The organism is Pseudomonas sp. PGPR N4 (assembly GCF_059693665.1).
This window is the reverse complement of record NZ_JCAUKV010000001.1, coordinates 1263301-1317493: the sequence shown is the minus strand read 5'-3', so window position 1 is coordinate 1317493 and position 54193 is coordinate 1263301. Positions and strand designations below refer to the sequence as shown.

Sequence of the window (54193 nt, the reverse complement as noted above, 5' to 3'; positions counted from 1 at the left end):
GGAGTGGCGGCCAGGTCAGTAAGCCAGGCCGCGGTCAAGCGAGGTGCCGATCAGGCGGTGTGTTCGCTGATGTGGGAGGTCATCAGCGACAGCTTTGGGAGGCTGTCCAGGTTGATCGCGGTGATCTCTTCTACGGCGTCCAGCAACGCTGCCTTCAGCGCTTGCATGCGCTCGGCGGGGAGGCGGACGCTGGGGCCGGCGATACTGATCACGCCGACGACCTGCTGCTGCGAATCGCGAATTGCTGCAGCCATCGAGGCGGCGCCAATTTCAAAGCTCTCGTCGACGCTGGCATAGCCCTGCTCACGGGCGATCTTCAGGTTGTCGAGCAGGTGTTCGATGGTGGTGGCCGCATTGGGGCCATATTCGCCCGGTTTAGCCAGGCCTTGCCGGTAGACCAACTCCAGCGCGCGCTCGTTGCTGAGGCAGCTCAACCAGGCCAGGCCAGACGCCGTGCAGCAGAGCTTGGCCTCGGCACCCGCATCGGGATCGTAGCGCAGACCGGAGCGGCTGCCCTGGGCCTTGGAGATCCAGATCAGGTTATCGCCATCTACAATGCTCAAGCGCACAAGCTCGCCGGACGCTTGCGCCAGGCGCTCGAGTATCGGCCGGGCTAGGTCGACCATGTCGCTCTTGGACAGATGCTTGAGCGCCAGTGAGACCAGCTTCAGGGCAAGCACGTAATTGCCGTGCTGATGCTCCTGGCGCACGAAACCTTGTTCGACCAGGCAATTGAGCATGCGGTGGGTCGCGCTCGGCGGAATGTCCAAGGCTTCCGCTACTTGTTGAAGTGCCAGCCCGGAGCTTTTGCCGGCGAGCAACTCGATGGCATGCAGGCCGCGTTCAAGCGCATTGCTCATGTTGTTTCCTTAGGTTTGCGATAGATCAGCGGCCCATGGATAGTGGCAGCCACCTCCGGACAAATGTTATCCACGTTGAATTGCCGATTCATCCGGTTTTTTGGCTCAGATCCTGAAGAACTGTCTGTAGCAGCCTAATTGCTCACTGAGCATGTGGCTACCAGCGTGCACGGGGTGCCCGGCGGCCTTTGCAGTTCGTAACAGACGAGTTTCTGCAGGTTGCATGATGATATCTGCAACCAAGGCCCCGGCAGGCACGGCGGCAAGCTCTAGCGGAAGTGGATCATCCTCCGAGAGGCCTAGCGGCGTTGCGTTGATAACGATATCGGCTACCTCAAGGTGGTGTGGCTGAGCAAGCTCGCATCGGCCAGGCCAGTGCTGGTTTAGTCTGGCGAGCAGTGCATCGGCTTTCAGGGCATCCGGTTCCTGTAGATACAGTCGGCCCACCTCTGCTTGCAATAATGCGACAGCGATCGAACTACCCGCACCCCCACCACCGGCCAGTACGACGCGTTTCCCGATCAGGTCATACCCTTTGCGCTGAAGGCTCAAGGTAAATCCCGCGCCATCGAAGTTATCCGCTTCCCACCCGCCCTGTTCGTTGCGGCGCATTGCATTGGTGCTGCCAGAAACCTGCACGGCAACGCTCACCGACTCCGCGAAATCTCGAGCAGCAAACTTGTGCGGAATGGTGATCAGCATGCCGGAAAAATTATCCATCGCCTGGAGGCCACGTATCACGGTCGCGAGTTGCTCAGGCCTGGCATGCACCGCGATCATCACTGCGTCTACAGCTTCATCAGCGAATACTCTGTTGAGAAGCTCTGGAGCCTTGACCTGCTTCACTGGATCACCGATAACCGCAAAAATCCGGGTCTTGCCAGTTGGGCTGGGTATCAACAACTGTGACATCTATTCTCTCCTAGGGGGCTGTCCCAGGCTGCGTATCCCGCACCTAAGCGAAGCAGCAGGGTATGGCTCGCGAACGTATCAGCCCATTGGTGCGACCGAGCCGCTCGATTGAGTCAGAGGCTATGATATAGAAAAAGGAATTGAATTCCAGTTTATAAGCTGATTCCGATCTTGTCCGGCTTCTTTGAGCTAGTTTCGACTTTCGCAACTGACCGCCTTGGCTGACGAGCAAGCTCAAGGTGGTTGAGAGCGCCAGCGCGGTGAACAAGCAGCCCCCATCCAAGCCGGTTGTGCGGCCGGTCGGCCTTTACCAGGCGTTCCTGTTCTGGCTCAAGCTAGGCTTCATCAGTTTTGGTGGGCCCGCCGGGCAGATTTCGATTTAGCGGTGCATTTGACCGGCCTGCAGCGGTAGTCTCGGTTGCTGTCGCTATTGCCCTGTTCTGCTTCAAGCTAAAAGTGATCCAGGTTCTATTCGCTTGCGCCGGTGCAGGTTTGCCAGTCCATATGCTGTGGGTTTGATAGATGAGCGCGCTAGCGCAGTGACAGGCTAACGCTCGACTGCTTGCCAAGCATCACTGCCGCCGTTATCGCCGCTCGCGCCTGTGGGCTGTTCTTCCAGCAAGTTGACCCCAGCGCTGCCGAAGCCTGCGCCAGAATGTCGTCGACGCTCGAATCGCCCAACATCTGCAGTGACTCGATGCCCATCTGCTCAAGCCTGCTGATAACCGTCGGGCCTACGCCCTTGAGCGCCAGCAGGGCTGCGCGTTCCTCCGCTGAAAACGGCATGGATACATCCTGTCTCCGTGAGTTTCGCCAAGCTTCACTCATATTCGAGGCCACCACAATCGAGGCAAGAGCGCGAAGTTTTACGCTTGGTAATCTTGCTGATATCTGCGCAAATTTGGCAGGGATCTCTCTTTATCTGGCTTTAAAGTCCTGCTTACGTGCTTTGCGGTGTATAGTGGCGGGCGAGTCCTCTCTCTGGGTGGCTCATCAGTGAGGTATCAGCATGTCCCAGTCTGCGACCCATCACGCTCAACTGCGCTTGAATGAGCAAATTGAGCAGTTCTTGTCCAAGGGCGGCGAGATCAAGGAAGTGCCAAGAGGCGTCAGCGGTTTCAATCCTGCCGCGCCCAAGGTGCACTGGACCAAGGCTCAGGCTGCCAAGACGCCGTGAGTCTGCTGTAACAGGTGTCCTTCGGCGCGTGCGCGTTTGCGCTGCGCTGGCTGGACGCCGAATTGCGCGATTGCCGAATCACAGGCAAAGAAAACCCGCCAACGGTGGGCGGGTCTAAAGATCGTACGGAGCCTGTGTAGTATCTGGCCGGGCTTGTCAGTAAAACGTGAAGACGATGTAGCAAGATCATTCAGGTAATCTGCAGGCAAAAAAAAGCCCGCCGTAGGGCAGGCAAGGATTCTTGAAGGGAGCTCAGGCAGGGTGCAATGCCCTGGTTAAGTCGGGATTAACAGTTCAGCCGTTGACCTGCACCGATGATCGCTTTATACAGGCGAGCTATTCAAGGAGCCTGGTATGAGCGACGAACACGACCTCCACGAACCCGAACACGATCACCTGCTTGATCACGAATTCCTCTATGAAGACTTTGCGCCCGAGGCCGATGCCCAGGGTTTGCTGGATGAGGTCGAGGATGACGAAAGCACGCTCGATGAGAGCACCCTCGATGACAGCGACGATGAATACGACCATCCTGCCTGGCACGATGACGTAGACGACTGACTCACGCCAGCACGCAGATCAAGCCGAGGGCACGCACTCAGCGCCGATCCAGCGAGAACCTGCCAGCGCCCGTCACGGCGAGCAGCAGCAGACCACCGACAATGCTCATGTTCTTGAAGAACTGCGTCATGTTGGCGCTGCGCGCAGGCTCGACCATGTCCCAGAACGGGTGGCCGATCAACGCGGTGCCGACCACGAACAGCGCGAACAGCATCGCCAATGGTCGCGTGTAGAAGCCGAGAATCAGCACGATTGCGACGAAGAACTCCATGATCACTGCAATGGCTGCTGCCAGTGTCGGCGCAGGTGCACCTATCGAGGTGAAGTAGCTGACGGTGCCTTCAAAGCCTGTCAGTTTGCTCCAGCCCGAGAGCACGAACAGGATCATCAGCAGGATGCGTGCGAGCAGGATGATGGCATCGCGTTGACCGGCGAACAGGGTATAGCGCATGGCGGGGTACCAGTGAAGTTGGATGATTTCACTGTAGCAGGAGTTGCGAGCAATTCTTGCGCGCAAACAAAAGGCGCCCTGTGGGGCGCCTTTTACGCAATAGTGGTGCGAGTGGCGGGACTCGAACCCGCAAGGCTCACGCCGGCAGATTTTAAGTCTGCTGTGTATACCAATTCCACCACACTCGCACGCTTGAAAGGGTCTGCGCGACCGGCACGCTGTAATACAGGTGCTCTGCAATCAAGCGCGCTTTATAACCCATCGTTATAGATGCGTCAACAAAACACCCTCCATGCAGGCATTCCTGGCTGATCCCTGAGGGCTGTACTCAAAGCAATTGATAGTGCCATCAAGCCGCTGTTCACGACTTTTCAAGCGACCATGCTGCTCACTGCGAGCGAAATCACCAGCCTGAAGCGGCTCCGTCAGCTGGCTACTCGTCAAGAGCTTCGCTTAGCCTGTAAAGGGCGAGTAGACTCAACATTATGTTTATGCCTCAGCTTGTGGTGCCTGTGGAGTTTTCATGGTTTCAACCGACCCTCCGGACCAATCCGATATGACCGCCAACCGCTACGAGCAGCTCGTTCAGTCGGTGGTTGATTACGCTATCTATATGCTTGATCCCTCTGGCTACGTAGTGTCGTGGAACGCTGGAGCAGAGCGTATCAAGGGCTATAAGGCCGCCGAGATCATCGGCCAGCATTTCTCCGTATTTTTCACGCCTGAAGACTGTGCCCTGGATCGCCCCGAGCAGATCCTGCGCAAGGCCCTGGAGCATGGCGTTGCCCAGGAGGAAGGCTGGCGCGTGCGTCAGGATGGCACGCAGTTCTGGGCGTTGGCTGCGTTGGACGTGGTGCGTGATGAGCAGGGCCAGATCATCGGATTGGCCAAGGTTACGCGCGATATCACCGACCGGCGCGAGTCTGCGCTGCAGCTCGACGCGGTACGCGCGCAGTTGTTCCAGGCGCAAAAGCTCGAAGCCCTGGGGCAGTTGACCGGCGGGCTGGCGCATGACTTCAACAACCTGCTGACGATTATCCTCAGCTCGGCGCGGATGGCCAGCAACAGCCAGGATCCGCAGCGGGTTCAGCGCCTGCTGGAACACATCATCGATGCAGGGCAGCGCGGCACTCAACTGACTCAGCAACTGCTCAGTTTTGCCCGCCATCGCCAGTTGAGTTCGGCGAGCATTGCTCCGCTCGCGCTGATTGACTCGACCCGTGGTTTGATCGAGCACGCGCTACCCGGCAGCATCGAATTCGAGCAGCAGCTGGCGGCAGAGCTGCCGTTGATCCAGGCCGACCCTGGCCAATTGCAGATGGTTCTGCTCAATCTGCTGTTCAATGCGCGCGATGCGATCGAAGGTGCGGGGCGGATTCGCCTCGAGGTCGATTGCGTGCAACTGGCCGGTGAGGTCGAGGGCCTGCACGGGCCGTTCGTGCGGTTTAATGTGCAAGACTCCGGCGTGGGTATCGAGGCGCATGTGCTGCCGCGTATCTTCGAGCCGTTTTTCACCACCAAGCCGTTTGGCAAGGGCACCGGGCTGGGTCTTAGCCAGGTGTATGGGTTTGCCAAGCAGAGCAATGGTGCCATCTGTGTGTCCAGCAAGGTCGGGGAGGGCACCAGTATGTGCCTGTACCTGCCGGCGGTGCTGAGCCCCCCTTAACGCAAACCCGACAGGCAGCGGCCATGGTTGAAGTACTCAAGCGAGTCGAGACAGGTATCGAAGGGCTGGATGCTTTACTGCGTGGCGGCCTGGTCGCTGGCGCGTCCTACGTCGTTCAAGGCCCGCCTGGGGCCGGCAAGACCATTCTCGCCAACCAGTTGGCGTTTGGCCACGTGCGCAATGGCGGGCGGGTGCTGGTGGCCACTTTGCTTAGCGAATCCCATGAGCGGTTGTTCCAGTGCCTGTCGACGCTGGAGTTCTTCGACCCGGCGCTGGTAGGCGATCAGATCCAGTTTGTCAGCGCGTTCGACACCCTCGAACAGGAGGGCCTGGATGCCGTAGTGCGGCTGATGCGTCAGGAAATTGGCCGGCAGCAGGCCAGCCTGCTGATCGTCGATGGCCTGCTCAATGCCCGCATACGTGCCGAAACCACGCTCGACACCAAAAAATTCATCTCCGAGCTGCAAGGGCATGCCGCCTTCGCGGGCTGCACTGTGCTGCTGCTGACCAGTTCGCGTCTGCAGGAGGGCAGCCCAGAGCACACCATGGTCGATGGCGTCATCGACCTGGGCGAGACGTTGGTTGGCAGCCGTGCCGTGCGTACTATTCAGCTGCGCAAGACCCGCGGCAGCGCTGCGTTGTCTGGCTTGCACGAGTGCCAGATCGATAGCGCCGGGCTGACGGTGTTCCCGCGTCTGGAGGCGCTCTACAGCCATCCCAGCCATCCTGGCTCGGAGACAATGGAATCTATCAGCACCGGCTCGCAAGCGCTGAACGACATGCTTGGCGGTGGCGTCAGTATCGGCTCGACCACATTGGTAATGGGGCCTTCGGGGATCGGCAAAACCTCTCTGGGGCTGGCATTCGTAGCGGCTGCGTCACCTGTGCAGCCGGCGGTGCATTTTGGCTTCTACGAATCGCCTACCCGATTGCGCCAGAAGGCCAGTGCCTTTGGTTACGACTTCGCTGAGCTGGAGCGCTCAGGGGCTTTGCTGTTGAGCTGGCAGCCAACCACCGAGGGCCTGCTCGATCAGATCGGTGCGCGCTTGCTGAAACAGGTTGATAGCCTCGGTGCCAAGCGCGTGGTGATCGACAGCCTCGGTGCATTCAGCCGGCTGGCATTCGATCCGGCACGCATCAATGGCTTCTTCCGCGCCCTGATCGGCGAGCTGCGTGCCCGCGATGTGACGATGTTGATGACCTGGGAAATGCGTGATCTGTTTGGTGCCGAAGTCAGTGCGCCGTCACCCGACCTGTCGAGCATCGTCGATAGCCTGATCCTGACCCGATTCGTCGAACTCGATAGCCGGCTGCGGCGCATGCTGTCACTGCTCAAGGTGCGCGACAGTGACTACGACCCTGCGCTCCATGAGCTGTGCATGGGACCGAATGGGGTGGTTGTGCGCAAGGCTTTCGAAGGTGCCAGCGCAGTGCTTAGCGGCACGCCTACTCAGTCGGAGGGCGGCTGACAGTCCAGCGATGAAGACCATCTTGATCGTCGATGACGAATACCTGATTGCCGAGATCCTGGGTTATGCCCTGGAGGACGAGGGTTTTCTGGTGGAAAAGGCCAACAATGGCGAAAAGGCGTTGGATCTGCTACGCCAGAAGCCTATTGATCTGGTGATTACCGATTACATGATGCCGAAGAAGAATGGCCAGGAATTGGCCAAGGCGATTCGAGAGGATCCTGCGCTGGCACATTTACCGCTGATCTTGATGAGCGGCGCGCAAGCCGCGCAAGCAGATTGCAATTTGTTCGGTGCAGTATTTCAGAAACCATTTCATGCCAATGAAATGGTAGCCAAAGTGCGGGAGCTGCTGGGCGGCTGAGGGCCTGGCAAGATCCCGCATCGGCGGGCCGATCGGTCAAGCGCATCCGTGCGGCTTCAAGCGATGCAGGTTTCAGTGTTGCTCGTCGTGGGGCTTTTCCGGTGCGGGGCTGCCCGCCTGGATGCGTTTGAAAATCTCCTCGCGATGAACCTGAACATCTTTTGGCGCATCGATGCCGATCCTCACTTGCATCCCTTTGACGCCCAGAATGGTCACTTTGATATTATCGTCGATGACGATGCTTTCGCCGACCTTGCGGGTGAGTATCAGCATGTAGTTCTCCTTGGGTAATAACGAAAACCGTGCGGTCAGTTACCGCTGCGGCGGGAGCGTGTCCCTCTTCCTTCTCATTAAAGACGCTTTCGGAGGATAGTAATTCCCCCGTAAATAAAATCTGTTTCATGTCTCTAGCTGCAGGTGCCGGTTTTGCGGGTTGAAGTGCCCCGGCGGAGGTGCTCGGAGGCAAGAATAGGGGGCTTACGCGCAGATTGGAAATTTCTCTGCTTGATAGTGCATATAGACCCGCTCAATCGGACTCCTGCAGCGCCCGCAAAAAGTGCATCAAGGTCACTTCTTCGGGCTCAAGCCCCTGGCGAATGCGGGCTCGCGGCAGAGCACCGAGGCGCCCCAGCTGGAAGTGCTCAAGCACTGCCGGGTGGATGTAGCAGCGCCGGCACACTGCCGGCGTGTTGCCCAAGCGTGCGGCAACCTGACGCACAATCGCCGTGACCTGGCGCTTGGCTTCGGTTTCCGGCTCCCAGGCCAACGGCCGTAACAGATGCAGGGCCAGGCTGCTGCCGGCCCAGGTGCGGTAGTCCTTGGCGGTAAAGTCAGCGCCGGTCAGCTGTTGCAGAAACAGGTTGATATCGCTCGAGCCGATGCTGTGCCGCTCACCGTTGTCATCCAGATACTGGAATAACGTCTGCCCAGGCAGCTCCATGCAGCGTTTGACCAAGCCGGCCAGCCGCCGGTCGCGCAAGGTAACGTTGTGCTCCACGCCGCGCTTGCCCCTGAACTGAAAGCGAATGGTACTGCCCTTGACCTCGACATGATCGGAGTTGAGGGTGGTCAATCCATAGGAGTTGTTGTCGCGCATGTACTGGCGATTGCCGACGCGGATCAGGGTCGAGTCGAGCAGGCTGACCACCAGCGCCATGACCTTTTCCCGGCCCAGCCCTGGGCTGCGCAGGTGGGCGTCGAGCTGCTTGCGCAATTTGGGCAGCACCTGAGCAAAGGCCAGCATGCGTCCGTATTTATGCTCATCGCGCACTTCGCGCCATTGCGCGTGATAGCGATATTGTTTGCGTCCGCGAGCGTCGCGGCCGGTGGCTTGCAGATGGCCCTGCGGGTCGGCGCAGATCCACACGTCGGTGTAGGCCGGTGGGATGACCAGCGCCGCGATGCGCGCAAGCGTCGCCTCATCGCGCACCCGTTCACCGTCCGCGTCCAGGTAGATAAAGCGGTCACGCCATCGGCGTCGGCTCAGGCCAGGCTGGCTGTCGTCGACATAGTGCAGGGAACGGGGCAGCGGGCAATCGAGCATGGGGCGGTATCCAGCGACCAGGTGTCTGCTCAATGGACAACGCCGTTGGCGTGGATGCTCAGAGTAAAACAGCGACCGATTTGATTTGCGCCCATAGCGCCTGGCCCGGATGCACGCCGAGCTGGTCGGCGGAGTAACGGGTGATGCGCGCCAACAGCGTGGTGCCGGCCGCATCCAGACTGACCAGCAGATGGGCCGGGTTATCGGCGGCGCGCAGCTCACGCACGCGCACGGGCAAGCGGTTGAGAATGCTCGACTGGCTGTCTGCCGCCAAGGCCAGGCTGACATCGCGGGCCTGGATCTTCAGCCGGTGCGTGCTGCCAACTTGCAGCGAAGGATGGGCGATACGCAGCGGTTGGGCATCATTGCCGGGCAAGCGCAGGTCGAACAATTGATAGTGCGGATCATGGCCGACCACCAGCCCTTCCAGCACCACGCCGGCATCGTCGCCCTGAGCCAACGGCAGGTCCAGCCGCGCCAGTGTCTCGCTGATGGGGCCGCTTGCAAGCACCTTGCCCTGCGCCAGCAACACCAGGTAGTCGGCTAGTCGCGCCACTTCATCCTGGGCATGGCTGACGTAGACCAGTGGAATCTGCAGTTCTTCATGCAGGTGCTCCAGATACGGCAGAATCTCGCGTTTGCGTGGTCCATCCAGCGCTGCCAGGGGCTCGTCCAGCAGCAGCAAGCGCGGGCTGCTGAGCAGGGCGCGAGCGATGCCGACCCGCTGCGCTTCGCCGCCAGACAAGGTGGCTGGACGGCGCTCAAGCAAATGACCGATGCCCAGTAGCACACACGCCTGTTCAAGGCTGACCTTGCGCTGTGCCGCCGGCACCCGGCGCCAGCCGAACTCTAGGTTGGCGCGCACTGACAGGTGGGGAAACAGGCTGGCTTCCTGGAATACATAGCCGATCGGGCGCCGATGTGGGGGGAGGAAAAACCCGCTGGCACTGTCTTGCCACACTTCACCGTTGACCTCGATGTAGGCGCTCGCCGCACGCTCCAGACCCGCCAGGCAACGCAGGCACGATGTCTTGCCCGACCCGGAATGGCCGAACAAGGCGCTGATGCCTGAACCTGGCAGTTGCAGGTCGACATCCAGGGTGAAATCGTCGCGCGCCAGGGTCAGCCGCGCCAGTATTGAAGCTCTCATCTCAACTCCAGCCGGGCTTGCCACGGCGCCCCGCGTACAGCAGGAGCAACACCAGGAACGAGAACACCAGCATGGCTGCGGCCAGCCAGTGTGCTTGTGCGTAGGCCATCGACTCGACATGGTCGAAGATCTGCACCGACACCACGCGGGTCTTGTCAGGGATATTGCCGCCGATCATCAACACCACACCGAACTCGCCAACGGTGTGGGCAAAGCCAAGGATGCTGGCGGTGACGAACCCCGGCCGAGCCAGCGGCAGCACGACATGAATGAAAGTGTCCCAAGGGCTTGCACGCAGCGTGGCAGCGACTTCCAAAGGCCTTGATCCAATCGCGCTGAAGGCGTTTTGCAGGGGTTGCACCACAAACGGCATGGAGTACACCACCGAACCAATTACCAGGCCGGTGAAGCTGAATACCACGCTGCCCAGGCCCAGTGCCTGAGTGGCTTGGCCCAGCCAGCCGTGCGGGCCGAGGGCGATCAGCAGGTAAAAGCCGATCACCGTCGGCGGCAGCACCAATGGCAGAGCGACCACCGCGCCGACCGGGCCGCGCAACCACGAGCGGGTCCGCGCCAGCCACCAGGCAATCGGTGTGCCTATGACGAGCAGAATCAGAGTAGTCAGGCTGGCCAGTTTGAAGGTCAGCCAGATCGCTCCGAAGTCTGCAGCATCAAGCGGCATCAGATCTGATAACCATAGGATTTGATCACGGCTGTGGCCTTGGGGCCTTTGAGGTAGTCGATAAACGCCTTGGCAGCGGGGTTGTCCTTGCCCTTGTTGAGGACTACCGCATCCTGGCGGATCGGGTCATGCAGGCTGGACGGGACGATCCAGGCCGAGCCGTTTTCGACTTTGCCATCTTTGTAGATCTGCGACAGGGCGACAAAGCCCAGCTCAGCGTTGCCGGTGGAAACGAACTGGAACGCCTGGGTGATGTTCTGGCCTTCGACGAGCTTGCCTTTGGTGGCTTCAGTCAGGTTCAGCTTGGCCAGCACCTGAGTCGCTGCCAGGCCGTAGGGAGCGGTCTTGGGGTTGGCGATTGACAGGTGCTTGTAGTCATTTGTTTTCAGCACTTCGCCTTGCGCGTCGACGTAGCCTGGCTTGGCAGACCAGAGTGCCAAGGTGCCGATGGCGTAGGTGAAGCGCGAGCCTGCAACGGTCTGCTTTTCTTGCTCAAGCTTGGCCGGAGTGCTGTCATCGGCCGCCAGGAATACTTCGAAAGGTGCGCCGTTGTTGATCTGCGCATAGAACTGGCCCGTCGCGCCGAAGGAGGCCACAAGCTTGTGGCCGGTGTCCTTCTCGAAGTCTTTGGCAATCGCCTGGATCGGCGCGGTGAAGTTGGCTGCGACGGCAACTTGAACTTCATCGGCCCAGGCATTGGTGCAGGCGAGCAGGGTGGCCGCCGTCGCAGCCAGGTAGGACAAACGCAAACGCATGAGGCAACTCTCCGAGAGCAGGTTATCGTTATATACAGGACTATATAGCGAGAGTCGGCTCTACGGGAAGGGCCATAATCGCGGGATTGAATCAGCGCCCTAATTGCTCCAGCGCGCGCTCGGCAATGTCTCTGGTCAGCTCTGTCGCAGGCAGGTGTCGGCCAAGGCGCAAAGCCTGGCCGGCCCACAGATTGCTGAAGTCACTGCTGCCCGCGCTATCGCTGATCGTCCGCAGCGGCATCAACGCGCCGCCTGCCAGGGGGAAGGCGGGGGCCAGATCGCTCATCGGGCCAAGTTCGCGCATGATGCGGTTGTTGATGCCACGCGCGGGCCGCCCGGTGAACAGGTTGGTCAGCGCTGTGTCGCTGGCGGGGGCGGTATCCAGCGCCTGGCGGTGGGCTGCAGATACCTTCGCCTCCGGGCAGAACAGGTAGGCAGTGCCGATCTGCACCGCCGAGGCGCCAAGAGCCAGTGCGGCCACCAGGCCGCGGTGATCGGCAATGCCACCGGCGCCGATCACCGGCAGTCGCACTGCGTCGACAATTTGCGGGATCAAGGCGAAGGTGCCGATCTGGCTGGTGATGTCATCGCTGAGGAACATGCCGCGATGGCCGCCGGCTTCATAGCCCATGGCGATGATCGCATCGCAACCGTGCTGTTCCAGCCAGAGCGCCTCCTGCACCGTGGTCGCACTCGACAGCACTTTGGCGCCGGTGGCCTTGACCCGCTGCAGCAGGCTGGCAGTGGGCAGGCCGAAGTGAAAGCTGACCACCTGCGGGCGCAGTTCTTCAACCAGTTGGCAGCTGTGCTCATCGAATGGCGCACGGTTGGATACCGGCGTCGGCGCGGCGAAATCAGCGCCCAGCTCCTGATAATACGGCTGCAGGACCTGCTTCCAGCGCAGTGCGCGGGCTGCATCAGCGGGCGGCGGTTGATGGCAGAAGAAGTTCAGGTTCAAAGGCCCTGCGCAGGCGGCGCGGAACGCTGCCACTTCACTGCGCACCTGATCCAGGCTGAGCATGGCGCAGGGCAGAGCGGCCAGGCCACCAGCCGTGCCCACAGCGATGGCCATGGGTGAGCCGGTGGCTCCGGCCATCGGTGCTTGCAGGATCGGCACATCGATGCCGAGCAGATCCAGGATACGGCGGTCTGGCCAGTTGCTCATGTGCACTCCTGTCAACTCTGTTTCAACTCGGCGCCCAGCCAGGGCCAGGTTTACAGGGCCTTGCTGACTTTGATGTCGCTGATCTTGGCGACGTCATCGCCATGGATCTGTTGCAGCGCCAGGCGCGCCTGCTCTTCGGAGTTGTCCGGCATCACGGCGAAGTCGAAGCGTTGCTCGCCATCGAGCTTGTATTTGATCACGTACTTGATGTTCTGGGTCATGGCGGGCTTAACTCAGTTGCGACGACGAGCGACGCACGATTTTGATCTTGTGCGTGAAGGTTGGCTTGCGCGTGACCGAGATCGGCCGGGGCGTGGTCGTGTCGAGGGTGATGTTCCAAAAACCGGTGCTCGGCACGACGATCTTCGCCGGGAACTGGTCGAACGCGCCGCCATGGTAGGTGTGACGCCCGCCATTCTTGAAACTGCGGAAATTGGCGTCGTTCATCAGGCGAATGTTGCAGCGCTGGGAGCACTCGATCACGACAATGTCGTCCTCGTTGAGGTGCTCGCGCTGGTGTACGAATTTCATGTGATGCTCCGCAAAGTTTATTCGTGCAAATGCGCAAGATATCACGATGTAGCGGTACACTCCCGCCCCTGATGGCCGGGGTAGGGATAAATCCGCCAAAGCAGGGAGCAAACCCGCCCGGTTGTTGTCATACACATTCTTTAAAGCAGGCAGAGGTATTCCAATGAAGTGGGCGGTGGCGGCGATGACCTTGACTCTGGGCGGCTGTGTAAGTGTCGCTGAGCTGGAGCAATCGCGAGAAACCATGGATGTGATGTCTGGCAAGGCGCCTCAGGTGTACGCCGACTGTATCAAGGCCGAGTTGGCGAGTAGCCGCGACGCACTGGTGCAGGAAAAGCGCGGCGACGGCCTGCGTTTGATCGTGCCGCAGAAGCTGACCGCGGGTGCGGGTCCTGCTGCGTTGATTGACATCGACAAGCGTGGTAGCGGCAGCAGCATCAAGCTGCGCGAGCGGCTGAACAACTTCCCGCTGCGCTTGGGTGATGTGCGCGCAGCCACGACCAAATGCATCTCCGGACCTTGATCCAGCTCAGCTAAACGGCCATTTAGCGGGCCAATTGTCATGTTCTTGTCCGGTAGGCGTTGTTGCCTGCCGGAGGATAAGCCTACTATTTTTGTGCTTATACCTTTTAAGCCTAAGCTTATAACAAGGAAATGGAGCGTCCCGTGATGAATCCGTTGAGTCGTTTTGCGATCAGCACTGCGCTGATCCTGGCCTGGCCCGCGGCGCATGCCGCCGAAGGTCAGAAAATCTTCACCCAGGGTGGGGCCAACCCCGCTGCGATGGCCTGCCTGGGCTGTCATGGCCCCGATGCCAAGGGCATCGCCGCTGCAGGGTTTCCGCGGCTGGCCGGCTTGTCGGCCGGGTATCTGAACAAGCAGCTGCAGGACTTTCGCAGTGGCAGCCGCAAGCAGCCGGTGATGGAGCCGCTGGCCAAGGCCTTGAGCGCGCAGGAAGCCAAAGCCGTCAGCGAGTACCTGGCCAGCCTGCCGAGTGACCCGGCACCTGATCTGCGTCGCCAGCAGATTGCCACCGACCCGGTGTCGCGCTTGGCCCTGTACGGCGACTGGGGCCGGCAAATCCCGGGTTGTGTGCAGTGCCACGGGCCAGGCGGCAGCGGTGTCGGTGAGCACTTCCCGCCACTGGCGGGGCAGCCTGCGGCGTACCTGGTGGCGCAGCTCAATGCCTGGCGCGACGGCAGCCGTAGCAATGACCCCAATCAGTTGATGGTCGGCGTGGCCAAGGCCATGACCGATGCCGAGATCACGGCAGTTGCCGAATTCTTCGCCCATCCACTGGCCCAGGAGGTCAAGCCATGAAGCCGATCATTGCCACCCTGTTGTTGGCCATGGGTAGCGCCCAGGCTGCCACGCCGATTGCCATGGAAGATCAATCCCAGCTCAAGGTGCCCGGCACGCAGGCCGCAGTGCAGTTCGCGCCGCCCGCTGAAACCCAGATCCCGGACAACGCCTTTGGCCAGATGGTCCGCGAGGGCCATGCCTTGTTTGTCGATACCCGCCGGCTGATGCCCGAGGCTGTGGGCAACGGCATGAACTGCAGCAACTGCCACCTTGATCAGGGCCGTATGGCGTTTTCTGCGCCGCTGTGGGGCGCTTATCCGATGTACCCGGCATATCGCAAGAAAAATGACAAGGTCAACACCTTCGCCGAACGCATCCAGGGCTGCTTCCAGTTCAGCATGAACGGCAAGCCGCCTGCGGCGGATAGCCCGCAGATGACCGCACTGAGCGTTTACTCATACTGGCTGTCGACCAATGCGCCGACCGCGGTCGAGACACCTGGCCGTGGTTATCCCGAAGTGCCTCAGCCCAAGGGTGGGTATGACTTCAAACGCGGCAAGCAGGTGTATCGCGAGCAATGTGCGATCTGCCACGGCGATCAAGGCGAAGGCCAGCAGGTGGCAGGTGAATACGTGATGCCACCGCTATGGGGCAAGGACTCCTACAACTGGGGCGCTGGCATGCACCGGATCAATACGGCGGCGTCGTTCATCAAGTACAATATGCCACTTGGCAAGCCCGGCAGCCTCAGTGATCAGCAGGCATGGGATGTCGCTGCATGGATCAATCGCCACGAACGGCCGCAGGACCCGCGCCTGGTGGAAGGCTCAGTTGAAAAAACCCGATTGAAGTTTCATGCCAATGATGGCGTCAACCTGTATGGGCAAAAGGTCGAAGGCATGCTGATCGGGCAGGGGATAACCCGGTAACGCTTGCGGTAGACACTTCTGATGCGCGTCTTTTTGCGTATGCACTGGCGTGAAAATGACGCGCTTCGAAGCGGGTTCAGGGTTACCAGAGCCCGCTGTCAGCGGGCCAAACCTGCCGGCAACAAGCTGAATATTTGCGATCCGTTGGAACTAACTACACTGGGGTATCTCTATCATGGCAGCGGTCGCTTCAGGCTGGGCATTGTAAGGTGCGCGCCGCCTGATTAGACTGCGCCGAATTTCGTACGCTAAGCCCTTGTTAAGGACGTATATGATCAAGAAATGCTTGTTCCCGGCAGCCGGCTATGGCACCCGCTTCCTGCCAGCTACCAAGGCCATGCCCAAGGAAATGCTGCCAGTGGTAAACAAGCCACTGATTCAGTATGGCGTCGAGGAGGCACTGGATGCCGGCCTGAGCGAGATCTCCATCGTGACCGGTCGTGGCAAGCGCGCGCTTGAAGACCACTTCGACATCAGCTATGAGCTGGAAAACCAGATCAAAGGCACCGACAAGGAAAAATACCTGGTCGGTATTCGCCGTCTGCTCGACGAGTGCTCGTTCTCGTACACCCGTCAGACCGAAATGAAAGGCCTGGGCCATGCCATCCTGACCGGCCAACCGCTGATCGGCGACGAGCCGTTTGCGGTCGTGCTGGCGGACGACCTGTGTGTCAACCTCGACGGCGATGGCGTGCTGCAGCAGATGGTCAAGCTGTACAACCAGTTCCGCTGCTCGATCGTTGCCATTCAGGAAGTCGATCCGCAGGAAACCAACAAGTACGGCGTTATCTCTGGCGAGATGATCCGTGACGACATCTACCGTGTTAACAGCATGGTCGAGAAACCAGCACCGGAAGATGCCCCGTCGAACCTGGCCATCATCGGCCGCTACATCCTGACCCCGGACATCTTCCAGAAGATCCGTGAAACCGAGCCAGGCAAAGGCGGCGAGATTCAGATCACCGACGCGCTGATGAAGCAGGCGCAGGAAGGCTGTGTGATCGCCTACAAGTTCAAGGGCAAGCGCTTTGACTGCGGTGGCGCCGAAGGTTACATCGAGGCGACCAACTTCTGCTTCGAGAACTTCTACAAGGCTGGCAAGGCTTACTAAGCCTGCAGGCTTGCAGCCCGTATGAAAAACAGCCACCCTCTTGGGTGGCTTTTTTGTGGAGTCTGGATTGTGACTTACGATTTTGATCTGTTCGTGATTGGTGCCGGTTCCGGCGGTGTGCGTGCCGCGCGATTCGCGGCGGGTTTTGGCGCCAGGGTCGCTGTGGCCGAGAGCCGCTACCTAGGCGGTACCTGTGTCAATGTGGGCTGCGTGCCGAAAAAACTGATGGTGTATGCCGCCCACGTCGCTGACGAAATGGAGCAGGCTGCCGGCTTCGGCTGGACGCTGGAAGAGGGGCACTTCGACTGGGGCACGCTGATTGCCAACAAGAATCGCGAAATCGAGCGGCTCAATGGCATTTACCGCAACTTGCTGGTCAACAGTGGGGTGACCCTGCTTGAAGGCCATGCGCGACTGACGGGCGCCAATGAAGTCGAAATAGACGGTCAGCGCTACTCAGCCAAGCATATCCTCATCGCTACCGGCGGTTGGCCGCAGGTGCCGGACATCCCTGGCAAAGAGCTGGCGATCACATCCAACGAGGCGTTCTTCCTCAAGCAGCTGCCCAAGCGCATTCTGGTTGTCGGCGGCGGCTACATCGCGGTCGAGTTTGCCGGCATTTTCCAAGGGCTTGGCAGCGCCACCAGCCTGCTTTATCGCGGCGACTTGTTCCTGCGCGGCTTCGACGGCTCGGTGCGCACTCATCTCAAGGACGAATTGGACAAGCGCGGCGTTGACCTGCAGTTCAATAGCGACATTCAACGGATCGATCAGCAGGCAGATGGCAGCCTCAAGGCCACCCTCAAAGATGGCCGTGAGCTGCTCACCGACTGCGTGTTCTACGCGACAGGCCGCCGGCCGATGCTGGACAACCTTGGCCTGGAACACACGGGTGTGGAACTCGACGAGCGTGGCTTCGTGCGTGTCGATGATCAGTACCAGACCACTGAGCCTTCTATTCTGGCAATTGGTGATGTCATCGGTCGAGTCCAGCTCACCCCTGTGGCGCTGGCTGAAGGCATGGCCGTTGCGCGGCGTCTGTTCAAACCGGAGCAGTACCGACCGGTGGATTACCGGAACATCCCCACTGCGGTGTTCAGTCAACCGCCGATTGGTACGGTTGGCCTGACCGAGGAACAGGCCATTGAGGCGGGTCACAAGGTGCAAATTTTCGAAAGCCGCTTCCGAGCAATGAAGCTGACCCTCACCGAGATTCAGGAGAAGACCCTGATGAAGTTGGTGGTAGACGCCGATACCGACAAGGTGCTGGGTTGTCACATGGTCGGGCCAGACGCGGGAGAGATCATTCAAGGCCTGGGTATTGCGCTCAAGGCAGGCGCGACCAAGGCGCAATTCGACGACACTATTGGCGTGCACCCTACAGCGGCCGAAGAGTTTGTAACCATGCGCACGGCAATGCGCTGATCCTGCTGGTGGGGGCAGGGGCCGACCTGCCATCTGGAGGGGTCAAGCCGGCACACTCAGGTGGACCTCAGCGTGCAGTCCTGGAGCGGTTTCCGCGGCCTTGGCAGCCAGTCGGCGGCGGTCGGCTTTGAGTTGCGGTTGCGCTGCCAGCCGAGCACAAAACGACGGTCAGTGCAGGTGCTAGGGCAGTTCGAAGATGCCAGCGGTGGTGGCGCAACTGATCACCTGCAACTTGCCGGCGAATCAAGTGCTACGGGCCTGGTGGTGCGTCTGATGCGCAGTGATGGCGGCTTGCTGCAGTTGGGCACCACTCGGCATAACTTGGCCAGAGTGCGACCTGGGGACGACTTTGTGCGGATAGGCCTGCGTGCGGCGTATGTGCAGATTGCGCAGAGCGTTCGGCCCGGAGTGGCTAGGGCGCGTGCCACTGTGCTGCTTTCCTATGAATGAAAGGATCTATCGGAATGAGCTGCTTATAGCCAAAACCAATCAGCAGCATGAGCTTTGCCAATGAGCCATCGCCGGTTCAGGTGGTTAGTATTCTCCCCGTCAACCACTTCTTAATCCCATGACGGAGCTTCTCTCATGCCTATCATCAATAGCCAGGTCAAACCGTTCAACGCTACTGCCTTCCACAACGGCGAATTCGTTCAGGTCAGCGAAGCCGACCTGAAAGGCAAGTGGGCTGTCGTGTTCTTCTACCCAGCTGACTTCACCTTCGTCTGCCCGACCGAACTGGGCGACCTGGCCGACAACTACGCCGAGTTCCAGAAGCTGGGCGTGGAAATCTACGGTGTGTCGACCGACACCCACTTCACCCACAAAGCCTGGCATGACACTTCGGAAACCATCGGCAAGATCAAGTACCCGCTGATCGGTGACCCGACCCACGTCATCTCGCGCAACTTCGACGTGCTGATCGAAGAAGCAGGCATGGCTGATCGCGGTACCTTCGTGATCAACCCAGAAGGCCAGATCAAGATCGTCGAAATCAACGACGGTGGTGTAGGCCGCGACGCCAGCGAGCTGCTGCGCAAGGTCAAAGCTGCCCAGTACGTTGCCGCTCACCCAGGCGAAGTCTGCCCGGCCAAGTGGAAAGAAGGCGAAGCCACCCTGGCACCATCGCTGGACCTGGTTGGCAAGATCTAAGATCGTGCGCCAGTCGCGGGCGGTGAACAGCCGCCATAGCTGAAGTCATCACCGCCCCGCCAAACGCCCGGGCACTTTTGCCTGGGCGTTTTTGTTTACCCTGATTGCTCAAGGAATCGCCCGTATGTTGGACGCCACGCTTAAATCGCAACTGAAAACCTACCTGGAGCGGGTCACCCAGCCGATCGAGATCGTAGCCTCCCTCGACGACGGTGCGAAGTCCCGCGAAATGCACGACCTGCTGGTGGAAATTGCCGGCCTGTCGGACCTGATTACCTTGAATAAGGACGGCAGCGACACGCGCCGGCCCTCGTTCTCGCTGAACCGCCCGGGTGCTGATATCAGCCTGCGCTTTGCCGGCATCCCCATGGGCCACGAATTTACCTCACTGGTGCTGGCACTGCTGCAAGTCGGCGGCCATCCGTCCAAGGCCAGTGCCGAAGTGATCGAGCAGATCCAGGCGCTGCAAGGCGACTTCACTTTTGAAACCTACTTCTCGCTGTCGTGCCAGAACTGCCCGGACGTAGTCCAGGCGTTGAACCTGATGGCGGTGCTCAACCCGAATGTGAAACACGTGGCCATCGATGGCGCGCTGTTCCAGGACGAGGTTGAAGCACGCAAGGTCATGGCCGTGCCGAGCATCTACCTCAACGGCGAAGTGTTTGGCCAGGGCCGCATGGGCCTGGAAGAGATTCTTGGCAAGATCGACACCAGCTCTGGCACACGCCAGGCCGAGAAGATCAACGCCAAAGACGCTTTCGATGTGCTGGTGGTGGGCGGTGGCCCCGCCGGCGCCGCAGCTGCAATCTATGCTGCGCGCAAAGGCATCCGTACCGGCGTTGCCGCCGAGCGTTTCGGCGGCCAGGTGCTCGACACCATGGCGATCGAGAACTTCATCTCGGTGCAGGAAACCGAAGGGCCAAAACTGGCCTCGGCGCTGGAAGAGCACGTCAAACAGTACGACGTCGACATCATGAACCTGCAGCGCGGTGAGGCATTGATCCCGGCTGCTGCTGGCGGCCTGCACGAAGTGCGGCTGGCCAGCGGCGCTTCGCTGAAGGCCAAGACCGTGATCCTTGCCACCGGTGCACGCTGGCGCGAGATGAACGTGCCTGGCGAGCAGCAGTACCGCGCCCGCGGTGTTGCCTACTGCCCACACTGCGATGGCCCGCTGTTCAAGGGCAAGCGCGTGGCGGTGATCGGTGGCGGCAACTCAGGTGTGGAAGCGGCCATCGACCTCGCCGGTATCGTCGCTCAGGTGACATTGATCGAGTTCGACAGCCAGCTGCGTGCCGATGCGGTGTTGCAGCGCAAACTGCACAGCCTGGCCAACGTCAAGGTGATCACCAGTGCGCTGACCACCGAAGTGTTGGGGGATGGCGAAAAGGTCAACGGCCTTCGTTACAAGGACCGCAATAGCGATGAGCTGCATGACATCGCGCTGGAAGGGATCTTTGTACAGATCGGCCTGCTGCCCAACACCGATTGGCTCAAAGGCACGGTCGAGCTGTCGCCGCGTGGCGAGATCATCGTCGACGCCAAGGGCCAGACCAACATCCCTGGTGTGTTCGCTGCCGGGGACGTCACCACCGTGCCGTACAAGCAGATCGTGATTGCGGTGGGCGAGGGTGCCAAGGCCTCGCTGTCCGCCTTCGATCACCTGATCCGCAGCTCGGCGCCGGCCTGACGTAGACGCCTGCTGCGCTGGCTGGGTTCAGCCTTCCAGCAGCGTCAGGCGTTCTTCCAGTGCTGCAATTCGTGCCTCCAGCGCGCTGATACGTTCTTCAGCGATGCTAGGGGCCGAATTGCGTTCAGCGCCGCCTTGCTGGCGCGCCGCAAGAATAGCCTCGATCTCTGCCGGATCACCCAGCGCGTGGGTATAGCGGTCTTCCCGCTGCCCAGCCTGACGCGGCAGATGAACCGCTAGCTCACGTGAAATCAAGCGCTCGAGCTGATGCTGGACCTGTTGGTCATCCTCGAACTCATGCAAGCGGTTGCTGCGGGTCAACAACTCGTTGATCGTCTGCGGCCCGCGCAAAAACATCAAACCCATCAGCACCAGCTGCGCGGGCACCAGTTCCAGCGCCTTGTCGACGCGTTGCTCCCAGCGGTCGGCGCGACTGCCCATCTGCAGTTTGGTAAAACCACGCCCTTCGAGCGCCCGCAGCGCCTGGCCAACCTGGCCCTGAGAGAGGTTCATCACCGGTTCGCGGCTGGTTTTCTGGTTACAGGCAACCACTAGCGCGTTGAGGGTCAGGGGGTAGGTTTCAGGGCTGGTGGCCTGCTTTTCGATCAGCGATCCGAGGATGCGGATCTCGGTGCTGTTGAAGCGGCCTTCACTTGCGTTGTGTTGTTCTGACATGGCCCTGTCTCGTTGCGAGGAAAGGCCACTAGCCTAGGTAAAGCGGCGCCGTTAAGCAATTGCCAGCGGCGCCGCCTTATCACTCAGGCTGCGCGTCGCTCCTGGGCCTCACAGGCGGCGGCGGTGAAGATCACATCGGTCGAAGAATTCAGCGCCGTTTCAGCCGAGTCCTGCAGCACACCGATGATGAAACCGACGGCGACCACCTGCATGGCGATTTCACTGGGAATGCCGAACAGGCTGCAGGCCAGTGGGATCAGCAACAGAGAACCACCGGCTACGCCCGATGCGCCGCAGGCACACACCGCAGCCACTACGCTGAGGAGCACGGCAGTGGGCAGATCGATACTGATGCCCAAGGTATGCACGGCCGCCAGGGTCAGCACGGTGATGGTGATCGCCGCGCCGGCCATGTTGATGGTTGCGCCAAGCGGGATCGAGACCGAGTAAGTATCTTCATGCAGGCCGAGTTTTTCCGACAGTGCCAGGTTGACCGGGATGTTGGCGGCCGAGCTGCGGGTGAAGAACGCCGTGATGCCGCTCTCGCGCAGGCACATCAGCACCAGCGGGTAGGGGTTGCGGCGGATCTTCCAGAACACGATCAGCGGGTTCATCACCAGCGCGACAAACAGCATGCAGCCGATCAATACCGCCAGCAGGTGCAGGTAGCCAAGCAGGGCGCTCAGCCCCGACTGGGCCAGGGTCGCTGCGACCAGGCCGAAGATCCCCAGCGGTGCAAAACGAATGACCACGCGCACGATATAAGTCACCGCATTGGACAGGTCGTCGACTACAGTGCGGGTGGCCTCGCTGGCATGGCGCAGGGCGATCCCCAGGCCGATGGCCCAGGTCAGTACGCCGATGAAGTTGGCATTGAGCAGCGCCGCTACCGGATTATCGACAGCGCTGAGCAGCAGGTTCTGCAGCACTTCGGTGATACCGCCCGGAGCGCTCAGCGACGCCTCACTGGCGCTGAGCAGCAGGGTCGAGGGGAACAGCATGCTGGCGATCACGGCGACCACGGCTGCGCCAAAGGTGCCCAGCAGGTACAGCCACAGGATCGGCCGGATATGGGTTTGCTGGCCGTGCTTGTGGTTGGCGATCGAGGCCATCACCAACACGAACACCAGCACGGGCGCTACCGCTTTGAGCGCACTGACGAAAACCTTGCCGAGAAACGCCAGGTCCAGCGCCACGGCAGGCGCGAGCAAGGCCAGGGCGATGCCGGCGATCAGGCCGATGACGATCTGGGTAACCAGGCTGGTGCGGGTGAACAGGCGAAGAACAGGCAGCATGTGCAGCGAATCTCAGGGATTTGGACGGGCGCGACTGTACCATAGACCAGCGCTCCCGGCCGCTGCCTACCAGTGGAACAACTCTTTGCGCGCACCCTCGGTAATCGCGACGATCCCCGGGTGCTTGACCTTGCGCTCTACCGAGATCGCATAGAACGACTCGTTGACCGCCTCGGTATGGCCGATCAGCACCACTGCATATTGGCGGCACACCTCATCGGCAATCACGCTGGGCGCAACGAAAATGCCGCTGCCGGACTGACCGAAGGCCTGCATCAAGGCACTGTCATCGAACTCACCGACGATCCGCGGCTGCACCTGCTGCTCGGACAGCCAGCGCAGTAAGCGGCTGCGTACCACTGTCTCCTGACCTGGGATCAGCAACGGCGCATCATTCAGACAGGCCGGAAATGCACCCGAGTATTCTGCCGCCAGAGCTGGGGTGGCAAAAAAGCTCAAGCCGCATTCGCCGAGTTTCTGGCTGTAGCCTTTGATATCCAGATGGCTGGGCATGGGGCTGTCGGAAATCACCAGGTCCAGACGCTGGATGGCCAGGTCGGCCAGCAGCCGCTCGAGCTTGTCCTCCCGGCAATTGATGCGCAGGGCGCCGTCCAGCTCCATGGTCGGCGCCAGCAAGCGATAAACGATGGACTTGGGGACCACATCGGCAACGCCGACGCGGAACAGGATCTGCTCCTGCGGCCCGGCGCGCAGCATGGTCTCGAGCTCGCTGCCGATCTGGAACATCTGTTCGGCGTAGACCAGCGTCTGCCTGCCGCTCTCGGTCAGCTCAAGCTGACGCCCGACACGCTGGAACAATTCCAGACCATGGGTCTGCTCGAACAGGCTGATCTGCCCACTGATGGTTTGCGGCGTCAGATTCAGCTGCTCACTGGCGCGGGCAATACTGCCGGTGCGTGCGACTACCCAAAAATAATGCAGCTGCCGGTAATTGAGCATGGTTGTTTCCGGATTCGTAAAAAACGAAGTATAGCTGCTAAAAAAACGAATTTTCCGGATGTTTCAGCTTCATTAGAATGCCTTTCATCAGGCGCCACGTGCTGCCCGGACATGACAAGTGAGGATCCCATGCTACAACTGAAATCCATCGGTACCCCGTTGGTGCTTGCGCTGGCGCTGTTCAGCCTGGCCGGGTGCGATCAGGCTGAGAAATCTGCCCAGCAGGTGCTCGATCAGGCGGCGCAGTCTGCCAAGCAGGCCATCGACAAGACCAATGAAGCCGCTCAGCAAGCGTTGAATGACGTCATTGGCGGCGAGGGTGAGAAATCGGCCAAGCCCGCCGATGGCGAAGGCAAGACCCAGGACATCTGACCCGCAGCTGCGAACATAGCCCTAACATAGCCAGAAACAGGATTGATTCATGGAATATTTGCTGGAACTCGCCGCAAGCCCGACCGCCTGGGTAGCTTTGGCCACATTGGTGGCAATGGAAGTCGTGCTCGGTATCGACAACCTGATCTTCATCTCGATCCTGACCAACAAGCTGCCTGTCGAGTACCGCTCCAAGGCGCGCCGGATTGGTATCAGCATGGCGTTGATCATGCGCCTGGCGTTGCTCAGCACCGTGGCCTGGATCGTTCAGTTGACCGATCCGGTAATCGAGATCTTCGGCAATGCCTTCTCCTGGAAGGACATGATCCTGATCGCCGGTGGCCTGTTCCTACTGTGGAAGGCAACCAAAGAGATCCACGAGAGTGTCGATCCGCACGGTGCCAAGCATGAGGCCACGGTCTCATCCACCGTGACCCTGGGCTTCGCCGCAGCGATCTTCCAGATTCTGCTGCTGGATATCGTGTTCTCGGTCGACAGCATCATCACCGCAGTTGGCATGACCGAGCACTTGCCGATCATGATCATCGCTGTGGTGGCAGCTGTTATCGTGATGATGGTGGCCGCCGATCCGCTTGCCAACTTCATCAACGACAACCCGACCGTCGTGATGCTGGCCTTGGGCTTCCTGATCATGATCGGCATGACCCTGATCGCCGAAGGTTTTGGTGCCCATGTGCCTAAAGGTTATGTATATGCAGCGATGGCGTTCTCGACTGCGATCGAGATGCTAAACATCTTTGCTCGCCGCGCTCGCCTCAAGCGTGAGGCTGCACAGGAGTAAGATGCGCGGGGCGCTTGGCGCCCCATTCGCAATGGCAGTTTCATCAAGCAACCGCGTATGCTTTCAAGCTGCGCGGTTTTTTGTTTTGCGCTGACGCGATGTCAGTGCGCTGCAGCGGGCTGACGGGCGCGTTGCACGGGCAAGGGCTTGGCCTGAACCGGCAGTGGATGATGCGAATGCCTGCGGACAATGCGCAGAACGCCCCATAACATGGCAGCGGCCACACTCAGCCACATACCTACCAACAGCAGAATTCCCATAGTCAGGCTCATGTGTGCCTCCTTCTCTCGGGCTTGCCCCAGGCTTACCTTCCAGATACTTACTTAGTCTAGCGCTACCCTCATGACGTTCAATTGAGCTTAGGTCGAACCCTTGGTCCGATTTGTTACTAGCCCGCGTCGGGCTATTCCTGCGCGCGCGTCCGCCCTATGATCAGAGACCATCGCCGGATGCCAGACCGGCTTCAGACAAGTGAGTGTCCATGTTGCAAGCTTCCCGCAAGTCGTTGCTCAACCCTTCACAGCGCCTGCTCGCTGCATGCCTGCTAGCGGCCAATCTGGTTGGCTGCGCCGGCGCGCCTCCAGCAGATGTACAAGGCTTGCCGCAGCGGGTCGAGATCAGCAGCGTGCCGTTCTTCCGCGGCAACGCCAATCACAGCGGCGCCATGGCGCTGGCGGTGATGCTCTCGCAGCAAGGCATTCGGATCACCCCGGGCTTGCTCGACAAGCCGCTGAAGCTGCCTGAAGCAGCCGAAGCGCTGGAAGCATCGATCCCGCCTGTGGCGCGTGATTACGGCATGCTGGTGTATCCGCTGGACAAGCGTCTGGATGCATTGCTCGCCCAGGTGGCGGCGGGCAACCCGGTGCTGCTGCGTTATCAAGAGGGTTCGGCGTGGTGGAGTGAGCCGCGCTATGCGGTACTGGTCGGCTATGACAGCTACAAGCAGCGGGTGCTGCTGCGTGCAGGCATGCAGCGGCGGCAGATGATGTCGTTCGACGCGTTTGCCAAGGCGTGGGCGGAGCAGGGTAGTTGGGCAGTGTTGATACAGCCACCGCAGCAACTGCCTGCACAGGTTGATCGCCAGCGCTGGTTGCAAGGCGCCGATGAACTGGCCCGGGCAGGGCAGGAAATGGCGGCCAGACAAGCCGTCAGCAGCCTCGGCCAGCCCTGAACGCAAACGGCCGGCGCTGATGGCCGGCCGTCTTCATCCGCTATGGATCAGAAGCCCAGACGATCGCGCAGGCTGTAATACCACGCACCCATAGCGCTGAATGGTACCCGCAGCAGTTGGCCACCCGGGAACGGGTAGTGCGGCAGGCCGGCGAATGCGTCAAAGCGTTCGGCCTGGCCGCGCAGCGCTTCGGCCAGGACCTTGCCCGCCAGGTGGGTGTAGGTCACGCCGTGGCCGGAGCAGCCTTGCGAGTAGTAGATGTTGTCGCCTATGCGGCCGACCTGAGGCAGACGCGACAGCGTCAGCAGGAAGTTGCCGGTCCAGGCGTAGTCGATCTTGACGTCCTTGAGCTGCGGGAATGCCTTGAGCATCTTCGGTCGGATGATCGCTTCGATGTTGGCCGGGTCGCGTGCGCCGTAGACCACGCCGCCGCCGAAGATCAGGCGCTTGTCGCCGGTCAGGCGGTAGTAGTCGAGCAGGTAGTTGCAGTCCTCGACGCAGTAGTCCTGCGGCAGCAGGGTACGTGCCAACTCATCGCTGAGTGGCTCGGTGGTGATCACCTGAGTACCGCATGGCATCGACTTCGAGGCCAGCTCCGGCACCAGGTTACCCAGATAAGCGTTGCCGGCAACGATGATGTACTTGGCGCGGATCTTACCCTGCGGGGTGTGCACGACAGGGTTGGCGCCGCGCTCGATGCGTATGGCTGGGGTTTGTTCATAGATCACGCCGCCCAGCGACTCGACCGCAGCCGCTTCGCCCAAGGCCAGGTTGAGCGGGTGAATATGGCCGCCGCTCATGTCGAGCATGCCGCCTATATAGCTTTCGCACGCGACCACTTCACGGATGCGCTTCTGGTCCATCAGCTCCAGTTGGGTGTGGCCATAGCGTTCCCACAGGCGTTTTTGCGATTCCAGGTGGGCCATCTGCTTGGGCGTGATGGCCGCGAATACGCCGCCGTTCTTGAGGTCGCACTGGATGTTGTACTTGGCTACGCGCTCGCGGATGATACGCCCGCCTTCGAAGGCCATCGCGCCCAGCAATTTTGCTTCGCGCGGGCCAACAGTGCGTTCGATCACGTCGATGTCACGGCTGTAGCTGTTGACGATCTGGCCACCGTTGCGGCCGGATGCACCAAAGCCAACCTTGGCAGCTTCGACGACGGTAACCTTGAAGCCGTTCTCCAGCAGGAACAGTGCGCTGGACAGGCCGGTATAGCCCGCACCGATTACGCAGATGTCGGTTTCCACCTCACCCAGCAGCGCCGGACGTGGCGGCACCGGGTTGGCCGAGGCGGCGTAGTAGGACTGTGGGTAGGGGGTATTAGCCATGCTCGAGAGACCTCGTGTTTTATATTTTTAACGAATGTACCGATGCTATCAATAATAATAAACACCCGCTAGTCGTACGGTGAAAATCCTTTACGCAGCGGTGGCGCGTGACTATTAGTAAATATTTTTATGATTCAGTGGCTTAGCGTGGAAAAAACAGTTGACAGGGTTTTTGGATTCCGTAGAATGCGCCCCACGACAGGCACATAGCTCAGTTGGTTAGAGCACCACCTTGACATGGTGGGGGTCGTTGGTTCGAATCCAATTGTGCCTACCAAATCGAAAAGGGGTGATCCGTAAGGGTCACCCTTTTTTCATTTGCGCTGCCGTTGGTTGCTGATACTGGTGGTCGACCAGAGTCTCAGGGGCGTGCGCCAGAGTTCGCCGCTCGGTGGCGCAAAGGTTTTGATTTTCTTCAAAAAAAAGCTTTACAGGGGTGCGCTTCACTCGTAATATGCGCCCCACGACAGGCACATAGCTCAGTTGGTTAGAGCACCACCTTGACATGGTGGGGGTCGTTGGTTCGAGTCCAATTGTGCCTACCAAACTTGAAGAGGGCGATCCGAAAGGGTCGCCCTTTTTGCATTTGCTTCGCGCCTGAAACACCCTGCGGCAGCCTGCCCATCGGCGCTAGCCAGCCATCATGGTAGAATCCGCGCCTTCGATTCTGGAGTTAGACGCGTGCGTAAACTTGCGGTGGTAACAGCGATGCTGGCCTTGACGGGCTGCAACAATGAAGTGGATGGCGTGCACAAACAGGTGGCCGAACACCTGAGTAATCCCAAGACCGCCAAATTCGCCAACGTGCGCTTCGATACCGATGGCTCGATCTGCGGTCAATTCCGTGGCAAGGACGCTGACGGCAAATTCGAGGCTTACCGCAGCTACGTTGCAATCAAGCGGGATGGCCAGTACCAGATCATCGTCGACGAAACCGGCGACGACCTGCGCATCCGCGAGATCTGTGGTGGTGCCGAGCTGCAGCGTCGCGCCGAAGCCCTGGCCGATCAGCCGGCGCCAGAGGGCTGGGATGTCGAGGTGGTGCAGGGGCCGAACATGGGGGCTCTGAGCGACATGACTGCGCGCCTTATAGAGAAGGGTATTCCCTCTTCGGTCGAGTACCGTGATGGCAAGCCGGTGGTGCTGCTGGGTCCATTCGCGACCAAAGAAGAGGCGCAGGCGCGCAAGGCCGATGTGATGGCGCGTCAAGGCACTGACTCTGTGGTGATCCAGCATGGCGCCCAGCGCTGATAAGTGACTGATGAGGCAGGCGGGGTGTGCCTGAACGCGATCGTTGGCTATGCTTGGCTAAGCGGGCGCTGAACAGGGAGGGGTCGCATGTCTACATTGGAACGGGCCATCGCTGTAGCCGCCAAAGCCCACGAGGGGCAGTACGACAAGGGTGGGGCGGCCTACATTCTTCATCCGCTGCGGGTGATGATGCGGGTGTCCACACCTGAGCAGCGTATTGTCGCTGTACTCCACGATGTACTCGAAGACACGTCCCTGACGGTATCAGACCTCGCTCTTGAGGGTTTCCCGCTGAAAATCCTCGCCGCCTTGCTCTCGCTGAGTCGACGTCCTGGCGAGAGCTATGAGGCGTTTGTGATTCGGGCAGGCGCTGACCCTCTGGCACGAGAGGTCAAGCTGGCTGATCTGGCCGATAACAGCGACCTTAGTCGCATCGCCTGCCCAGGTCCCGCTGACCTTGCCCGGCTCAGCCGCTATCAACATGCCAGTGCCTATCTGCAAACCTTGACTTGAACGCTGGCCTCGGTTGCGCTGTCTACTTTATCTGGCGCATTTACCCGCTTGGTCGGTAATATGCCCGACCTTGAAGCTGGGTAACTCAAGAGGTAGCAATGGATCGAGAAGGCCCTGCGGTGCGGGTCGAAGCGATGGTCAGGCCCGACCGTCTTCAGGTTTTCCCGACTGATTCCTCGGAGCGTCTGCAACTGGCTCTCGACGCTGGCGCGATTATTGGTACCTGGCTGTGGGACATTCGCAACGACTGCGTGACGGCTGACGAGCGCTTCGCCCGTTCATTCGGGCTGTCTGCAGAACGCTGCACCAGCGGCATTCCGATCTCCGAGGCGTTCGCCTCCATCCACGAGCAAGACCGCGAACGGGTTGGCCGCGACATCGAACAGGCCATGGCTCGCGGTGGGCGCTTTCGCTGTGAATATCGTGTTCGCCAAGACGACGGCTGCTATCGCTGGGTAGAGGCCAATGGTCGCGCCGAGCTCGATGAGCAGGGCATGGCTGTGCGCTTTCCAGGCGTGCTGATGGACATTGAGGGGCGGCGTGTTGCCGAAGCTGAGCGCGATCGCGCAAACGCCTTGTTGCGCACGTTCACGGCGGCAGTGCCTGGCGTGGTGTACGCCAAGGACCGCCAGGGACGGATGCTGGTCGCCAACCACGGCACTACGCAGCTGATCGGCAAGCCTCCCGAGGTTTACCTCGGCAAGACCGACCTGGAATTTCTTGAAGACGAAGCGCAGGCGCGCCAGGTCATGGCGAACGACCAGCGCATCATGGACAGCGGTCAGGCTGAGCAGATTGAAGAGCGGGTCGACATGCCGGACGGTTCTGTAGCCGTATGGCTGTCGGTGAAGGCACCGTTGCTGAGCGACGCCGGTGAAGTGATCGGTTTGATCGGCTCCTCGATGGATGTCACCGCGCGAAAGAACGCCGAATCCGCCTTGCTTGAGCTAAATCGTACGTTGGAAGCCCGTATCAGCGTCGCCGTTGCCGAGCGCGAGGCGGCTCAGGCTGCGCTGCGTCAGGCACAGAAGATGGAGGCTGTGGGCCAGCTGACCGGGGGTATCGCTCACGATTTCAACAATCTCCTGGCCGGCATCAGCGGTAGCCTCGACTTGATCAGGCTGCGTTTGAATCAGGGGCGCACGGCCGATCTGGAGCGTTACCTGGGCGTTGCTCATGGTGCCGCCCAGCGCGCCGCTGCCCTTACCCATCGCCTGCTCGCGTTCTCCCGTCGGCAGACGCTGGTGCCGGTCGAGACTGATGTGCATGCCTTGATTGGCGGCATGGAGGAGCTGATCCGGCGTACGGTCGGGCCGGCAATCAGCCTGAAGGTGGAGTTGGCAGCGCAGGCCAGTGCTTGCCTGGTCGACCCGGCGCAGGTTGAAAACGCCTTGCTCAATCTGTGTATCAATTCGCGCGATGCCATGCCGGGTGGCGGCAGGATTCTGATAAGCACTCGCGACCAGCGGCTGACGACTGGGCCCGAGCTTGATCCAGAGTTGAGCCCCGGCAACTACCTGAGCATTTGCGTGGCGGACAGTGGTACCGGCATGAGCGCCGAAGTGCTCGGCAAGGCCTTCGAGCCGTTCTTCACGACCAAGCCGGTTGGCGCCGGTACCGGGCTTGGCTTGTCGATGATCTATGGCTTTGCCAAGCAATCCGGTGGCCAGGTGAGGATCGAGTCAGAGCCGGGCAAAGGCACGCGAGTGCTGCTGCAGTTGCCGGGCCACACCGCTGCGGTGGACGCCCCGCAGGTGCAACCTGGCGAGTGTGCCGAGCCCACGGCCGCAGCTGGCGAAACGGTTTTGGTGGTCGATGACGAGTCCTCCGTGCGCATGTTTGTCAGCGAAACCCTGGGCAGTTACGGCTATGTGGTGATCGAGGCGGCGGACAGCCTGGCAGGGTTGCAACTGCTGCGGTCGGACATCCGCATTGATCTGCTGGTGACCGACATCGGTTTACCCGGCGGGCTTGACGGGCGGCAGATGGCGGAGGCGGGCAGGCAATCGCGGCCTGACCTGCCTGTGTTGCTGATGACGGGCTATGCGCAGCCTGAAGTGCTCGATCGTCAGCCGCTGGAGTCGACCATGGCGATACTGACCAAGCCATTTGCCCTCGAGGCACTGACCTCGCAGGTCAATGCCTTGCTCAGGCCGCAAGCGGGCGATGCTACCGCCAAGGCTTGAGTCCCTGCTCAGTCTTCCTTGGGTACAGTCCAGAAGATCTGCACGCCGCCATCATCCCGGTAGGCAAGGGTGACATTGTCGTTTTCAGCGATCTCTTCGAGTAGCGTTGCCCAGTCATCCGGCAACTCGTGCTCCAGCCGAAAGATCAACGCAGACTTGCTGCGCTGGGCGGTAGGGCTGTTTATGATTTTCTGAATGCGCTCGCCCAGTTGTTGGTATGGGCTGGGGGTGGCTTGAGAGGCAGCGGCCATCGGGGTGTTCCTTGTTGTGCTGTATGTGCGTACAGTATTTCACTGTAGGCAATTTCGCAACAACCTCGTGAGCCTTGGCCCAAGTGACTGTCGCGGGCCATGCAGCCCGCGACAGCGGTGAGCAAAGCGTTGCTCGGCTCAGGCAATCAACAGATCAATATTCCCAGAAGATCCGCTGCAGCTCTTTGCTGTCTTGGGTCTTGGTCATTGCGACCATCGCCAGAATCCGTGCTTTTTGCGGGTTCAGGTCGTGGGCGACGACCCAGTCATTCTTGTCATCCGGCTGCTCGGCGTTGCGCAGTACGAAACCGCCCTGGTTGACGTGGGAAGAGCGAATGATCTGCACGCCGTTTTTACGCAGCTCCTGCAGAGCCGGTACCACACGTGACGATACCGAGCCGTTGCCGGTGCCGGCATGAATCAGCGCCTTGGCGCCGTTTTGCGCAAGGGCCTTGTACGCGGTGTCGGTAACGTTGCCGTAGCCGTAGGCGATGTCTACGGCAGGCAGGCTGCTGATTTGCTTGATGTCGAACTCGGAGTTGGAGGTGTGACGCTTGGCTGGCAGGCGGAACCAGTACGATTTGCCTTCTACGACCATGCCCATCGGGCCCCAGGCGCTCTTGAACGCTTCGGTCTTGATGTTGATCGACTTGCTGACATCACGGCCGGATTGGATTTCGTCGTTCATGGTCACCAGTACGCCTTTGCCGCGCGATTGCTTGTCGCTGGCGACGGCTACGGCGTTGTAAAGGTTGAGCATGCCGTCAGCCGACATTGCGGTGCCCGGGCGCATCGAACCGACCACTACGATTGGCTTGTCGGTCTTTTCTACCAGGTTGAGGAAGTAGGCGGTTTCTTCCAGGGTGTCGGTGCCGTGGGTGATAACGATGCCGTCGACGTCGTTGCTGTCAGCCAGCTCGGCGACGCGTTTGCCCAGCTTGAGCAGGTCGTCGTTGCTGATGCTTTCGGATGCGATCTGCATGACCTGCTCGCCGCGCACATTGGCCAGTTGAGCCAGCTCGGGTACGCCGGCGATCAATTTGTCGATGCCTACCTTGGCGGCCTGATAGGTAGCGCTGTTGGCGGCGCTGGCGCCGGCGCCGGCAATGGTGCCGCCGGTGGCGAGAATCACCACATTGGCGAGCTTTTGTTGCTGCTCGGCTTCTTTGGCAGAAACTGCAGTCGGCAGGATCAGCAGCAGGGCGAGGGCGCCCGGGGCAAATGTCTTCAGTGCGGTTTTCATCGTTATTGTTCTCTCGATCTTCCTGGTGAGATTTATATGTCGCACAGCTAAGCAGGCAGGTTTCATACCAACGCAGCGGCGTGTCTGGGTTGAGCCACTCCCGGCGGGAGTTCGCTCATATGCCGAGACAAATCCAGCGATGGGATGTATTCGGCTTACCGAACGGATACAGGTAAAGTTGTTCGGTTTTCCGTGGCCAATCCGCGTAACCTGCCGCTGGCCCCGGTTTGCCAAAACAGCGTCTCAGGGAATTGACAAAATCAGGGCTTGTTTCCATAGTGGCTTAACGCAAACGTTTGCGATCCGATAAAAAACACAAGATTCGGAGTCATCTCATGAAACTGCCGTTCCCCGGTCGTCTGCTGTCCCTCGCTATCGTCTCCTCGTTGGCGCTCGCACTGCCCCTGGCAGGTCAGGCTGAAGAAAAACCCAAGGTCGCTCTGGTCATGAAGTCGTTGGCCAATGAGTTTTTCCGCACCATGGAAGACGGCGCCAAGGCCTACCAAAAAGAGCACCCTAACGACTTCGACCTGGTAGCCAACGGCATCAAGGACGAGTCCGACACCAGCAACCAGATCCGCATCGTCGAACAGATGATCGCCACTGGCGCCAACGCGCTGGTGATCGCGCCGGCTGACTCCAAGGCGCTGGTGCCGGTGATCAAGAAAGCCATGGATGCCGGCATCACCGTCATCAACATCGATAACCGCCTCGACCCCGAAGTGCTCAAGAGCAAAAATCTCAGCGTGCCCTTCGTTGGCCCTGACAACCGCAAGGGTGCCAGGCTGGTCGGCGACTATCTGGCCCAGCAAAAGCTCAAGCCAGGTGATCAGGTGGGTATTATCGAAGGCGTCTCCACCACTACCAACGCCCAACAGCGCACGGCTGGTTTCCAGGACGCCATGCAGGCGGCACAGATCAAGGTCGTTTCGGTGCAGTCTGGCAACTGGGAAATCGACAAGGGCAACGCGGTGGCGGCGGCCATGCTCAATGAGTATCCAGAGATCAAAGCGCTGTTGGCCGGCAATGACAGCATGGCGCTTGGGGCTGTCTCGGCTGTGCGTGCCGCAGGCAAGAAAGATCAGGTTCAGGTAGTCGGCTATGACAACATCAACGCCATCAAGCCGATGCTCAAAGATGGCCGCGTGCTCGCCACGCTCGATCAGGATGCCAAGAAGCAAGCCGTGTATGGCATCCAGGCTGCGCTGCAGATGATCAAGGGCGAAAAAACCGCTGTCGATGCCGACAATGTCATCCAAACCCCGGTTGAATTGATCACCAAGCCGTGATCCAGGCAGGAGACCCGGCCATGTCTGCAACGGCCACGCAAACGGTGCTCACGGTCAGCGGGCTGGGCAAGAGCTACGCCCAGCCTGTGCTGGCTGACGTCGAGCTGGAGCTGTACGCCGGCGAAGTGCTGGCGCTGACCGGTGAGAACGGCGCCGGCAAAAGCACGCTATCGAAGTTGATCAGCGGCCTGGAAATTCCCACCGTTGGGCACATGAGCTACCTCGGCCAACCTTACAGCCCTGCCAGCCGCAGTGCGGCAGAGGGGCTTGGGGTGCGTATGGTGATGCAGGAGCTGAACCTGCTGCCCACCCTGACGGTTGCCGAGAACCTGTTTCTCGACAACCTGCCCAGCCGTCTCGGCTGGATCAATCACAAGCGCCTGCGCCAGTTGGCGGTCGCCGCTATGGCGCAGGTGGGCTTGGACGCGATTGACCCGGATACCCTGGTCGGTGAGTTGGGTATTGGCCATCAACAGATGGTCGAGATCGCCCGCAACCTGATTGGTGATTGCCGGGTGCTGATCTTCGACGAGCCTACGGCGATGCTCACTGCCCGCGAGGTCGAGCTGCTGTTTGTCCAGATCGAGCGCCTGCGTCAGCGCGGCGTGGCTATCGTGTACATATCCCATCGCCTTGAAGAGCTGCAGCGTGTGGCCCAGCGCATCGCGGTGCTGCGCGATGGCAAGCTGGTGTGCGCCGAGCCGATCCAACGTTACAACAGTGCCGAGCTGGTCAACCTGATGGTCGGTCGTGACGTGGGCGAGCATATCGACCTGGGCAGGCGCCAGATCGGCGCGCCGCTGCTCAAGGTCGACAAGCTCAGCCGTGCCGGCAAGGTGTGCGAGGTTTCATTCGAGGTGAGGGCAGGGGAGATCTTTGGTATCTCCGGCCTGATCGGCGCCGGCCGTACCGAACTGCTGCGGCTGATCTACGGCGCCGACCGCGCCGACAGCGGCAGCGTTGCCCTTGGTCAGCCGCCGCAGCCGATCACTGTCGACTCGCCCAAGGCCGCTGTGCGTGCTGGCATTGCATTGATTACCGAGGATCGCAAAGGTGAGGGGCTGCTGCTGACGCAGTCGATCAGCGCCAATATTGCCCTCGGTAACCTGGGCGCCGTGTCCCGTGCTGGGGTCATCAACAGCGCTGCCGAAACAGCCTTGGCCGAGCGCCAGATCAGCGCCATGCGCATTCGCAGCGCAAGTCCGGCGCAGGCTGTCAGTGAGTTGTCCGGTGGCAATCAGCAAAAGGTGGTGATTGGCCGCTGGCTCGAGCGCGACTGCCAGGTACTGCTGTTCGACGAGCCGACCCGCGGTATCGACGTTGGCGCCAAGTTCGACATCTATGGCCTGCTTGCCGAGTTGGCGCGCCAGGGCAAGGCGCTGGTGGTTGTTTCAAGTGACCTGCGCGAGCTGATGCTGATCTGCGATCGCATCGGTGTGCTCTCTGCGGGGCGCCTGATCGACACCTTCGAGCGCGATGCCTGGAGCCAGGATCAACTGCTTGCCGCGGCTTTCGCCGGTTATCAACAACGTGATGCTTTGCTGCATGAAGCAGCTCCCAGGATGGACCCATGAACAGCTCTCCCGTCGACACTCCCGCTCGCCGCAGCGGCACCTATCTGGGCCTGGGTACTTACCTGGGACTGGCCGGCGCATTGCTGGCAATGATTGTGCTGTTCTCGTTTATGAGCAGCCATTTCTGGTCGTACGCAACCTTCAGTACCCTGGCCAACCAGATCCCCGATCTGATGGTGCTGGCAGTAGGCATGACGCTGGTGTTGATCATCGGTGGCATCGACCTGTCGGTGGGCTCGGTGCTGGCCTTGGCAGCCTCGGCAGTCAGCGTGGCAATTCTGGGGTGGGGCTGGAGCGTGTTGCCCGCTGCGCTGCTGGGCATGGCAGTCGCCGCCCTGGCTGGCAGCGTCACTGGCTGCATTACCGTGGCCTGGCGTATTCCATCCTTTATCGTCTCGCTCGGTGTGCTGGAAATGGCCCGTGGCCTGGCCTATCAGTTCACTGATTCGCGCACGGCCTATATCGGCGATGCCTACGCCTGGTTTTCCAATCCAGTAGCATTTGGCATCTCGCCAGCCTTCATCATCGCCTTGCTGGTCATCGTCGTTGCCCACCTTGTACTGACACGCACGGTGTTCGGCCGCTACCTGATCGGCATTGGTACCAATGAAGAAGCTGTACGCCTGGCCGGGATCGACCCGCGGCCCTACAAGATCATGGTGTTCACCCTGATGGGCCTGCTCGCCGGCCTCGCCGCGCTGTTCCAGATTTCTCGTCTGGAGGCCGCCGACCCGAACGCCGGTGCTGGCCTTGAACTGCAGGTGATTGCCGCCGTGGTGATCGGCGGTACCAGCCTGATGGGCGGGCGCGGCTCAGTGGTCAGTACATTTTTCGGGGTGCTGATCATTTCGGTGCTGGCCGCCGGGCTGGCTCAGATCGGCGCTTCCGAACCAACCAAGCGCATTATCACCGGGGCGGTCATTGTGATTGCCGTGGTGCTCGACACTTATCGCAGCCGGCGCGCGAGCCGGCGGAACTGAAACCATGGCAACCATCAAAGATGTCGCGGCAATGGCGGGGATTTCCTACACCACCGTTTCCCATGTGCTGAACAAGACACGTCCGGTCAGCGAACAGGTGCGCCTGAAGGTCGAGGCGGCCATCGCCGAACTCGACTACGTGCCCAGTGCCGTAGCCCGCTCGCTCAAGGCGCGCAGTACCGCCACTATCGGCCTGTTGGTGCCTAGCAGCGTCAACCCGTACTTTGCCGAGCTGGCCCGGGGCATCGAGGATGGCTGCGAGCGTAATGGCTACTGCGTGATCCTGTGCAACTCCGACGACAATCCGCAAAAGCAGCGCAGCTACCTGCGCGTATTGCTGGAAAAGCGCATTGATGGCCTGGTGGTAGCGTCAGTCGGTGAAGACAGTGACTTGCTGCAGAGCCTGGCCTGTGTGCGCACGCCGATGGTCATCGTCGACCGCGCGCTGGAGGGCGTAGATGCCGACCTGGTGCGGATCGACCACGAACAAGGCGCTTACCTCGCCACCCGTCACCTGCTCGAGCTCGGCCACCGCGACATCGCCTGTATTGGCGGGCCAGCCGAGACCGGGGTCAGCCAGTTGCGCGTGGCCGGTTTTCATCGGGCGATGGCCGAGGCGCAGGCTGAGGTCAGCGCAGCACGTGTGTTGCACTGTGATTTCACCAGCCCAGGCGGCCACGCTGCTGCGGCGCAGTTGCTTGACGGCCGGCGGCCCACGGCGATTTTTGCCGGCAACGACATGATCGGCTTTGGCGTCCTGCGCGCGGCCGCCGAGCGCAATATCAGCGTGCCTGGCGAGCTGTCGGTGATCGGTTTCGATGACATCGAGCTCAGTCGCTACGTATACCCGCCGCTGACCACTGTAGGCCAGTCGATTCGCGAGCTGGGCGAGAGTGCTGCCGAATTGCTGCTGTCGCGCATCGCCAGGCCGCGGCACGAAGCCCCGGCCGAGCAGCGCATCATCGCCCCGCGCATCATCATGCGCGAATCTACCGGGCCACGCCCGGACCTGTTCAATGATTACCGCTAAGGACTTCCCATGCATGCCAAGGTAGTAGTGGTCGGCAGCCTCAACATGGACCTGGTGGCCCGCGCCGAGCGCTTGCCGCGAGCCGGCGAGACGCTGACCGGTGACGGTTTTTTCACGGTGCCCGGCGGCAAGGGCGCCAACCAGGCGGTGGCCGTGGCGCGCCTCGGCGCCAGCGTGGCCATGATAGGCAATGTGGGTGATGACGCCTATGGCCCGCAGCTGCTACAAGCGCTGCAGGTCGAAGGCGTTGATTGTCAGGCAGTGGCTAGCTGCGCGGGTGTTTCCAGCGGAGTGGCGCTGATCGTGGTGGACGCTGCCAGCCAGAACGCAATCGTGGTGATCCCCGGTGCCAACGGCCTGCTCAGCGCCGAGTCGGTGCAGCGCGCTGGCAGCTTGTTGCAGGCTGCTGATATCGTCATCTGCCAACTGGAAGTGCCCCAGGCAACGGTCGCCTGGACCTTGGTCCGAGCCCGTGAGTTGGGCAAGACGGTGATTCTCAATCCTGCCCCCGCTACTGGCCCGCTGCCGGCAGACTGGTTTACCAACATCGACTACCTCGCGCCCAACGAAAGCGAGGCCCAGGCCTTGACCGGCATTGCGGTGAGCGATCAGGACAGCGCCCGCCGCGCTGCCGAGCAGTTGCTCGCGTTCGGGGTCGGCAAGGTGATCATGACCCTCGGTAGCGAGGGTGCTTTGGTGGTGAGCGCGCAAGGCTGCCAGCACTATCCGGCAACGCCGGTCAAAGCGCTCGACACCACTGCGGCCGGTGACACCTTTATCGGTGGCTTTGCCGCTGGCTTGGCGCGTGGGCTGAGTGAGGCTGAGGCGATCACCCTCGGTCAGCGCGCGGCCGCCATATCGGTCACTCGTGCGGGTGCGCAGCCCTCGATTCCCTATCTGGCGGAGCTGCAGCCATGAAAAAGACCGCTCTGCTCAATATTGCTCTGTCGCGCACGATTGCCGGTCTGGGTCATGGCGACATCGTGGTGATCGGTGATGCCGGCTTGCCGGTGCCGGTTGGCGTGGAATTGATCGACCTGGCCATTACCTCGGGCTTGCCGGACTTTGCCAGTGTACTGCGGGTGGTGCTGAGCGAAATGCAGGTCGAACGGCATGTCTTGGCGGCCGAGCTGTTCGAGGTCGCGCCACCGGCGTTGGCTGAAATCCAGCAGCTCAGCGCGCTGGGCTTGCTCGGCGTTCGCGAGCAGATGCCGCACAGTGAGTTCAAGCTGCTGAGTCGTCAGGCCAAGGTCATTGTGCGCACCGGGGAGTGCAAGCCATTCAGCAATATCGCATTGGTCGCTGGCGTCACGTTTTGACCTGTTGGCTTCGATCCACCGTGGCGCGGCCTGAATTTGCAAACTGTTGGCGCAGGAGTGCCTTATGTTGAAGAAACTGCTGCAAGGAGCCGTCCTCATGGCCGCTGTAACCACCTCGGCGCTGCACGCCGCCCCGCGCGAGTTGATCATCGACACCGACCCTGGTGCCGATGACCTGGTGGCGCTGTTTTTGGCGATGGCATCCCCCGGGGAGCTGAACATTCGCGCGATCACCACGGTTGCCGGCAACGTGCGCCTGGAGAAAACCGCCCGCAACGCGCGTCTGGCCCGTGAGTGGGCTGGGCGCGAAGACATACCGGTCTACGCCGGTGCTGGGCGACCTTTGGTGCGCGCGCCCATCTACGCCGCTGAGGTTCACGGCGAGGAGGGCATTACCGGCGTGCAGGTGCATGAGCCAAAGCAAGGCTTGGCCGCGGGCAATGCGGTGCAGTATCTGGTCGATACCCTGAGCGCAGCCAAGCCACACAGCATCACCATCGCCATGCTTGGGCCGCAGACCAACCTGGCCTTGGCACTGATCCAGCAGCCAGGGATCGCCCAAGGCATCAAGGAAGTCGTGGTCATGGGCGGCGCCCACTTCAATGGCGGAAACATCACGCCAGTCGCTGAATTTAATCTGTACGCGGACCCGCATGCCGCTGAGGTGGTGTTGGCCAGTGGCGTCAAGCTCACCTATCTGCCTCTGGATGTCACCCACAAGCTGCTGACCAGCGATGCTCGGCTCAAGCAGTTGAGCGCGGTCAACAACCGCGCCAGCAAGCAGGTCGTGGACATCCTCAACGCCTACATTCAGCATGACATGCAGCTCTACGGCATGCCCGGCGGGCCGGTACATGATGCGAGCGTCATTGCTTATCTGCTCAAGCCAGAGATGTTCAGCGGGCGGCAGATCCACATGAGTGTCGACAGTCGCGAAGGCCCGACCTTCGGTCAGACCGTTGCCGACTGGTATGGCGTGCTCAAGCAGCCCGCCAACGTCATGTGGGTAGAGGAGGGCGATGCCCAGGGCTTGTTCGATCTGCTCAGCGAGCGGCTGGCTCGATTGCCATAGCTGCAGCCTGGGGCGCGTAGCGCTCCAGCACTTGCTCTATAAAGCTGCGGGAGCCTTCGTTGCCGAGTTCGTGTACCAGCAGGTCCACGGCAATCAACATTAGCTCCTCGGCAGTGCCTGGTGCGTACGAGCGATGGCCCGCGGGTAAGTGGACCTGGATGTCGGCATCGATGCTGAGGCTGCGCATTGGAAATTTCTCGTTGGTTCGGACTATAGATCGAACACCGGGCCCTGGCGTTCGTAGGGAGGCATGCTGCACTCCACTTATTGCAGTAAATCATGCCTTTGCGTCAAGAGCCCTGCGACTTAGGCATAACAGTCCGTGCGCGACAAACTATTTATTCGGTGCAAAACCCGGTGACGATTGCTGTTTCCCCTCGCGGGCGCGAGTCAGGCACACTTGGGCGTTTTGCAACGAATATTGCGCACTACTGTCGCATACAGCAGTTCCCATGATGATTAGGAGGATTCATGTTCCGTACCCGTGCTTCTCTGGCAACCGTGCTGGTAGCTATTGCGCTGGCTGGTTGCAGCACTGGCAGCGCGCCGGGCGGTGACAACAGCGCACCGGCAGCCTCGGCTGGCAACGATGGCCGCTGCAACGCCAGCGGTGCTGACTTCACCGTAGGCAAACCGGGCACACCCGAGCTGCTTGAGCAGGCGCGCAAAGCCAGCGGCTCGCAAATGGCCCGCATCCTCAAACCGCACGATATGGTCACCCTGGAGTACCGCTCCGAGCGACTCAACCTCAATGTTGACGAGCAGGGTAACGTCGTCCGCGTCAACTGCGGCTGATTTGCTCTTTAATGGTCGCTGGCGCCATGGGCGGCGGCGACCAATCTGTAAAATTCAGGCATAAAAAAACCCGCCACGAGGGCGGGTTTTTTTACAGCATCCGAATTACTCCGGACGAACCTGTGCAGCCTGCATACCCTTCTGGCCTTTTTCGGCAACGAAGGAAACAGTCTGGCCTTCTTTCAGGCTCTTGAAGCCGTCGGATTCGATGGCTTTGAAGTGTACGAACAGGTCGTCGCCGCCGCCTTGAGGAGTGATGAAGCCGAAGCCTTTTTCATCGTTGAACCACTTGACGGTGCCGGTTTGGCGATTGGACATGGGGTGAATCTCCAGAAACGTAATTTTTTATCGGTGCAGATGTAGCCGAAGCTGCGTGCGCCAGGTACATCATAGTCTAATTCTGCGCGTGTCGCGCCTTTTAACTGCGAAGAAAACTGATACAGCGCAAATAAAGGCTCGGAAGCCCGCTGTTAGGCGGTCAACCTTTCGTCGTGCACGCCTGTTTTACCACAGTTTGAGCCTTTTGCATCAATTTCGCGTCAACACCGTCCTTGCTGTCGAGGTCTTCGATCTCAGCCTTGCTGAAATTCTTCTCGATTGCCTGGGCACCACACTTGCAGTGGGTGTCGGCGTCCTTGGCGCTGACGCCTTGCTGGGTGGCCACCTGCACGCATTGCTGCATGTAGGCGTCTTTCTTGCCGGCTGGCCAGTCGGCTTGGGCCGCCATGGGCAGCAGCAGTGCCCCCGCGGCGGTCAGGGCCAGAAGAGACTGAAGTCGCATAACCAGACACTCCCTTGATATAGGTCTGATGAAAATCGGATGCATCAGCAAATCTGATAGGCTTTTTTACTCACAGTTCACCGGATTTACGCATTTACCAAATATTCGTGCCTGGCCGCTAACCTGCGTGCTAGCATGCTCGGCTTGCAGTTGCCCAGAGGCAGCCAGCAGCTATCTTTCTATTTCCAGTCACTCTGGTTCGCCCCTGACAAGCCGAAAGGCTTCTGCCACTGTGAGGCAGGCTTCCTCTATTAAGGAAGGCAGGTCGGATCTTGTACTGGCTCATCCCAACCCACGTGACCTTTGGTAGGGGTCACCACTAGGAGAGGAGGCGCCATGCCCACCATTACTCTTCCCGATGGCAGTCAACGTTCGTTCGATCACGCTGTATCCGTAGCCGAAGTCGCCGCCTCGATTGGCGCTGGCCTGGCCAAGGCCACCCTGGCCGGTAAAGTCGACGGCAAGCTGGTCGATGCCTGCGACCTGATCGAACACGACGCCACCCTGCAGATCATCACCCCCAAAGATGAAGAGGGGCTGGAAATCATCCGTCACTCGTGCGCCCACCTGGTCGGCCACGCAGTCAAGCAGCTGTACCCGACCGCCAAGATGGTAATCGGCCCGGTCATCGATGACGGCTTCTATTACGATATCGCCTATGAGCGCCCCTTCACCCCTGATGACCTCGCTGCCATCGAAAAGCGCATGCAGCAGCTGATCGAGAAAGACTACGACGTCATCAAGAAGGTCACCCCGCGCGCCGAAGTCATCGACGTGTTCCAGGCCCGTGGCGAAGACTACAAGCTGCGCCTTGTTGAGGACATGCCGGATGAGCAGACCATGGGTCTGTACCATCACGAAGAATACGTCGACATGTGCCGCGGACCGCACGTGCCCAATACCCGCTTCCTCAAATCGTTCAAGCTGACCAAGCTGTCCGGCGCCTACTGGCGCGGCGACGCCAAGAACGAGCAGCTGCAGCGCGTGTACGGCACCGCCTGGGCTGACAAGAAGCAGCTGGCTGCCTACATTCAGCGCATCGAAGAAGCCGAGAAACGCGATCACCGCAAGATCGGCAAGCAGCTAGACCTGTTCCACCTGCAGGAAGAAGCGCCGGGCATGGTCTTCTGGCATCCGAACGGCTGGACTGTTTATCAGGTGCTCGAGCAGTACATGCGTACTGTGCAGCGTCAGAACGGTTACCTTGAGATCAAGACCCCGCAAGTGGTCGATCGAATCCTCTGGGAGCGTTCCGGTCACTGGTCCAACTACGCCGAAAACATGTTCACCACATCGTCGGAAAGCCGTGATTACGCGGTCAAGCCGATGAACTGCCCGTGCCACGTGCAGGTGTTCAATCAGGGTTTGAAGTCGTACCGCGACCTGCCACTGCGTTTGGCCGAGTTCGGTGCATGCCACCGTAACGAGCCATCTGGCGCGTTGCACGGCATCATGCGTGTGCGTGGTTTCGTTCAGGATGATGCGCACATCTTCTGCACCGAAGATCAGGTCAAGAAAGAAGCGGCCGACTTCATCAAGCTGACCCTCGATGTCTATAAAGACTTCGGTTTCGTCGACGTCGCCATGAAGCTTTCGACCCGTCCGGCCAAGCGTGTCGGTTCGGACGAGCTGTGGGATCGCGCCGAAGGCGCCCTGGCTGATGCACTTAACGAATCCGGCCTGGAGTGGGAATATCAGCCAGGCGAGGGCGCCTTCTACGGCCCGAAAATCGAGTTCACCCTGCGTGACTGCCTCGGTCGTAACTGGCAGTGTGGTACCCTGCAGTACGATCCGAACCTGCCTGAGCGTCTGGACGCCAGCTACATTGCCGAAGATAACGCGCGCAAGCGCCCGGTAATGCTGCACCGCGCCATCCTCGGTTCGTTCGAACGCTTCATCGGTATGCTGATCGAGCACTACGCTGGCGTATTCCCGGCTTGGCTGGCGCCAACCCAGGCAGTGATCATGAACATCACTGACAAACAGGCCGATTTTGCCCTTCAGGTTGAAAAAAATCTGACCGATAGCGGTTTTCGTGCCAAGTCTGACTTGAGAAATGAGAAGATCGGCTTTAAAATCCGCGAGCATACTTTGCTCAAGGTCCCGTACCTTTTGGTTATAGGGGACCGTGAAGTCGAAACGCAAACCGTCGCTGTGCGTACTCGCGAAGGCGCTGACCTGGGCTCCATGCCCGTCGCCCAATTCGCCGAGTTCCTTGCGCATGCGGTTTCCCGGCGTGGTCGCCAAGAATCGGAGTAATGATTATTAAGCGTGATATGAGAAACGATAAACGAGCTGCACCGAAGGCCCCGATCAACGAGAATATCTCTGCACGCGAGGTTCGGTTAATTGGTGCTGACGGTGAACAGTTGGGCATCGTCTCGATCGAAGAAGCGCTTCGTATCGCTGAAGAAGCGAAGCTGGATCTGGTAGAGATTTCTGCTGACGCCGTACCTCCTGTCTGTAAAGTCATGGACTACGGCAAAAGCCTGTTCGAGAAGAAGAAGCAACAGGCTGCAGCCAAGAAAAACCAGAAGATCATCCAGATCAAAGAAATCAAGTTTCGTCCAGGGACGGAGGAAGGGGATTACCAGGTAAAACTACGCAACCTGGTACGTTTCCTAAGTGATGGGGACAAGACCAAGATCTCTCTGAGATTCCGTGGTCGTGAGATGGCCCACCAGGAGCTGGGTATGGAACTGCTGAAGCGGATCGAAGCTGATCTCGCCGAATACGGGACCGTCGAACAGCATCCGAAGATGGAAGGACGCCAACTTTTGATGGTCATCGCCCCCAAGAAAAAGAAATAACCACCAGGGCACGGCAGGCCTTGCGGTTATGTTTATCCACCCCAATGCGGAGTTACGAACATGCCAAAAATGAAAACCAAGAGCGGTGCAGCGAAGCGTTTCCTGAAAACGGCGACCGGCTTCAAGCACAAGCACGCTTTCAAGAGCCACATCCTGACCAAAATGTCGACCAAGCGTAAGCGTCAACTGCGTGGTAGCAGCATGCTGCACCCGTCTGACGTGGCAAAAGTCGCGCGCATGCTGCGCGTTCGTTAATTCTGGTCTAGATAGAGGAAGTTACTCATGGCTCGTGTAAAGCGCGGCGTAATTGCTCGTAAGCGTCACAAAAAAATTCTGAAACTGGCTAAAGGTTACTACGGTGCACGTTCGCGCGTATTCCGTGTTGCCAAGCAGGCTGTCATCAAGGCTGGTCAATACGCCTACCGTGACCGTCGCCAGAAAAAACGTCAGTTCCGCGCTCTGTGGATCGCTCGTATCAACGCTGGTGCTCGCGTCAACGGTCTGTCTTACAGCCGCCTGATTGCTGGCCTGAAAAAAGCGTCGATCGAAATCGACCGTAAAGTTCTGGCTGACCTGGCAGTGAACGAAAAAGCGGCGTTTGCTGCGATTGTCGAGAAAGCTAAAGCCGTTCTGGCTTAAGTACCCACGACAATCATCCGGCGGCGCATGCGCCGTCGGGTGTTGAACGTCATCGATAGGGGAAGAGCCTTCAAAGCTCTTCCCCTATTTTTGTATCTGGAGTCTGTACATGGAAAACCTGGACGCGCTGGTCTCCCAAGCCCTGGAAGCTGTGGAGCGCGCTGAAGACATCAATGCCCTGGAACAGATCCGGGTTCAATTTCTCGGCAAGAAAGGCGAGCTGACCCAGGTGATGAAGACCTTGGGCAACCTGCCAGCCGAAGAGCGCCCCAAGGTTGGAGCGCTGATCAACGACGCCAAGGAACGCGTCACCGAAGTGCTCAATGCGCGCAAGGCTGGATTTGAAGAGGCCGAGCTCAGCGCTCGCCTGGCTGCCGAATGCATTGACGTGACCCTGCCGGGCCGTGGCCAGACCACTGGCGGCCTGCACCCGATCACCCGTACCCTCGAACGCATCGAACAGTTCTTCACCCACATTGGCTACGGCATCGCCGAAGGCCCTGAGGTCGAAGACGACTATCACAACTTCGAGGCGCTCAACATCCCCGGCCACCACCCGGCCCGTGCGATGCACGACACCTTCTACTTCAATGCCAACATGCTGCTGCGCACCCACACCTCGCCGGTGCAGGTACGTACCATGGAATCGACCCAGCCGCCGATTCGCATTGTCTGCCCTGGCCGCGTCTATCGCTGCGATTCGGATATCACCCATTCGCCGATGTTCCACCAGGTGGAAGGCTTGTTGATCGATCGCGACATCAACTTTGCCGACCTCAAGGGCACCATCGAAGAATTCCTGCGGGTGTTCTTCGAGAAGCAGCTGGATGTACGTTTCCGTCCGTCGTTCTTCCCCTTCACCGAACCGTCCGCTGAAGTCGACATTCAGTGCGTGATGTGTTCCGGCAAAGGCTGCCGCGTGTGCAAGCAGACCGGCTGGCTGGAAGTGATGGGCTGCGGCATGGTCCATCCGAACGTGCTGCGCATGTCTGGCATTGACCCGGAAGAGTTCCAGGGCTTTGCCTTCGGCATGGGCGCCGAGCGTCTGGCCATGCTGCGTTATGGCGTCAACGATTTGCGTCTGTTCTTCGACAACGACCTGCGGTTCCTGGCGCAATTCCGCTAGGCCACACCTCGACCATATTCAGGAGAACAGCATGAAATTCAGTGAACAGTGGCTGCGCGGTTGGGTAAACCCGCAAGTCTCCCGCGACGAGCTGGTTGCTCGTCTGTCCATGGCCGGCCTCGAAGTCGACAGCGTCACGCCGGCGGCTGGCCAGTTCAGCGGTATCATCGTCGGCGAAGTGCTCAGCACCGAGCAGCACCCGGATGCCGACAAGCTGCGTGTGTGCCAGGTCAGCAACGGCCAGGAGACCTTCCAAGTCGTCTGCGGCGCGCCTAACGTGCGCCCGGGCCTGAAGATCCCCTTCGCCATGATCGGAGCCGAGCTGCCAGGCGACTTCAAGATCAAAAAGGCCAAACTGCGTGGCGTTGAATCCAACGGCATGCTGTGCTCGGCTGCCGAGTTGCAGATCAGCGAAGAAAACGACGGCCTGCTTGAACTGGCCGCCGATGCGCCGGTTGGTCAGGACATCCGTGAATACCTCAATCTCGACGACGCCAGCATCGAAATCGGCCTGACCCCGAACCGTGGCGACTGCCTCTCGGTGGCCGGTATGGCGCGCGATGTCAGCGCCCTGTACGACGTGCCGGTTACCCGCATCGACGTGCCGGCCGTTGCCGCCAGCCACGACGAAGTGCGCTCGGTTGAAGTCTCGGCCCCGGCCGCGTGCCCGCGTTACCTCGGCCGCGTGATCCGCAACGTCGACCTGGCTAAGCCAAGCCCGCTGTGGCTGGTAGAGCGCCTGCGCCGCAGCGACGTGCGCAGCATCGACGCTGCAGTCGACATCACCAACTACGTGATGCTCGAGCTCGGCCAGCCGATGCACGCCTTCGACCTCGCCGAAATCAACGGTGGCATCCGCGTGCGGATGGCCGAGGAAGGCGAGAAGCTGGTCCTGCTCGACGGTCAGGAAGTCGCCCTGCGTAGCGACACCCTGGTCATCGCCGACCACACCCGGGCCCTGGCCATTGCCGGCGTCATGGGTGGCGAGCACAGCGGCGTGAATACCGAGAAGACCCGCGATCTGTTCCTTGAGAGCGCCTTCTTCGAGCCGATTTCCGTCGCTGGCAAGGCCCGTTCCTATGGTCTGCACACCGATGCCTCACACCGCTACGAGCGCGGCGTCGACTCGCAATTGGCTCGCGAAGCCATGGAGCGCGCGACCGCGCTGCTGCTGGAAATCGTCGGCGGCGAAGCCGGCCCGATCGTCGAAGCAGTCAGCGAGCAGCACCTGCCGAAAGTTGCGCCGATCATTCTGCGCGCCGAACGCATCAGCCAGATGCTCGGCATGGACATGGACCCAGCCCAGGTCGAGCAACTGCTCAACGCCCTCGAGCTGACCACCAGCGCCGATGGCGCAGGGCAGTGGACGGTACAAGTGCCAAGCCACCGCTTCGATATCAGTCTTGAAGTCGACCTGATCGAAGAACTGGCCCGTCTGTATGGCTACAACCACCTGCCAGTGCGCTATCCGCAAGCCCGTCTCGCCCCCAAAGGCGCGCCGGAAGCCCGCGGTGAGCTGCCAACCCTGCGCCGCCTGCTGGTAGCTCGCGGTTATCAGGAAGCAATCACCTACAGCTTCATCGACCCGAAACTGTTCGAGCTGTTCAGCCCTGGCGTCGAGCCGCTGCTGCTGGCCAACCCGATCTCCAACGACATGGCCGCCATGCGCGCCTCGTTGTGGCCTGGCCTGGTCAAAGCGCTGCAGCACAACCTTAACCGCCAGCAAGACCGCGTGCGCCTGTTCGAGAGCGGCCAACGCTTTGTCGGCCAACTCGGCGACCTCAAGCAGCAGCCGATGCTCGCCGGCGTCGTCACCGGTACCCGCTTGCCAGAAGGCTGGGCCAACCCACGCGATGGCATTGACTTCTTCGACGTCAAAGCCGACGTTGAAGCGGTGCTGGGTTACTCCGGCGCGCTCGGTGAGTTCAAGTTCGTCGCGGGCAAGCACCCAGCCCTGCACCCAGGCCAGACCGCCCGTATCGAACGCGACGGCAAGGAAGTCGGCTACCTCGGTGCTCTGCACCCAGAGCTGGCCAAGACACTCGACCTGGATCGCCCGGTGTTCGTCTTCGAGCTGATCCTGGAAGAAGTGGTCGAAGGTTGCCTGCCGAAATTCAGCGAACTGTCCAAGTTCCCTGAAACCCGCCGCGACCTGGCCCTGATTGCCGGCCGTGATGTGGCCGCCAGCGACGTCCTTGAAGCAATTCGTGACAATGCAGGCGAATGGCTCACAGACCTCAGGCTGTTTGACGTCTACCAGGGTAAAGGCATTGATCCTGATAGAAAAAGCCTCGCGGTCGGCTTGACCTGGCAGCATCCATCGCGCACTCTTAATGACGATGAGGTGAACGCCACCCTGCAGTTGATCCTCACCTCGCTCGAACAAAGGTTGAACACCACGTTAAGGAAATAACGGCATGGGTGCTCTGACGAAAGCTGAGATGGCCGAGAGGCTGTACGAGGAGCTTGGGCTTAACAAGCGAGAGGCGAAGGAACTCGTCGAGTTGTTTTTCGAAGAGATCCGCCACGCGCTTGAAGATAACGAGCAGGTCAAGTTGTCCGGATTCGGCAACTTTGACCTTCGCGACAAACGCCAACGGCCGGGCCGCAACCCTAAAACCGGGGAAGAAATCCCGATCACCGCACGCCGCGTCGTCACCTTTCGTCCAGGGCAGAAATTGAAAGCCCGGGTTGAGGCCTATGCTGGAACCAAGTCATAACGACGAGCTGCCCCCCATCCCGGGCAAACGCTACTTCACCATTGGTGAAGTCAGCGAGCTCTGTGCGGTAAAACCGCACGTGCTGCGCTACTGGGAGCAGGAGTTTCCCCAGCTCAACCCCGTCAAACGCCGCGGCAACCGCCGGTATTATCAGCGCCAAGACGTACTGATGATCCGCCAGATCCGCGCGTTACTGTACGACCAAGGCTTCACCATCGGCGGTGCGCGCTTGCGCATGTCTAGTGATGAAGCCAAGGACGACACGACGCAGTACAAGCAGATGATTCGGCAGATGATTGTCGAGTTGGAAGATGTGCTGGTGGTGTTGAAGAAATAACCTGATCCGACGAATGGAAAGTTTTTCGAAAAAAAGCTTTCATTAATCAAAAGGTTAGGGTAGATTTTGTATCGTTCTCAGCAGTATTGAGAGCAGTTCGGGGCGTAGCGCAGCCCGGTAGCGCACTTGCATGGGGTGCAAGGGGTCGAGTGTTCGAATCACTCCGTCCCGACCAAAAAACTCCAAGAAATCCAAGCACTTACGGGTGCTTGGATTTTTTTATTTCCGCCTTTTTTGATTGCCACCTCTTAAATGGCTATTCTGGTTGCCAATTGGTTGCCAATTGGTTGCCAGTTGAGATTGGCTTGGCAGATTGGATGGCGCATCTGAAGAGTCGAATCTGACGAGCAAAGTTCATTAGCCCAGCACAGGCGTCTGTACGGGTTGTCCGTCGAGCTCGAATCGCGCGTAGCCTTGTTGTGGTGGTATGCCACGTGATTGGTTTAGGTGCGTTGTGGTGTCCTGTTTCGTGAGGCTGTTTGGTTTGAAAATTCTTGATCGCAGTTCGCGCCAGTTAAAGAGCAAGGATGACCATTGATGGACAAACTTTGGAAGCAGATCACCCAATCCGATTACACATGGGAGCGGGAGGCGCTGGATTTTGCCAAGCGACTGCTCCCTGATCACGATCCGTATCGTGCATGGGCCAATTTCGAGTTCATCGCCCAGGATGGTTCAATCAACGAAGTTGATCTCATGGTGCTCACGCCCAAGGGTATGTACCTTATCGAGATCAAATCTCATCCGGGCGTCATTGCTGGTGACGCAGCCAACTGGGTTTGGGAAAGGCCTCTGCCCAAGGGGGGGCAAAAGATCTTCGATAACCCCCGCCTGCTCGCGCGGCGCAAGGCGCAAAAGCTGGCTTCGCTGCTAAAGGTGCAGCCTTCATTCCATCGAAGCAAGGAAACAGTTCCCTTTATCGATGCCTTGGTGTTCCTCTCTGCGGAGGACTTGATCATCAAGCTAGAAGGTAATGCGCGCCAAGGGGTAGTGAACAGGCAAGAGTTGCTCCGCGAAATCACGCTTATCGATGAGAACTGGAAGCATCGGCAGATTTCTGCCTACGCGGCCAAGGTCATCTCGCGTGCTGTCGAAGAGGCGGGTATCAAAGAGTCCGTACGTATGCGGCGCGTCGGCAGCTATGAGCTCCAGAGCCTTCTCTACGAGTCAGACACATATCAGGATTGGCTTGCTTTGCATCCAGACCTAGGTCTGCAACGCAAGGTGCGCATTTACCTGACGCAGGATAAGCCCGAGGAAGAGGTTTCTCGGCTCGAAAAGGCAGCCAAGCTTGAGTTTCGTTTGCTTGAGGGAATTGAGCACCCAGGTATTTTGCGGGCCTACGAATTTCAGCAGCACGAGAGCGGTCCTGCGGTGGTCTATGAGCATGATCCCAAAGCGTTTCGTCTCGACCATCTATTGATGCATCTGGGCAAGGATCGCCGCCTGGATATTGTTGAGGCTACTTACCTGCTTCGCCTAATAGCAGAAGCTGTGCAGTACGCGCACGGGCAAAAGCTCTATCACCGTGGGCTAAGTCCTCAGTGCATCTGGGTCAAGGAGCTGGGTGAGGAGAAGTTCAGTGCCAAAATCAGCAACTGGGCCACTGCCGAGCGAGTATTCGAGAGTGAATCGCGCAACATCAGTGCGCTAACCCGTCTGAGCAACCTTGTACATGAAGAGGCCGGGCCTTATGTCGCTCTGGAAGCGCACACTGGTGCTGCAGACGGTGTGCACTTGGATGTGTTCTCCCTGGGTGCGATCGCCTACCACTTATTTACCGGTAAGAAGCCCGCGCAAACCGATATTGAGTTACTGGACAAGCTGCGCCGAGGCAGTGGTCTGCAGGTTACCGATGAGATCAACGGTGCAAGCGAGGCTATGCAGTACCTGGTGCAGTACGCCACACACCCTGATGTAGGCAGCCGGTTGGAATCGGTCAGTGAGTTCATCAAACGACTGGATGACCTTGAGGACGAGCTTAGCCAGCCAAGCACGCTTCGAACTAACCCAACTGAGGCCCGTAAAGGTGACCTACTGCCAGGAGGCTTCCAGGTTATTCAGCCACTTGGCAAAGGTGCGTGCTCAGTCGTATTCCTGGTTGATTACCAGGGTCAGTCTCGCGTTCTGAAGATCGCTTCGACACCTGACCACAATAGCCGTCTTACGAGAGAGGGCGAAGTGCTGGCCAGTTTGCGGCACCAGGCCATTGTTCCTTACTACAAAACCCTGGATATCGTTGGCCATACCGCTCTGCTACTCGACTATGCGACCGAGGGCACCCTGGCACAGCGCCTCCGCCATGTCGGCGCTGTGCAGCTGGAGTTGCTTGAACGCTTCGGTGACGACTTGCTCAGTGCGGTTGTGCATCTAGAGGACCAGGCGCTGGTGCATCGTGATATCAAGCCAGAGAACATCGGCTTGGTGATGCAAGGCAGCGTTCTTCACCTCATGCTTTTTGACTTCTCCCTGTCCAGTGTCGGTGCTGACAATATCAGTGCCGGCACTCTGGCCTACATGGATCCGTTCATCCGTGATCCTGGCCGCCGCCGTTGGGACGACCATGCCGAGCGATTCTCCGCTGCGCTGACCCTTTACGAGATGGCCGCAGGCGCTTTGCCTGGATGGACGTCCTCTGAAGGTCTGCCACATCAACTCGGAGGTGAGCTGGAGGTTGATCGAACCGTCTTCGATCCGAGCATTCGCGATCGCATGGTTGAGTTCTTCAAACGGGCCTTGGTTCGTGATGTGCGCAAGCGCTTTGCCAGTGCCGGCGAGATGCTGCGTGAGTGGCGCAAAACATTCCATGACGCGCGCAGTGAGTCTCTGCATACGACTCAGCAGCCTGTGGAGCGTACTTGCCCCGTCAGCGAGGCTCAGCTTGATACGCAGATTGGCCTATTGGCTCTGAGCCCACAAGCGCTGGACACCCTCAGCCGCCGGAACATCAACAGCGTTGCTGAACTCATCAAACTGAATCGCTCCCGCGTTCGAGTCTGGACGGGAGTGGGGGTGAAGACCCGTAATGAGCTTTCTGATGTCATAGGTCAGCTTCAGGCGCGCCTTCTGGACGGCCAACAAGTTCAGCAATTGGATAGCAGTGATACCAGCGTTGTAAGTGTCGACCGTCTGTTCCAGCAGGTTCTGCCAAAGTCCACCGATCAGACTCGCTTGAGCTTTCTTAACGAATATCTGGGTCGACTGGACGAGGATGCGCCCAAGGGTTCTCACAACGTTCATTGGCCTACGCCGGCAGCCATCAGCGGCCACCTCGGCATTGAGACTCTGCTCGTGCGCGAGCTGGTCGATAAGGTTCTGACCCAGTGGGGTAAGACCAAAGCGATTACGGACTTGAGAGAGGACATCGTCGGCCTGCTGGAGGATAACGGCGGCGTAATGACGGCGGTCGAAGTTGCTGACGCAATCCTGCTCCGTCGCGGCTCGGTGCAAGACAGCCCGCTGCGTGAGCGCTGGGCCTATGCCGTCGTACGGGCTGCCGTGGAAACGGAGTTGAGTAAACAGGAGCCTCGTTGGCTTTTGCGTCGCTCCGGTAACCGCTTCCTGATTGCCGATAATCGTCAGGGGCGAGGGGAGGAACTGGCCGATTACGCTTGCGACCTTGGCAGCCTGGCAGATGAGTGTGCGCGCCAGCTGCCACTGCTGGCTCCCGTACGTACGCTTGAGAAGATAAGGGCTGTGCCAGCGCCAGAGTCATTTGCAGGCCTGAGCAACCACCGACTTCTGCGTTTGGCTGCAGCTGCATCCGAGAGTGCAGCCCTATCCAGCCGTGTGGAATTTTATCCGCGAGGGATGCCCGCCAAGCTTGCTTTGGAGTTGGCCCAGGGCGCGCTATTGGGCAGCAAGGCGCTTACTGTCAAAGATATTCAGACCCGCGTAGCCGGCCGCTATCCCGCAGCACAGGAGCTACCAGGCCGTCCTGAGCTGGATGAGTTGGTGCGCGCCCTGGATATCGGTTTCCAGTGGAATGGCAGCTTTGAGTTTGCCAACGGCGATAGGGGGGGGTACTGCCTGCCAAGCGCAGGGATGACCAGCTTCGCATCAGCCGGCTCTACTCACTACAGTCCGACTCAACAAGGCGAAGACGACACCACCACACTCAAGTCGGTTAAAGAGCTGGGCTTGATGCTTGAGAAGGTAGTGACTGCCTCCCATTTCATGGCGCTGACCGTAAGGCCGCGTCAGTGGTGGCAAGCGCAGGAAAAACTCTGCCGAGACTATCCGTTTAAGCGCATCAGTTTTGATGAACTGCTACTTCGCCATGTACAGGCTGTATGCGCCAGTATGCCCAAAGCGCCGGATTGGCAAGTGGTGCTCAAGGCAGACGCCTGTGAGCACAGTTCACGTGATTGGCAGAACCTGCAGCGCCTGGTGCAGCGCGCGTTACCGGGCATGGCTGAGGAGATTCTGCAGGCCGGTCAATCAGTGCTTCTGACGGAGCCAGGGCTGCTGGCGCGCTATGAGCTGGTGACAACATGGCTGAATGATCTACGCCTGCAACTGATGAGTGCGAGTGGTCGAGGGGGCATCGCGTTGCCTGGGTTGGTTCTGCTGATAGCCGTGGATGCGCAGCGTTCTGCTGCGATGATCGATGACGTATTGGTGCCTACAGGTGCCGGTAGCAAAGAGTTTGTCCATATTCCCAGTAGCTGGCTGGACGATGCCCAGCCTCTACCTGAGGCAGTTAAAACCACTGCCTAAGAAAAACTGATAGCAGACCCAGTACCTTCAGGTATTGGGCCACATGCACAAGGATTTACCTGT

At 59.8% G+C, this 54193-nt stretch carries 59 protein-coding genes, 4 tRNA genes and 1 pseudogene (1 of these 64 cut by a window edge); 41 read left to right on the top strand and 23 right to left on the bottom strand.

Annotation, left to right across the window (positions count from 1 at the left end; genetic code table 11):
• Window positions 1–50 precede the first annotated feature (50 nt).
• Both AC58X1_RS05900 and AC58X1_RS05895 read right to left on the bottom strand, forming a co-directional pair.
• Complete coding sequence (locus tag AC58X1_RS05900) at window positions 51–860, bottom strand: IclR family transcriptional regulator (protein ID WP_101320711.1); 810 nt, start codon at window positions 858–860, stop codon at window positions 51–53.
• A 105-nt stretch (window positions 861–965) separates the two neighbouring features.
• Window positions 966–1772, bottom strand: coding sequence for a shikimate dehydrogenase family protein (locus AC58X1_RS05895; RefSeq protein WP_150571741.1), 807 nt, complete (start codon window positions 1770–1772; stop codon window positions 966–968).
• Window positions 1773–2011: 239 nt separating this feature from the next.
• On the opposite strand from AC58X1_RS05895, the pseudogene AC58X1_RS05890 reads away from it, so the two are divergent.
• Window positions 2012–2152 (top strand): annotated as a pseudogene (locus tag AC58X1_RS05890) (chromate efflux transporter); the annotation flags it as partial.
• Between the two features lie 151 nt (window positions 2153–2303).
• Here the strand turns inward: AC58X1_RS05890 and AC58X1_RS05885 are convergent.
• Entirely contained in the window at window positions 2304–2558 is a 255-nt protein-coding gene (locus tag AC58X1_RS05885; RefSeq protein WP_497428504.1) for a helix-hairpin-helix domain-containing protein, read from the bottom strand.
• A 223-nt stretch (window positions 2559–2781) separates the two neighbouring features.
• Here AC58X1_RS05885 and AC58X1_RS05880 point away from each other — a divergent pair, with 223 nt between their 5' ends.
• Both AC58X1_RS05880 and AC58X1_RS05875 read left to right on the top strand, forming a co-directional pair.
• The gene (locus AC58X1_RS05880; RefSeq protein ID WP_178080775.1) at window positions 2782–2949 is read left to right on the top strand and encodes a hypothetical protein; all 168 of its coding nucleotides are present in this window, start codon (window positions 2782–2784) and stop codon (window positions 2947–2949) included.
• 354 nt (window positions 2950–3303) lie between these two features.
• Entirely contained in the window at window positions 3304–3510 is a 207-nt protein-coding gene (locus tag AC58X1_RS05875; protein WP_150568829.1) for a hypothetical protein, read from the top strand.
• Window positions 3511–3547: 37 nt separating this feature from the next.
• Here AC58X1_RS05875 and AC58X1_RS05870 read toward each other — a convergent pair whose 3' ends face one another.
• Together AC58X1_RS05870 and AC58X1_RS05865 are read right to left on the bottom strand one after the other, a co-directional pair.
• Window positions 3548–3961 (bottom strand): DoxX family protein, encoded by a 414-nt coding sequence (locus tag AC58X1_RS05870; protein WP_150571742.1) that lies wholly within the window; start codon window positions 3959–3961, stop codon window positions 3548–3550.
• A 103-nt stretch (window positions 3962–4064) separates the two neighbouring features.
• Window positions 4065–4149: transfer RNA gene (locus AC58X1_RS05865), tRNA-Leu, on the bottom strand.
• A 335-nt stretch (window positions 4150–4484) separates the two neighbouring features.
• Here AC58X1_RS05865 and AC58X1_RS05860 point away from each other — a divergent pair.
• From AC58X1_RS05860 to AC58X1_RS05850, 3 genes are read left to right on the top strand one after another with little or no spacing between them, the layout of a single operon-like run.
• The gene (locus AC58X1_RS05860) at window positions 4485–5627 is read left to right on the top strand and encodes a two-component system sensor histidine kinase NtrB (RefSeq protein WP_220633889.1); all 1143 of its coding nucleotides are present in this window, start codon (window positions 4485–4487) and stop codon (window positions 5625–5627) included.
• A 23-nt stretch (window positions 5628–5650) separates the two neighbouring features.
• Window positions 5651–7096 (top strand): ATPase domain-containing protein, encoded by a 1446-nt coding sequence (locus AC58X1_RS05855; protein ID WP_497428503.1) that lies wholly within the window; start codon window positions 5651–5653, stop codon window positions 7094–7096.
• A 10-nt stretch (window positions 7097–7106) separates the two neighbouring features.
• Window positions 7107–7460 (top strand): response regulator, encoded by a 354-nt coding sequence (locus AC58X1_RS05850; protein WP_101320697.1) that lies wholly within the window; start codon window positions 7107–7109, stop codon window positions 7458–7460.
• A gap of 72 nt (window positions 7461–7532) precedes the next feature.
• On the opposite strand, the gene csrA is transcribed toward AC58X1_RS05850, so the two are convergent.
• From csrA to AC58X1_RS05810, 8 genes are all read right to left on the bottom strand, one after another.
• Entirely contained in the window at window positions 7533–7733 is a 201-nt protein-coding gene (gene csrA / locus AC58X1_RS05845) for a carbon storage regulator CsrA (protein WP_101320695.1), read from the bottom strand.
• A 253-nt stretch (window positions 7734–7986) separates the two neighbouring features.
• Window positions 7987–9003 (bottom strand): DNA topoisomerase IB, encoded by a 1017-nt coding sequence (locus AC58X1_RS05840; RefSeq protein ID WP_188036266.1) that lies wholly within the window; start codon window positions 9001–9003, stop codon window positions 7987–7989.
• Window positions 9004–9061: 58 nt separating this feature from the next.
• Window positions 9062–10153 carry a molybdenum ABC transporter ATP-binding protein gene (gene modC, locus AC58X1_RS05835; RefSeq protein ID WP_150571746.1) on the bottom strand — a complete coding sequence of 364 codons (1092 nt, stop codon included), beginning with the start codon at window positions 10151–10153 and terminating at the stop codon, window positions 9062–9064.
• Between the two features lies 1 nt (window position 10154).
• A complete protein-coding gene (gene modB, locus AC58X1_RS05830; protein WP_101320689.1) occupies window positions 10155–10835 on the bottom strand; it encodes a molybdate ABC transporter permease subunit in 681 nt (226 codons plus the stop codon).
• Window positions 10835–11590 (bottom strand): molybdate ABC transporter substrate-binding protein, encoded by a 756-nt coding sequence (gene modA / locus AC58X1_RS05825; RefSeq protein ID WP_497428502.1) that lies wholly within the window; start codon window positions 11588–11590, stop codon window positions 10835–10837. The genes modB and modA overlap by 1 nt, the downstream gene beginning before the upstream one ends.
• Before the next feature lie 91 nt (window positions 11591–11681).
• A complete protein-coding gene (locus tag AC58X1_RS05820; protein WP_497428501.1) occupies window positions 11682–12755 on the bottom strand; it encodes an NAD(P)H-dependent flavin oxidoreductase in 1074 nt (357 codons plus the stop codon).
• A 50-nt stretch (window positions 12756–12805) separates the two neighbouring features.
• Window positions 12806–12976: a hypothetical protein gene (locus tag AC58X1_RS05815; protein ID WP_178080774.1), complete on the bottom strand. Its 171-nt coding sequence runs from the start codon at window positions 12974–12976 to the stop codon at window positions 12806–12808.
• Window positions 12977–12983: 7 nt separating this feature from the next.
• On the bottom strand, window positions 12984–13286 hold the full coding sequence (locus AC58X1_RS05810; RefSeq protein ID WP_497428500.1) for a DUF1883 domain-containing protein: 303 nt from the start codon (window positions 13284–13286) through the stop codon (window positions 12984–12986).
• Between the two features lie 163 nt (window positions 13287–13449).
• Between AC58X1_RS05810 and AC58X1_RS05805 the strand changes: the two genes are divergently transcribed.
• From AC58X1_RS05805 to ahpF, 8 genes are all read left to right on the top strand, one after another.
• Window positions 13450–13809, top strand: coding sequence for a hypothetical protein (locus AC58X1_RS05805; RefSeq protein WP_497428499.1), 360 nt, complete (start codon window positions 13450–13452; stop codon window positions 13807–13809).
• A gap of 146 nt (window positions 13810–13955) precedes the next feature.
• Window positions 13956–14606, top strand: coding sequence for a c-type cytochrome (locus AC58X1_RS05800; protein WP_497428498.1), 651 nt, complete (start codon window positions 13956–13958; stop codon window positions 14604–14606).
• Complete coding sequence (locus AC58X1_RS05795) at window positions 14603–15517, top strand: c-type cytochrome (RefSeq protein WP_101320677.1); 915 nt, start codon at window positions 14603–14605, stop codon at window positions 15515–15517. Before AC58X1_RS05800 ends, AC58X1_RS05795 begins: the two co-directional genes overlap by 4 nt.
• A gap of 271 nt (window positions 15518–15788) precedes the next feature.
• Complete coding sequence (gene galU, locus AC58X1_RS05790; protein ID WP_101320675.1) at window positions 15789–16628, top strand: UTP--glucose-1-phosphate uridylyltransferase GalU; 840 nt, start codon at window positions 15789–15791, stop codon at window positions 16626–16628.
• 69 nt (window positions 16629–16697) lie between these two features.
• The gene (gorA, locus tag AC58X1_RS05785) at window positions 16698–18053 is read left to right on the top strand and encodes a glutathione-disulfide reductase (protein WP_150571749.1); all 1356 of its coding nucleotides are present in this window, start codon (window positions 16698–16700) and stop codon (window positions 18051–18053) included.
• A 33-nt stretch (window positions 18054–18086) separates the two neighbouring features.
• Window positions 18087–18503: a fimbrial protein gene (locus AC58X1_RS05780; protein WP_497428771.1), complete on the top strand. Its 417-nt coding sequence runs from the start codon at window positions 18087–18089 to the stop codon at window positions 18501–18503.
• Between the two features lie 135 nt (window positions 18504–18638).
• On the top strand, window positions 18639–19202 hold the full coding sequence (gene ahpC, locus AC58X1_RS05775; protein WP_101320669.1) for an alkyl hydroperoxide reductase subunit C: 564 nt from the start codon (window positions 18639–18641) through the stop codon (window positions 19200–19202).
• A 124-nt stretch (window positions 19203–19326) separates the two neighbouring features.
• Window positions 19327–20889, top strand: coding sequence for an alkyl hydroperoxide reductase subunit F (gene ahpF, locus AC58X1_RS05770; RefSeq protein ID WP_150571750.1), 1563 nt, complete (start codon window positions 19327–19329; stop codon window positions 20887–20889).
• A gap of 27 nt (window positions 20890–20916) precedes the next feature.
• On the opposite strand, the gene AC58X1_RS05765 is transcribed toward ahpF, so the two are convergent.
• The 3 genes from AC58X1_RS05765 to nhaR form a co-directional block, all read right to left on the bottom strand.
• A complete protein-coding gene (locus tag AC58X1_RS05765) occupies window positions 20917–21564 on the bottom strand; it encodes a YceH family protein (protein ID WP_259072938.1) in 648 nt (215 codons plus the stop codon).
• A gap of 83 nt (window positions 21565–21647) precedes the next feature.
• Window positions 21648–22859 (bottom strand): serine/threonine transporter SstT, encoded by a 1212-nt coding sequence (gene sstT / locus AC58X1_RS05760; RefSeq protein WP_101320663.1) that lies wholly within the window; start codon window positions 22857–22859, stop codon window positions 21648–21650.
• A gap of 66 nt (window positions 22860–22925) precedes the next feature.
• Window positions 22926–23819, bottom strand: a complete 894-nt coding sequence (nhaR, locus tag AC58X1_RS05755) for a transcriptional activator NhaR (protein ID WP_101320661.1) — start codon at window positions 23817–23819, stop codon at window positions 22926–22928.
• A gap of 129 nt (window positions 23820–23948) precedes the next feature.
• Here nhaR and AC58X1_RS05750 point away from each other — a divergent pair, with 129 nt between their 5' ends.
• Window positions 23949–24191: a hypothetical protein gene (locus AC58X1_RS05750; RefSeq protein ID WP_150568843.1), complete on the top strand. Its 243-nt coding sequence runs from the start codon at window positions 23949–23951 to the stop codon at window positions 24189–24191.
• Between the two features lie 49 nt (window positions 24192–24240).
• Window positions 24241–24993: a TerC family protein gene (locus tag AC58X1_RS05745; RefSeq protein ID WP_101320657.1), complete on the top strand. Its 753-nt coding sequence runs from the start codon at window positions 24241–24243 to the stop codon at window positions 24991–24993.
• A 101-nt stretch (window positions 24994–25094) separates the two neighbouring features.
• On the opposite strand, the gene AC58X1_RS05740 is transcribed toward AC58X1_RS05745, so the two are convergent.
• Complete coding sequence (locus AC58X1_RS05740) at window positions 25095–25265, bottom strand: hypothetical protein (protein WP_497428497.1); 171 nt, start codon at window positions 25263–25265, stop codon at window positions 25095–25097.
• 209 nt (window positions 25266–25474) lie between these two features.
• Here AC58X1_RS05740 and AC58X1_RS05735 point away from each other — a divergent pair, with 209 nt between their 5' ends.
• A complete protein-coding gene (locus AC58X1_RS05735; protein ID WP_497428496.1) occupies window positions 25475–26164 on the top strand; it encodes a peptidase C39 family protein in 690 nt (229 codons plus the stop codon).
• Between the two features lie 47 nt (window positions 26165–26211).
• Here the strand turns inward: AC58X1_RS05735 and AC58X1_RS05730 are convergent, their stop codons facing one another.
• Window positions 26212–27495, bottom strand: coding sequence for an NAD(P)/FAD-dependent oxidoreductase (locus tag AC58X1_RS05730; protein ID WP_497428495.1), 1284 nt, complete (start codon window positions 27493–27495; stop codon window positions 26212–26214).
• Between the two features lie 200 nt (window positions 27496–27695).
• Here AC58X1_RS05730 and AC58X1_RS05725 point away from each other — a divergent pair.
• The 5 genes from AC58X1_RS05725 (at window position 27696) to AC58X1_RS05705 (ending at window position 31445) form a co-directional block, all read left to right on the top strand.
• Window positions 27696–27772 (top strand) — tRNA-Val (locus AC58X1_RS05725).
• A gap of 191 nt (window positions 27773–27963) precedes the next feature.
• A tRNA-Val gene (locus AC58X1_RS05720) sits at window positions 27964–28040 on the top strand.
• 136 nt (window positions 28041–28176) lie between these two features.
• Entirely contained in the window at window positions 28177–28746 is a 570-nt protein-coding gene (locus tag AC58X1_RS05715) for an SPOR domain-containing protein (protein ID WP_497428494.1), read from the top strand.
• 87 nt (window positions 28747–28833) lie between these two features.
• Complete coding sequence (locus AC58X1_RS05710; RefSeq protein ID WP_101320648.1) at window positions 28834–29259, top strand: GTP pyrophosphokinase; 426 nt, start codon at window positions 28834–28836, stop codon at window positions 29257–29259.
• A 134-nt stretch (window positions 29260–29393) separates the two neighbouring features.
• On the top strand, window positions 29394–31445 hold the full coding sequence (locus AC58X1_RS05705) for a hybrid sensor histidine kinase/response regulator (RefSeq protein WP_497428770.1): 2052 nt from the start codon (window positions 29394–29396) through the stop codon (window positions 31443–31445).
• Window positions 31446–31453: 8 nt separating this feature from the next.
• Here the strand turns inward: AC58X1_RS05705 and AC58X1_RS05700 are convergent, their stop codons facing one another.
• Both AC58X1_RS05700 and AC58X1_RS05695 read right to left on the bottom strand, forming a co-directional pair.
• Complete coding sequence (locus AC58X1_RS05700) at window positions 31454–31696, bottom strand: DUF1654 domain-containing protein (protein ID WP_101320644.1); 243 nt, start codon at window positions 31694–31696, stop codon at window positions 31454–31456.
• Window positions 31697–31850: 154 nt separating this feature from the next.
• Entirely contained in the window at window positions 31851–32939 is a 1089-nt protein-coding gene (locus AC58X1_RS05695; protein WP_101320642.1) for an asparaginase, read from the bottom strand.
• Window positions 32940–33274: 335 nt separating this feature from the next.
• Between AC58X1_RS05695 and AC58X1_RS05690 the strand changes: the two genes are divergently transcribed.
• The 7 genes from AC58X1_RS05690 (at window position 33275) to AC58X1_RS05660 (ending at window position 40203) form a co-directional block, all read left to right on the top strand.
• On the top strand, window positions 33275–34228 hold the full coding sequence (locus AC58X1_RS05690; protein WP_220633877.1) for a sugar ABC transporter substrate-binding protein: 954 nt from the start codon (window positions 33275–33277) through the stop codon (window positions 34226–34228).
• A gap of 20 nt (window positions 34229–34248) precedes the next feature.
• The gene (locus AC58X1_RS05685) at window positions 34249–35802 is read left to right on the top strand and encodes a sugar ABC transporter ATP-binding protein (RefSeq protein WP_497428493.1); all 1554 of its coding nucleotides are present in this window, start codon (window positions 34249–34251) and stop codon (window positions 35800–35802) included.
• Window positions 35799–36782: an ABC transporter permease gene (locus tag AC58X1_RS05680; RefSeq protein ID WP_150568848.1), complete on the top strand. Its 984-nt coding sequence runs from the start codon at window positions 35799–35801 to the stop codon at window positions 36780–36782. The genes AC58X1_RS05685 and AC58X1_RS05680 overlap by 4 nt, the downstream gene beginning before the upstream one ends.
• A 4-nt stretch (window positions 36783–36786) precedes the next feature.
• Window positions 36787–37812, top strand: a complete 1026-nt coding sequence (locus AC58X1_RS05675; protein ID WP_220633874.1) for a LacI family DNA-binding transcriptional regulator — start codon at window positions 36787–36789, stop codon at window positions 37810–37812.
• Between the two features lie 9 nt (window positions 37813–37821).
• Window positions 37822–38730, top strand: a complete 909-nt coding sequence (gene rbsK, locus AC58X1_RS05670) for a ribokinase (RefSeq protein WP_497428492.1) — start codon at window positions 37822–37824, stop codon at window positions 38728–38730.
• Complete coding sequence (rbsD, locus tag AC58X1_RS05665; protein ID WP_101320630.1) at window positions 38727–39131, top strand: D-ribose pyranase; 405 nt, start codon at window positions 38727–38729, stop codon at window positions 39129–39131. Before rbsK ends, rbsD begins: the two co-directional genes overlap by 4 nt.
• Before the next feature lie 64 nt (window positions 39132–39195).
• The gene (locus AC58X1_RS05660; protein ID WP_497428491.1) at window positions 39196–40203 is read left to right on the top strand and encodes a nucleoside hydrolase; all 1008 of its coding nucleotides are present in this window, start codon (window positions 39196–39198) and stop codon (window positions 40201–40203) included.
• On the opposite strand, the gene AC58X1_RS05655 is transcribed toward AC58X1_RS05660, so the two are convergent.
• Complete coding sequence (locus AC58X1_RS05655) at window positions 40175–40390, bottom strand: hypothetical protein (protein WP_101320626.1); 216 nt, start codon at window positions 40388–40390, stop codon at window positions 40175–40177. The genes AC58X1_RS05660 and AC58X1_RS05655 overlap by 29 nt on opposite strands.
• Before the next feature lie 284 nt (window positions 40391–40674).
• On the opposite strand from AC58X1_RS05655, the gene AC58X1_RS05650 reads away from it, so the two are divergent.
• Entirely contained in the window at window positions 40675–40998 is a 324-nt protein-coding gene (locus AC58X1_RS05650; RefSeq protein WP_259072954.1) for an I78 family peptidase inhibitor, read from the top strand.
• A gap of 105 nt (window positions 40999–41103) precedes the next feature.
• On the opposite strand, the gene AC58X1_RS05645 is transcribed toward AC58X1_RS05650, so the two are convergent.
• A complete protein-coding gene (locus AC58X1_RS05645; RefSeq protein ID WP_003179963.1) occupies window positions 41104–41316 on the bottom strand; it encodes a cold-shock protein in 213 nt (70 codons plus the stop codon).
• 160 nt (window positions 41317–41476) lie between these two features.
• The gene (locus AC58X1_RS05640; protein WP_101320622.1) at window positions 41477–41779 is read right to left on the bottom strand and encodes a hypothetical protein; all 303 of its coding nucleotides are present in this window, start codon (window positions 41777–41779) and stop codon (window positions 41477–41479) included.
• A gap of 336 nt (window positions 41780–42115) precedes the next feature.
• On the opposite strand from AC58X1_RS05640, the gene thrS reads away from it, so the two are divergent.
• From thrS to pglX, 11 genes are all read left to right on the top strand, one after another.
• Window positions 42116–44038: a threonine--tRNA ligase gene (gene thrS / locus AC58X1_RS05635; RefSeq protein ID WP_188036253.1), complete on the top strand. Its 1923-nt coding sequence runs from the start codon at window positions 42116–42118 to the stop codon at window positions 44036–44038.
• A complete protein-coding gene (infC, locus tag AC58X1_RS05630) occupies window positions 44038–44589 on the top strand; it encodes a translation initiation factor IF-3 (RefSeq protein WP_178080772.1) in 552 nt (183 codons plus the stop codon). The genes thrS and infC overlap by 1 nt, the downstream gene beginning before the upstream one ends.
• Window positions 44590–44649: 60 nt before the next feature.
• On the top strand, window positions 44650–44844 hold the full coding sequence (gene rpmI / locus AC58X1_RS05625) for a 50S ribosomal protein L35 (protein WP_028696462.1): 195 nt from the start codon (window positions 44650–44652) through the stop codon (window positions 44842–44844).
• 27 nt (window positions 44845–44871) lie between these two features.
• Window positions 44872–45228: a 50S ribosomal protein L20 gene (rplT, locus tag AC58X1_RS05620; protein WP_043860801.1), complete on the top strand. Its 357-nt coding sequence runs from the start codon at window positions 44872–44874 to the stop codon at window positions 45226–45228.
• 109 nt (window positions 45229–45337) lie between these two features.
• Window positions 45338–46354 (top strand): phenylalanine--tRNA ligase subunit alpha, encoded by a 1017-nt coding sequence (gene pheS, locus AC58X1_RS05615; protein WP_101320618.1) that lies wholly within the window; start codon window positions 45338–45340, stop codon window positions 46352–46354.
• 31 nt (window positions 46355–46385) lie between these two features.
• A complete protein-coding gene (gene pheT / locus AC58X1_RS05610) occupies window positions 46386–48767 on the top strand; it encodes a phenylalanine--tRNA ligase subunit beta (protein ID WP_181106747.1) in 2382 nt (793 codons plus the stop codon).
• A 4-nt stretch (window positions 48768–48771) separates the two neighbouring features.
• A complete protein-coding gene (gene ihfA, locus AC58X1_RS05605; protein ID WP_002553164.1) occupies window positions 48772–49074 on the top strand; it encodes an integration host factor subunit alpha in 303 nt (100 codons plus the stop codon).
• Window positions 49055–49411: a MerR family transcriptional regulator gene (locus AC58X1_RS05600; RefSeq protein WP_101320614.1), complete on the top strand. Its 357-nt coding sequence runs from the start codon at window positions 49055–49057 to the stop codon at window positions 49409–49411. Before ihfA ends, AC58X1_RS05600 begins: the two co-directional genes overlap by 20 nt.
• 98 nt (window positions 49412–49509) lie before the next feature.
• Window positions 49510–49586, top strand: a tRNA-Pro gene (locus tag AC58X1_RS05595).
• Between the two features lie 362 nt (window positions 49587–49948).
• Complete coding sequence (pglW, locus tag AC58X1_RS05590; RefSeq protein WP_497428490.1) at window positions 49949–54130, top strand: BREX system serine/threonine kinase PglW; 4182 nt, start codon at window positions 49949–49951, stop codon at window positions 54128–54130.
• Window positions 54131–54173: 43 nt separating this feature from the next.
• Window positions 54174–54193: the 5' end (the start) of a BREX-2 system adenine-specific DNA-methyltransferase PglX gene (gene pglX / locus AC58X1_RS05585; RefSeq protein WP_497428489.1), read on the top strand. 3667 nt of this gene lie beyond the right edge of the window; only the first 20 of its 3687 coding nucleotides appear in the window; it begins with the start codon at window positions 54174–54176; the stop codon falls past the right edge of the window.

What these genes read in the sequence shown, in the direction of transcription:
- AC58X1_RS05900 (WP_101320711.1), bottom strand. Translation starts at nt 860, where the DNA reads ATGAGCAATGCGCTTGAACGCGGCCTGCATGCCATCGAGTTGCTCGCC.
- AC58X1_RS05895 (WP_150571741.1), bottom strand. Translation starts at nt 1,772, where the DNA reads ATGTCACAGTTGTTGATACCCAGCCCAACTGGCAAGACCCGGATTTTT.
- AC58X1_RS05885 (WP_497428504.1), bottom strand. Translation starts at nt 2,558, where the DNA reads ATGCCGTTTTCAGCGGAGGAACGCGCAGCCCTGCTGGCGCTCAAGGGC.
- AC58X1_RS05880 (WP_178080775.1), top strand. Translation starts at nt 2,782, where the DNA reads ATGTCCCAGTCTGCGACCCATCACGCTCAACTGCGCTTGAATGAGCAA.
- AC58X1_RS05875 (WP_150568829.1), top strand. Translation starts at nt 3,304, where the DNA reads ATGAGCGACGAACACGACCTCCACGAACCCGAACACGATCACCTGCTT.
- AC58X1_RS05870 (WP_150571742.1), bottom strand. Translation starts at nt 3,961, where the DNA reads ATGCGCTATACCCTGTTCGCCGGTCAACGCGATGCCATCATCCTGCTC.
- AC58X1_RS05860 (WP_220633889.1), top strand. Translation starts at nt 4,485, where the DNA reads ATGGTTTCAACCGACCCTCCGGACCAATCCGATATGACCGCCAACCGC.
- AC58X1_RS05855 (WP_497428503.1), top strand. Translation starts at nt 5,651, where the DNA reads ATGGTTGAAGTACTCAAGCGAGTCGAGACAGGTATCGAAGGGCTGGAT.
- AC58X1_RS05850 (WP_101320697.1), top strand. Translation starts at nt 7,107, where the DNA reads ATGAAGACCATCTTGATCGTCGATGACGAATACCTGATTGCCGAGATC.
- csrA (WP_101320695.1), bottom strand. Translation starts at nt 7,733, where the DNA reads ATGCTGATACTCACCCGCAAGGTCGGCGAAAGCATCGTCATCGACGAT.
- AC58X1_RS05840 (WP_188036266.1), bottom strand. Translation starts at nt 9,003, where the DNA reads ATGCTCGATTGCCCGCTGCCCCGTTCCCTGCACTATGTCGACGACAGC.
- modC (WP_150571746.1), bottom strand. Translation starts at nt 10,153, where the DNA reads ATGAGAGCTTCAATACTGGCGCGGCTGACCCTGGCGCGCGACGATTTC.
- modB (WP_101320689.1), bottom strand. Translation starts at nt 10,835, where the DNA reads ATGCCGCTTGATGCTGCAGACTTCGGAGCGATCTGGCTGACCTTCAAA.
- modA (WP_497428502.1), bottom strand. Translation starts at nt 11,590, where the DNA reads ATGCGTTTGCGTTTGTCCTACCTGGCTGCGACGGCGGCCACCCTGCTC.
- AC58X1_RS05820 (WP_497428501.1), bottom strand. Translation starts at nt 12,755, where the DNA reads ATGAGCAACTGGCCAGACCGCCGTATCCTGGATCTGCTCGGCATCGAT.
- AC58X1_RS05815 (WP_178080774.1), bottom strand. Translation starts at nt 12,976, where the DNA reads ATGACCCAGAACATCAAGTACGTGATCAAATACAAGCTCGATGGCGAG.
- AC58X1_RS05810 (WP_497428500.1), bottom strand. Translation starts at nt 13,286, where the DNA reads ATGAAATTCGTACACCAGCGCGAGCACCTCAACGAGGACGACATTGTC.
- AC58X1_RS05805 (WP_497428499.1), top strand. Translation starts at nt 13,450, where the DNA reads ATGAAGTGGGCGGTGGCGGCGATGACCTTGACTCTGGGCGGCTGTGTA.
- AC58X1_RS05800 (WP_497428498.1), top strand. Translation starts at nt 13,956, where the DNA reads ATGAATCCGTTGAGTCGTTTTGCGATCAGCACTGCGCTGATCCTGGCC.
- AC58X1_RS05795 (WP_101320677.1), top strand. Translation starts at nt 14,603, where the DNA reads ATGAAGCCGATCATTGCCACCCTGTTGTTGGCCATGGGTAGCGCCCAG.
- galU (WP_101320675.1), top strand. Translation starts at nt 15,789, where the DNA reads ATGATCAAGAAATGCTTGTTCCCGGCAGCCGGCTATGGCACCCGCTTC.
- ahpC (WP_101320669.1), top strand. Translation starts at nt 18,639, where the DNA reads ATGCCTATCATCAATAGCCAGGTCAAACCGTTCAACGCTACTGCCTTC.
- ahpF (WP_150571750.1), top strand. Translation starts at nt 19,327, where the DNA reads ATGTTGGACGCCACGCTTAAATCGCAACTGAAAACCTACCTGGAGCGG.
- AC58X1_RS05765 (WP_259072938.1), bottom strand. Translation starts at nt 21,564, where the DNA reads ATGTCAGAACAACACAACGCAAGTGAAGGCCGCTTCAACAGCACCGAG.
- sstT (WP_101320663.1), bottom strand. Translation starts at nt 22,859, where the DNA reads ATGCTGCCTGTTCTTCGCCTGTTCACCCGCACCAGCCTGGTTACCCAG.
- nhaR (WP_101320661.1), bottom strand. Translation starts at nt 23,819, where the DNA reads ATGCTCAATTACCGGCAGCTGCATTATTTTTGGGTAGTCGCACGCACC.
- AC58X1_RS05750 (WP_150568843.1), top strand. Translation starts at nt 23,949, where the DNA reads ATGCTACAACTGAAATCCATCGGTACCCCGTTGGTGCTTGCGCTGGCG.
- AC58X1_RS05745 (WP_101320657.1), top strand. Translation starts at nt 24,241, where the DNA reads ATGGAATATTTGCTGGAACTCGCCGCAAGCCCGACCGCCTGGGTAGCT.
- AC58X1_RS05740 (WP_497428497.1), bottom strand. Translation starts at nt 25,265, where the DNA reads ATGAGCCTGACTATGGGAATTCTGCTGTTGGTAGGTATGTGGCTGAGT.
- AC58X1_RS05735 (WP_497428496.1), top strand. Translation starts at nt 25,475, where the DNA reads ATGTTGCAAGCTTCCCGCAAGTCGTTGCTCAACCCTTCACAGCGCCTG.
- AC58X1_RS05730 (WP_497428495.1), bottom strand. Translation starts at nt 27,495, where the DNA reads ATGGCTAATACCCCCTACCCACAGTCCTACTACGCCGCCTCGGCCAAC.
- AC58X1_RS05710 (WP_101320648.1), top strand. Translation starts at nt 28,834, where the DNA reads ATGTCTACATTGGAACGGGCCATCGCTGTAGCCGCCAAAGCCCACGAG.
- AC58X1_RS05705 (WP_497428770.1), top strand. Translation starts at nt 29,394, where the DNA reads ATGGTCAGGCCCGACCGTCTTCAGGTTTTCCCGACTGATTCCTCGGAG.
- AC58X1_RS05700 (WP_101320644.1), bottom strand. Translation starts at nt 31,696, where the DNA reads ATGGCCGCTGCCTCTCAAGCCACCCCCAGCCCATACCAACAACTGGGC.
- AC58X1_RS05695 (WP_101320642.1), bottom strand. Translation starts at nt 32,939, where the DNA reads ATGAAAACCGCACTGAAGACATTTGCCCCGGGCGCCCTCGCCCTGCTG.
- AC58X1_RS05690 (WP_220633877.1), top strand. Translation starts at nt 33,275, where the DNA reads ATGAAACTGCCGTTCCCCGGTCGTCTGCTGTCCCTCGCTATCGTCTCC.
- AC58X1_RS05685 (WP_497428493.1), top strand. Translation starts at nt 34,249, where the DNA reads ATGTCTGCAACGGCCACGCAAACGGTGCTCACGGTCAGCGGGCTGGGC.
- AC58X1_RS05680 (WP_150568848.1), top strand. Translation starts at nt 35,799, where the DNA reads ATGAACAGCTCTCCCGTCGACACTCCCGCTCGCCGCAGCGGCACCTAT.
- AC58X1_RS05675 (WP_220633874.1), top strand. Translation starts at nt 36,787, where the DNA reads ATGGCAACCATCAAAGATGTCGCGGCAATGGCGGGGATTTCCTACACC.
- rbsK (WP_497428492.1), top strand. Translation starts at nt 37,822, where the DNA reads ATGCATGCCAAGGTAGTAGTGGTCGGCAGCCTCAACATGGACCTGGTG.
- rbsD (WP_101320630.1), top strand. Translation starts at nt 38,727, where the DNA reads ATGAAAAAGACCGCTCTGCTCAATATTGCTCTGTCGCGCACGATTGCC.
- AC58X1_RS05660 (WP_497428491.1), top strand. Translation starts at nt 39,196, where the DNA reads ATGTTGAAGAAACTGCTGCAAGGAGCCGTCCTCATGGCCGCTGTAACC.
- AC58X1_RS05655 (WP_101320626.1), bottom strand. Translation starts at nt 40,390, where the DNA reads ATGCGCAGCCTCAGCATCGATGCCGACATCCAGGTCCACTTACCCGCG.
- AC58X1_RS05650 (WP_259072954.1), top strand. Translation starts at nt 40,675, where the DNA reads ATGTTCCGTACCCGTGCTTCTCTGGCAACCGTGCTGGTAGCTATTGCG.
- AC58X1_RS05645 (WP_003179963.1), bottom strand. Translation starts at nt 41,316, where the DNA reads ATGTCCAATCGCCAAACCGGCACCGTCAAGTGGTTCAACGATGAAAAA.
- AC58X1_RS05640 (WP_101320622.1), bottom strand. Translation starts at nt 41,779, where the DNA reads ATGCGACTTCAGTCTCTTCTGGCCCTGACCGCCGCGGGGGCACTGCTG.
- thrS (WP_188036253.1), top strand. Translation starts at nt 42,116, where the DNA reads ATGCCCACCATTACTCTTCCCGATGGCAGTCAACGTTCGTTCGATCAC.
- infC (WP_178080772.1), top strand. Translation starts at nt 44,038, where the DNA reads ATGATTATTAAGCGTGATATGAGAAACGATAAACGAGCTGCACCGAAG.
- rpmI (WP_028696462.1), top strand. Translation starts at nt 44,650, where the DNA reads ATGCCAAAAATGAAAACCAAGAGCGGTGCAGCGAAGCGTTTCCTGAAA.
- rplT (WP_043860801.1), top strand. Translation starts at nt 44,872, where the DNA reads ATGGCTCGTGTAAAGCGCGGCGTAATTGCTCGTAAGCGTCACAAAAAA.
- pheS (WP_101320618.1), top strand. Translation starts at nt 45,338, where the DNA reads ATGGAAAACCTGGACGCGCTGGTCTCCCAAGCCCTGGAAGCTGTGGAG.
- pheT (WP_181106747.1), top strand. Translation starts at nt 46,386, where the DNA reads ATGAAATTCAGTGAACAGTGGCTGCGCGGTTGGGTAAACCCGCAAGTC.
- ihfA (WP_002553164.1), top strand. Translation starts at nt 48,772, where the DNA reads ATGGGTGCTCTGACGAAAGCTGAGATGGCCGAGAGGCTGTACGAGGAG.
- AC58X1_RS05600 (WP_101320614.1), top strand. Translation starts at nt 49,055, where the DNA reads ATGCTGGAACCAAGTCATAACGACGAGCTGCCCCCCATCCCGGGCAAA.
- pglW (WP_497428490.1), top strand. Translation starts at nt 49,949, where the DNA reads ATGGACAAACTTTGGAAGCAGATCACCCAATCCGATTACACATGGGAG.